We start from the raw sequence: 57671 nt of genomic DNA, 5'->3' as shown, positions 1-57671 counted from the left end.
CGCCCGCACACTTCACGCAGCAGGTCCAGGTTGGGGCCGGTCATCGTGCCGTCCTTGCGGATGTCGGTCACCACGTACCGTGCGCAGCCCGCCTTGTTCAGCCGTTCCATGACCTCGAACAGGTCGCCGCCGTCCCGGGTCCAGCCACGCGCCGCGAGCGTGTGCCCGCGCACGTCCAGCCCTATCGCCACCCGGTCGCCATACTCCCCGACGACCCGGTCACACCACTCCGGGTTCTCCAGCGCGGCGGTGCCGATGTTCACTCGTGCCGCGCCGGTGGCCAGCGCGGCGCGTAGCGACTCGTCGTCGCGGATCCCGCCGGACAGCTCCACGTTGACGTCCAGTTGGCGCACCACGCCGGTCAGCAGGGCCGCGTTGGAACCCCGGCCGAACGCGGCGTCCAGGTCGACCAGGTGGATCCACGAGGCGCCGTCACGCTGCCAGGTCAACGCCGCCTCCAGCGGGTCGCCGTACGCCGTCTCGCTGCCGGCCGCGCCCTGCACCAGGCGTACGGCCTGGCCGTCTGCGACATCAACGGCGGGAAGCAGGGTCAGCATCACATCTCCCAATCAACGACGGTCGAACGTCAGCACGATGAGGGCCGGCGAGGCCACGACGACCAGGGCGGTCAGCGCGATACGCGCGCCCAGGTCCCCGACCCGGAGCCAGATCAGCACGATGGCCGCGGCCGCCACCAGCCCGATGCCGGCCCGCTGCGCCCGACTGCGCCGGGCGTAGAGCCGGCCGGTACGCCGGTCGGGCAGCCGCGGCGTGATCCGGCGCAGCACCGAGCGCCGCCGCGCCCGGCGCGCCGCCGCCCGTTCCCGTGCGGCCCTCTCGCGCTGCGCCTCGGCCAACCGCACGGCCCGCCGCGCCGCCCGCTCCTTGCTCACAGTGTCGCGATCCAGTTGCGCAACAGCGCGGCGCCCGCGTCCCCCGACTTCTCCGGGTGGAACTGCGTGGCACACAGCGAGCCCCGCTCGAACGCGGCGACGAACGGCGCGTCGTGCTCCGACGTCGTCACCAGCCCCTGCCCGTCGACCGGCCGGGCCGCGTACGAGTGCACGAAGTAGAACCGGGTACCCGGGGCCATCCCAGCGAACAGCGTGGAGCCGTCTGGTACGCCGACCGTGTTCCAGCCGATGTGCGGCACCCGGGGCGCGTCCAGCCGGGTCACCACGCCCGGAACCAGATCCAGCCCCTTGGTCACCACGCCGTGCTCTTCGCCGGAGGAGAACAGCACCTGCATGCCCACGCAGATGCCCAGCACCGGCGCCCCGGCCGCGACCCGCTCGGCGATCACCGGTCCGGCGCCCAGCGCGTCGATGCCGGCCATGCAGGCCGCGTACGCACCCACCCCCGGTACCACCAGACCGTCGGCCGACGCGGCGGCGGCGAGATCGGCGGTGACCGTGACCTCGGCGCCGGCCCGGGCGACCGCCCGCTGGGCCGAGCGCAGGTTGCCCGAGCCGTAGTCGAGCACGACGACCGAAGGACGCTTGCGCTCGGGCACGGTCACGAGAACGTCCCGTGCGGCAGCATCCAGAGCACCCCGCCGGCCAGCGCGAGTACGCCGAGCAGAGCGACCACCACGATCGCCGGGCGCCCGGCGCCCTGGCTGCGCAGCGACCAGGCGCCGCCGAGCAGTACCCCGCCGACAGCACACAGCACGACCGCGAGCATCTACAGCACACCCTTCGTGCTCGGCACCCCGCCGGCGGCGCGCGGGTCCGGCGCCACCGCGTCGCGCAGCGCCCGGGCGAACGCCTTGAACTGCGCCTCCACCACGTGGTGCGCGTCCGGTTGGCTGCCCGGCCGGGCGGCCCGCAGCACCGAGACGTGCAGCGTCATCCGCGCGCTGTGTCCCAGCGACTCCCACACGTGCCGGGTCATCGACGTCGGGTAGATCGGACCGATCCGGGGCGCGATGTCGACGGGCTCGTCGTGGACCACGTACGGGCGGCCGGACAGGTCGACCGCCGCCTGCACCAGTACCTCGTCCAGCGGGATCAGCGCGTCGCCGTACCGCCGGATGCCCCGCTTGTCGCCCAGCGCCTCGGCGAGCGCGGCGCCCAGCGCGAGCGCGGTGTCCTCCACCGTGTGGTGCGCGTCGACCTCCAGGTCGCCCTCGGTGGCCACCCGCAGGTCGATGGCGCCGTGCCGGGCGATCTGGCCCAGCATGTGGTCGAAGAACCCGATGCCGGTGGCGATGTCCGCGCTGCCGGTGCCGTCGAGATCCAGCTCGACCAGCACCTTGGTCTCCGCGGTCGACCGCTCGACGCGAGCGAAGCGACTGGTCACACCAACTCCTTCATCGCCGCCAGGAAGGCATCCGTCTCCGCCGGCGTGCCGGCGGTGACCCGCAGCCAGCCGCGCAGCCCCACGTCGCGGACCAGCACGTCGCGGGTCAGCAACGCCTGCCACACCGCCTTCTGGTCACGGAACTCTCCGAAGAGGACGAAGTTCGCGTCGCTGTCCGCGACGGTCAGCCCGTACGCGCGCAGCGTCGCCACGATCCGGTCACGCTGCTCCTTGACGGCCTCGACCGTGCGCAGCAGGACCTCCGCGTGCTCCAGCGCGGCCTGCCCGGCCGCCTGGGTGAGTGCCGAGAGGTGGTACGGCAGCCGGACCAGCTGGACGGCGTCCACCACCGCCGGATCGGCGGCCAGGTATCCGAGCCGGACACCGGCCAGAGCGAACGCCTTGCTCATCGTGCGCGTCACCACCAGCCGCTGGTGCCCGGGCAGCAGGTCCAGCGCGCTGGGCGTACCGGGGCGGCTGAACTCCGCGTACGCCTCGTCCACGACCACCATGCCGGGCGCCGTGTCGAGCGCCGCGGACACCACGTCCAGCGGCAGCGCGGTGCCGGTCGGGTTGTTCGGCGAGCAGAGGAACACGACGTCTGGCCGGTGCTCACGGATCTGCGCGGCCACGTCCCCGGCCTTCAGGCCGAAGTCGGCATCGCGCTTGCCGTCGATCCAGCGCGTGCCGGTCGCGGTGGCGAGCAGCGGGTGCATCGAGTAAGCCGGGGTGAACCCGAGCGCGCTGCGCCCCGGGCCGCCGAACGCCTGGAGCAGCTGCTGCTGCACCTCGTTGGAGCCGTTGGCCGCCCAGATCCGGCTGACATCCAGCCCGTGGCCCAGGTACCCGGCCAGCCCGGCCCGCAGCGCGACGGCGTCCCGGTCCGGGTAACGGTTCACGTCCCGTACGGCCACGGCCAGCGCCTTCGCGACCGCGGTCACCACCTCGTCCGGCAGCGGGTACGAGTTCTCGTTCGTGTTCAGCCGCACCGAGACCGCCAGCTGAGGCGCCCCGTACGGGCTCATCCCACGCAGCTCGTCCCGGATCGGCAGTCCGTTCAGGTCGGCGACGCTCACCCGACGCTCCCCTCGGTCGACTCAGCCGCGAATCGTGCGGTCACAGCCTGCCCGTGCGCCGGGAGGTCCTCGGCACCGGCGAGCGTCACCACGTACTCGGCGACGCCGCGCAGGGCGTGCTCGTCGTACTCGATCAGCTGCACGCCGCGCAGGAACGTCTGCACCGAGAGGCCGGAGGAGTGCCGGGCACAGCCACCGGTGGGCAGGACGTGGTTGGAGCCGGCGCAGTAGTCGCCCAGCGAGACCGGCGACCACGCGCCGACGAAGATGGCGCCCGCGTTGCGCACCCGCTCGGCCACGGCGCGCGGCTCCCGGGTCTGAATCTCCAGGTGCTCGGCCGCGTACGCGTCCACCACCCGCAGCCCGGCCTCGATGTCCTCGACGAGTACGGCCGCGGACTGTGTCCCGGTGAGCGCCTGGCCGATCCGCTCGGCGTGCTTGGTCGCCGCCACCTGCACCGCCAGCTCCCGCTCGACCGCCTCCAGCAGCTCGGGCGACGTGGTGACCAGCACGCTGGCCGCCAGCGGGTCGTGCTCGGCCTGACTGATCAGGTCGGCCGCGACGTGTCGCGGATCGGCGGTGTCGTCGGCCAGGACCGCGATCTCGGTGGGGCCGGCCTCGGCGTCGATGCCGACCACGCCGCGCACGAGCCGCTTGGCCGCGGTGACCCAGACGTTGCCGGGCCCGGTGATCAGGTCGACCGGCTCCGACTCCTCGGTGCCGTACGCCAGCATGGCGATCGCCTGCGCTCCGCCGACCGCGTATACCTCCTCGACGCCCAGCAGCGCGCAGGCGGCCAGGATGTGCGGGTGCGGCAGGCCGGTCTCACGCTGCGGCGGGCTGGTGACCGCGATCGACTCGACGCCGGCCACCTGGGCGGGCACCACGTTCATCACGACGCTGGACGGATACACAGCCAGCCCGCCGGGAACGTAGAGTCCGACCCGCCGTACCGGGCGCCAGTGCTGCGTCACCGTCCCGCCGGCCGTCAACTCGGTGGTCACGTCCGGCCGGCGCTGGTCGGCGTGCACCGTCCGGGCCCGCGCGATCGACGTCTCCAGTGCGGCCCGCAGAGCGGGATCGAGCGCTTCCGCCGCCTCACTGAGCTTCGCCGCCGGTACCCGCAGGGCAGCCAGCGTCACCCCGTCCAGCCGCTGGGTCGCCTCGACCACCCCACGGGAGCCATGCTCACGGACCGCCTCGACCAGCGGTCGCACCTGTTCGGTGGCGACCGTCACGTCGAGCCCCGCGCGGGGCAGCAGCCGGTGCAGGTCCGCCCCGCCGGGCAGCCCACCGGCGGGTATGCGCAGGTCGATGCGGTTCAACACGCTGGCAAGTGTAGGCGGCCACGATCCGGACCAACCGGCCACGCCCACGCGTTGAGACGCGAAGGACACCGACCGGACGTCAGGATCCCGTCGCCCTCAGCGACCCGATCGGCCCGCCGCTCCGGTCCGCACCGGGCCGCCGGGGTGGGCGGACGCCGACCGGCTGCCGGGATGGGCGGACGCTGACCCGCCGGTCACGGTCAGCGGGCGGCGACGGCCCGCCACTGGTCGAGCTTCGCCGGGTAGTAGTCGGCGAAGTCGGGCAACGACTCGCCGGCCAGGTGGGCGGCCAGGCTGTCGACGTAGTGTTCCCAGCCGCAGCCCTGCCCGGCCAGCCGGGCAGGTTCGGTGGCCGGGAAGGTGTGCTCCAGCACCGCGCTGGTGCGCCCGGACGGGTCCCGCGTCAGGGTCACCAGCAGGCGCGTCGTCGAGGCGCCGGCGTATGTCCAGTCCAGGACGATCCGGCGCGGTCGGGTGCACTCGGTGACCACGATGTCCGCGTACTCGTCCTCACCGTCTCCCAGGACCAGCCTGCCCGCGCCGCCGATCAGGTCGATCGTGCCCAGCCAGCGGCCGAGCCGCTCCGGCTCCGTGATCGCCGACCAGACATCCTCGACGTCGCTGGGGTACTCCCGCCGGAGGCGCAACTGCGCTCCCCCGGCCACGCGCGTGATCTCACTGGCGAGATTGGGCATGGCCTAATATAGGCAGGGGCTTAGAAAAACAACAACTTATAAAATACGCCGGTACCCGACTCAGATACGCTCGGCGGGTGACCGACGAGCTGCCCCTCTTCCCCCTGGGAACGGTGCTCTTCCCCGGGCTCGTACTGCCGCTGCACGTGTTCGAGGAGCGCTACCGCGCGCTCGTCCGCCACCTGACCGCACTGCCGGAGGGTTCGCCCCGGGAGTTCGGCGTGGTCGCCATCGAACGCGGCTGGGAAGTCGACCACCACGCCGGAGCCAACGATTCACTGACTCTGCACGAGGTGGGCTGCACGGCGCAGATCCGGCAGGTGACCGAGCACCCGGACGGCCAGTTCGACCTGGTCACGGTCGGGCACCGACGGTTCCGGATCGAACAGGTCGACCGCACCACCGAGCCGTACCTGGTAGCCAAGGTCAATTGGCTGGATGAGCCGGAGGACTCGGCCACCAACGCCGACCGGCTGGTTCCCGGGCTGCTCGAGTTGTTCCAGCGCTACCTGCGGCTGATCCGGCCCGATCGGGAGGGTGAGCAGCTGCCCGAGGAGGCGACCGTGCTGTCACACCTGATCGCCGCGACGACGGCGCTGCCCCTGTCCGACCGGCAGGGGTTGCTGGCCAGCCCGGACACGACGAGCCGGCTGCGGACCGAGCGCACGCTGCTGAACCGGGAGATCGCGCTGCTGACCCGGATCCGGGCGGTTCCGGTGCCGCTGACCGAGCTGGCGGTGTCTACGAGTCCGAACTGAGCACGACCGGACCGGTCGGCCCGGTCGCGCCGCCGATCGACGGCCCGGTGCCCGCCTCCATGGCCCGTGGCTCGGTGCCCGGCCCCGGATACCCGTCGATGGGCAGGTCGTAGACCGGGACGCCGGGCTGCTGCGGGTCCGGCCCGCGCAGTGACGGGTGCGCCGAGAAGCCGGCCAGCAACACGTAGAGCGCGGTCGCGGTGATCGCCAGGGCCAGTACGTCGCCCCGGGCGTACGGCAGCCAGTGGTGCCACAGTCCGATCTGCTGGACCCGCAGGTTGACCGGAGCCGGGAACTGGGTCCCGACCGGCGCGTTCGCCACCAGGTTCTTGAAGTGGTGGGTCCCGATGTGGTGCCCGAACTTCAGCGTCAGCACTCCGCCCAGCACCCCGCCGACAGCGAGTCCGAGCACCATGAACACTCCCCGGTGGCGACGCAGGAGGATCCACGCCAGCAGGGCGAGGACCAGCCCGGCCACGACCGTGATCAGCAGGTACCAGCCCTCGTCGGCGATGATCTGCTCCTGCTCCGGCTGGGCGAGCACCGCGGCGCGCGGGACTTTCTCGGCTGGGATCCACGGCGCGGCGGCCGACCAGAGCCAGCCCAGCGGGAAGCCCAGTGCGGTGATCAGTGCGGCCACCCCGACGGCGAGCAGTATCTCGGAGAGCCGGGAGGTCCGCTCCGGCTCGGCCGGACCCTCCGGAATGATCGGCACGGCCAGCGCCGCGGGCTCCGGGACGTCGGCGCCCGCGTCGGGCACGTGCCATCCGCCGATCGCTGGTGAGGGGGTGGTCGACGCCGGGCCGACACCCGCCGGCCGGTCGCCCGGCTCGCCCGGTCCGTCCTCCGCGGCGTCCGACCCGGTGCCGTCGGGGTCTGGGATTGGGGTGCTCACGCCGAAATCCTTTCACGCCAGGGGCATGGCCGGCGTAGCCGGGCCGTCACGGAGGTGGGCACCCGCTTCGATCCCCCGGGCGGCCGCGACCGGCCGCGCCCAGCGCCCGGCGCCGTCATCCGGTGACCGCACTCGGGCCCAGCAGCGCCTTCAGGTCTGCCATCAACGCGGGGGTCGAAGAGACCCGTGGGTTGACCCGCAGCACGTGCCGGTTGACCCGCAGGTGCACCTCGGCCCCGCCCGGGTGACTGGAGAGCACCTCGACCAGCCGCTCCACCAGCGGCGGGGTGCACCGCGACGGCGGCAGCGCGACAACCACCGGTTTGGCGTCGTCCGGCTGGGTGATGTCCGGGATCGACAGGTCCATCGCCATGAGCCGGGGCTGTTCGTCACGCCGGTCCACCCGCCCCTTGACGACCACGATCGCGTCCTCGGCGATGTACTGCCCGACCAGCTCGTACGTGTTGGGGAAGAAGAGCACCTCCACGGCGCCCTCCAGGTCCTCCAGCGTCGCGCTGGCCCACGCCCGGCCCTGCTTGGTGATCCGGCGCTGGACACCGGAGAGGATCCCGGCGAGCGTGAGCACCTGGCCGTCGGCGACCGCACCCTCCTCGGACAACGCCGAGATCGCCCGGTCCGCCGCCCCGATCAGCACGTGCTCCAGCCCAAACAACGGGTGATCGGAGACGTAGAGGCCGAGCATCTCCCGCTCGAACGCGAGCCGGTCGGCCTTGTCCCACTCGGTGGTCGGGATCGGCGGCGTCACGACCAGGCTGGGCTCCTGCTCCTGGGCCGGGTCGTCGAACATGGACCCGAACAGGTCGTACTGGCCGACCGCCTCGTTGCGCTTGACGTCCAGGAACGCGTCGATCGCGTCGGCGTGTACGGCGAGCAGCCCCTTGCGGGTGTGGCCCAGCGAGTCGAAGGCACCCGCCTTGATCAGAGATTCGACGGTCTTCTTGTTGCAGGCGACCGCGTCGACCTTGCGCAGGTAGTCGTAGAAGTCGGTGTACGCGCCCTTTTCCCGGCGGCGCCGGCGGATCGACTCGACGACGTTCGTGCCCACGTTGCGCACGGCCGCGAGACCGAACCGGATGTCCTCGCCGACCGCGGCGAACCGGGCGTTGGACTCGTTCACGTCCGGCGGGAGGACCTTGATGCCCATCCGCCGGCACTCGGCCAGATAGACCGCGGACTTGTCCTTGTCGTCGCCGACGCTGGTGAGCAGCGCCGCCATGTACTCGGCGGGGTAGTTGGCCTTCAGGTATGCGGTCCAGTAGGACACCATGCCGTATGCCGCGGAGTGCGCCTTGTTGAACGCGTAGTCGGAGAACGGAACGAGGATGTCCCAGATCGTCTTGATCGCGCCGTCGCTGTATCCGTTTGCCCGCATGCCGGCCGCGAACGGCTCGAACTCCTTGTCGAGGATCTCCTTCTTCTTCTTGCCCATCGCGCGGCGCAGCAGGTCGGCCTTGCCGAGCGAGTAGCCGGCCAGCTTCTGCGCGATCGCCATGACCTGTTCCTGGTAGACGATCAGGCCGTAGGTGTCCGACAGGATCTCGGCCAGCGGCTCGGCCAGCTCCGGGTGGATCGGTACGACCGGCTTGCGGTTGTTCTTGCGGTCCGCGTACTCGTTGTGCGAGTTGGCACCCATCGGCCCGGGCCGGTACAGCGCGCCGACGGCGGAGATGTCCTCGAAGTTGTCGGGTGCCATCGAGCGCAGCAGCGAGCGCATCGGCCCGCCGTCGAGTTGGAACACGCCCAGCGTGTCGCCGCGCGCCAGCAGCTCGTAGGTCGGCTTGTCGTTCAGCGGCAGGTCTTCCAGGACCAGCTCGACGCCCCGGTTCTCCTTCACCGCCTCCAGGCAGTCGTCGAGGATGGTCAGGTTGCGCAGGCCCAGGAAGTCCATCTTGAGCAGGCCCATGGTTTCGCAGGCACCCATGTCGAACTGGGTGATCACCGCGCCGTCCTGCTCGCGCCGCCAGATCGGAATGACGTCCAGCAGCGGTTCCCGGGACAGGATCACGCCGGCCGCGTGCACGCCCACCTGTCGCTTGAGCCCCTCCAGCCCGCGCGCGGTGTCGACCACCCGCTGCACATCGGACTCGGCCTCGTAGAGCTGGCGGAACTCCGTGGCCTCCGGGTAGCGCGGGTGGCCCGGGTCGAAGATGCCGGACAGCGGGACGTCCTTGCCCATCACGGCCGGCGGCATCGCCTTGGTGATCCGGTCGCCGAGAGCGAACGGGTACCCGAGCACCCGGGCCGCGTCCTTCACCGCCGCCTTGGCCTTGATCGTCCCGTACGTGACGATCTGCGCCACCCGCTCCTCGCCGTACCGCTCGGTGGCGTACCGGATCATGTCGCCGCGCCGGCGATCGTCGAAGTCCATGTCGATGTCCGGCATGGAGATCCGCTCCGGGTTGAGGAACCGCTCGAAGACCAGACCGTGCGCCAGCGGGTCTAGCTCGGTGATGCCCAGCGCCCAGGCGATCAACGCGCCGGCGGCCGAGCCACGGCCCGGCCCGACCCGGATGCCCACCTCCTTGGCGTGCGCGACCAGGTCGGCGACGACCAGGAAGTATCCCGGGAAGCCCATCTGGAGGATGACACCCAGCTCGTACTCGCACTGCTGCCGGTATTTCTCCGGCACGCCGCCCGGGAACCGCCGGGCCATCCCCCGGGCGACCTCCTTGCGCAGCCAGGACTCCTCGGTCTCGCCCGGCGGCACCGGGAACCGCGGCATCAGCTCGCGGGGCGCGAACACGGACGAGTAGTCGCCGATCCGCTCCGCGATCTCCAGCGTGTTGTCGCAGGCTTGCGGCAGCTGCGCGTCCCACAGCGCGCGCATCTCTTGCGGCGACTTGAGGTAGAAGTCGTGCGCGTCGAGCCTGAACCGCTTGGGGTCGGCCAGCGTCGAGCCGGATTGGACGCACAGCAGCACCTCGTGCGCCTGCGCGTCGGCCGCGTGCGTGTAGTGCAGGTCGTTGGTGGCGATGGGGCGCAGCTTGAGCCGTTCACCGAGCCGGAGCAGGTCGGCCCGGACCCGGGTCTCGATGTCGAGCCCGTGCTCCATCAGCTCCAGATAGAAGTTGTCCGGGCCGAAGATGTCGCGGAAGTCGGAAGCCGCCTGGCAGGCCCGCTCGAAGTCGCCGATGCGCAGCCAGGTCTGGATCTCACCGGACGGGCAGCCGGTGGTCGCGATGACACCCTTGCCGTGTTCCGCCAGCAACTCCCGATCGGCGCGGGGCTTGTAGTAGTAGCCCTCGAGGCTTGCGCGCGAACCGAGCCGGAACAGGTTGCGCAGCCCGTCGGCGTCGGCCGCGAGCATGGTCATGTGGGTGTAGGCGCCGCCGCCGGAGACGTCGTTTTCGCCGCCCTCGGCCCACCGCACCCGGCTCTTGTCCTGGCGGGCGGTGCCCGGCGTCAGGTATGCCTCCATGCCGACGATCGGTTTGATCCCGGCAGCGGTCGCCTGCTTGTAGAAGTCGTAGGCCCCGTAGAGGTTGCCGTGGTCGGTCATCGCCAGCGCGGGCATGCCCATGCGCTTGGTCTCCGCGAACAGGTCCTTCAGCCGCGCGGCACCGTCGAGCATCGAGTATTCGGTGTGTACGTGCAGGTGGACGAAGGAATCGTTCATCGGGCACCTCCTCCTGACCTGACGTGCGACGAAGAGCCTATCCCCGCCGGCCGACAGTTCTGTCCCGGCCGCGCGGCATCCGGCGACCGGTCGTGGGCCGGTGAGGTGCTCCGGTCAGGAGTGAGTGGACAGCGGGTCCTCGGTGTCCGAATCCAGGAGCTCTCCCGCGGTCTCCGGACGCTTGTTGTCCGGCACCGGCCACGGGTCGCCCAGCAGCTCGGCCGCGGTCAGGTCGACGGAGTCGAGATCGGGAAGGTCGGCCTCCTCGAGCCGGCGCCCGGCGGGGACCTCGCCGCCCTCCGGCTCGAGCTCGCCCCGGTCGCGGGGCCGGGCGTTGGCGTGCGGGAAGACGAAGCGGCGGAACGCCCAGAACCGGAACACCATCGCGAGCAGAGTGCCGAGGATCTGCGCGCTGACGAAGTCGGCGATCTCCTGGGTGACGCGGCTCACGTTCGGGGTGTCCAGGTGCAGGACGTACCGGGACAACCCCAGCGGCAGCACCGTGACCCCGACACCGATCGCACTGATCAGGAAGAACAGCAGTGCTTCGTGATGATTTGCCCGCCCGCCCCGGGTCCGGAACGACCACTGCCGGCTCAGGATGTAGGAGACCACGGTCGCGACGGTGGTGCTGATGACCTTCGCGGTCAGCGGCTTCGACTCCAGCAGAGTCGACTTGAGACCCAGGAAGATCGCGGTGTCGATGATGAACGTGGTTCCGCCGACGAGCATGAACTTGATCAGCTCATTGTGGCGGCGGAGCAGCTCGCGCAGCGGTCGCGGGAGCTTGTTCAGGAGGGCATCGGTAACCGGCACCATCGCAGTGTAGGAACGCATCCTGGAAATTACCTGGCAAACCTCTCCACGATCACAGCCGCCGCCTGCAGCCATGCCTTCCGCGTCGAAGCCCTCAGCATCGGGTACTCGATCGAAGACCCGGGCTCCAACGCCGGGTCGTACGGTACCACCGCCACCGCCCTGGTCCTGGTGGCGAAGTGCTTGGCCAGGTCGTCCAGCAGCGGCGACGGGTTCGGCGTCGGGCAGGACAGCAGGGTCACCGCCTGCTCCGCGAGCTGGCCCATCCCCCACTCATGGAGCAGGTCGAGCATCCAGTCGGCGGTGAACGCCGCGTCCTCCCGGGGAACCGACGTGATCACCAGCTGGTCGGCCGCCTGCAGGACGGTCTGCCAGTTTGTGCTCTCCACGTTGTTACCGGTATCCACGCAGATCACGTCATGGGTCCGGCGCAACAGCTCGATCACCCGCCGGACGGTGTGCGGATCGAGTCGCTGGGCGAACCGGGGACTCTCCTCGCCGGCCAGTACGTCGTAGGACCCGTCGGAGGCGTGCCGCAGGTAGTCGTCGAGCCGCTCGAGCAGCGCGGGCCCCTCGGCCACCTCGATCATGGTGAGGTCGGCGATCAGGTGCCGGATCGTCCGGGCGTGCCGCGCCGAGCCGGCACGCAACCCGAGCGTGCCGCGCAACTCGTTGTCGTCCCAGGCCAGCACGCCCCGACCGCGCACGCTGCCGATGGTCGCCGCGCAGAGCACCGTCGCGGTGGTCTTGTGGACCCCGCCCTTCGGATTGGCGAACGCGATCACCCGCGGTCGGCCGAAGTCGCGCCGCAGGGTGGCCACCATCTGGTCCGAGGCGCTCTGCTGGGCCGGCTGCCACTCGAGCTGGCCGCCGTAGCCGGGGGGCGGCGGCGCGGCCTCGACGCGCGGTGGCTGGCGCTGCTCGGCGATCGGCGGCGCGGCCGGCGCGACCTGGTAGCCCTGCGCCTGCGCCTGCTCCTCCTCGGTGAGCGGATGGTTGCCGAGCAGTGCCCGGTCCAGTATCGAGCGCCATCGGGGAGTCGGCGTCGATGCGCTCCAGCCGGTCTCCGCGCGATCCACGCTGACCCTCCTACCGCCCGCTCGTCCGCTCTCAAGGGTACGGTCCTCGCCGATGCCCCACCCCCGGCACGCTCGGCAGATGATCAACCCACGCGAGGATGCCTCGTCTACTCTCCCACGTCTGCGGTCGCCGCGCGCTGGTGCCTTCGGCTCGTACCAGTCGAGATCATCGGGCGTCGCACACTCTTACTTCGAGCCGGACGGCAGTGGTGCGGAGTCTTTCGGAGGTTGTGCCGTATCGCTCTGCTCGGGCAGCGGCGGAAGGAACACCGCGAGGTCGAGTTGGCTCACCCGGGGCGCGGGGTCGACGGCCCGTACCGAGGCCCGGGCGGCCAGCTGCCGCAGGGTACCGGCCGGGGCGCGCACCACCGCCGCGTACACGCAGGCGCAGTGCTGCCGGTAGCGCTCGGCCTCGGTCGCGGCCACCTGGTCGCCGGCGCGCGACGCCTGCCGGGCACGCTCCCCGGCCTCGGCGTCCATGCCGGCCGTCACGTCGTCGGGGATCGTGGCGACCGGGATCTTGACGATCGCGGTCTGCACGTCGGGCAGCGGTACCCGGGCGTACACCTGGAAGGTCTCCACTCCGGCCAGTACCGGCACCAACTCCCCGGGCGACAGGTAACCGGCAAGCGACACCAGCGCGTACCCGGACTGCCCGGCCGGCATGGCGTCCAGCCGGTCGCGGCTGTCCCGCAGGTACGCCGGAATCGACGCGCCCTGCCCGACACCGACCCGGACGACGTCGCCGGTCGCGGTGCCCGAGGGCTCGGCCGAACCGTGCCGGACGGCGAGTACCACGGCGACCGCGACGAGCGCGGCCACCACGGCGGCCAGTTGATACCCGATCCGCCGGGCGCCGCGGACCAGCCGGGACAGCGCCGGTCTCACCGAGCGCCGCCGCTCACCAACCGTCGCCCAGCACAGCCAGCGCGTGGCTCAGGTCGCTCGGGTACTCGCTCTCGAACCGCACCCGCTCACCGGAGGTCGGGTGCTCGAAGGACAGCTCCCGGGCGTGCAGCCACTGCCGGGTGAGGTCCAGCCGGGCTGCCAGGGTCGGGTCGGCGCCATAGGTCAGGTCGCCCACACACGGGTGCCGCAGCGCCGCGAAGTGCACCCGGATCTGGTGCGTACGGCCGGTCTCCAGGTGTACGTCGACCAGGCTGGCCGACGGGAACGCCTCGATGGTGTCGTAGTGCGTGATGCTCGGCTTGCCGCCGGACACCACCGCGAACTTGTAGTCGCGGCCGGGGTGCCGGTCGATCGGCGCGTCGATCGTGCCCCGCAACGGGTCGAGGTGGCCCTGCACCACGGCGCTGTACCGCTTCTCCACCTCGCGTTCCTTGAACGCGCGCTTCAGAGCGCTGTACGCCACCTCGCTCTTCGCGACCACCATCAGCCCGGTGGTGCCGACGTCCAGCCGGTGCACCACACCCTGCCGCTCGGCGGCGCCGCTCGTCGCGATGCGTTCGCCCATCGCCGCCAGCCCGCCGATGACGGTCGGGCCGGTCCAGCCCGGACTCGGATGCGCGGCGACCCCGACCGGTTTGTCCACCACCACGATGTCGTCGTCGTCATAGACGATCCGCAGCCCGTCGACCGGCTCCGGGGCGAGAGCGACAGCGGCGCCGGGCGGCGGCGGGAGCGTGACCTCCAGCCACGAGCCGGCGCTCACCTTGTCCGACTTCGGGCGCGGCTGCCCGTCGACGATGGCGTCACCGGCCTCGACCAGCGCCGCGGCTGCGGTACGGGAGAGTCCGAACAGGCGCGACACGGCCTGGTCGAGCCGCATGCCGTCCAGGCCGTCCGGTACCGGCATGAAGCGGCGCTCGCCGTCAGTGCTCGCCACGCTGCCCCGTGTCGCGTCCGTGGCCGCCGTCCCGGCGCCTGCCGAACACCTCCAGCAGCACGGCCAGTACGACGCCGCAGCACAGCGACGCGTCGGCCAGGTTGAAGATCGGCCAGTGCTCGCCGTTCGGGCCGAACAGGCTGACGAAGTCGACCACGTGCCCTTCGAGGAACCCGGGTGCCCGGAACAGCCGGTCGCCGAGGTTGCCCAGCGCGCCGCCGAGCACGAGTCCGAGGGCGATCGCCCAGGGTACCGAGCGCAGCCGCCGGGCCAGCCAGCCGATGAACCCCAGCACCACGAGAGTGACCAGGGGAAACACCCAGGTGTGGCCGGTGCCCAGGCTGAACGCCGCCCCGCTGTTACGGGTCAGGTCCAGATAGAAGAAGCCACCCAGCACCTTGACCGGCGCGTGGTCGGTGAGCTTCGCGACCACGAGGTACTTCGTCAGGACGTCGATGAGCACCACGAGGATCATGGCGCCCGCGAGAACGCCCAGCGCCAGGCCACGCGGGCGCGCCGGTGTCACCGTGGTGGCCGGTGCCTCCTCGTCCGCCACCGCGGCCCCCTCGCCCGGCCCGGACACACCGTTGATCACACCGTCGGTGCTCAGCGCCGCTCCTCCAACTGCTTGCAAGACACGCAGAGGGTAGCGGACGGGAACGCCGCCAGCCGCTCGACCGGGATCGGGTTGCCGCACCGCTCACACCAGCCGTAGCCGCCCTCGCCGAGCCGGTCCAGGGCCCGCTCGACCTGGGTCACCCGCTCCAGGATCGTGTTGGCCAGCGAGATCTCCTGCTCGCGCTCGAACGTCTTGGTGCCGGTGTCGGCCTGGTCGTCGCCGGCCGAGTCGGTCAGCCGGTCGCGCTGGAGTTCGGTGATCTCGGACACCGTCGACCGGTACTCGTCCTTCAGCTCGCCGAGCCGTTCGACCAGGGCCACCCGGATCTTCTCGGTCTCCGCCGCGCTGCGGGTGGTCTTGGGCGCGACCTTGGTGCCCTTTGCCTCGGTGGCTGTCGCGGTGGACTTGGCCGCGGTGGACTTGGTCGCGGTGGACTTGGTCGCAGTGGTCCTGGTCTCGGCTGGCTTGGCCATCGTCGCTCCCTCGGCCGCGTTCTCCGCAGCGATCGGCTGTGCCGGATCGGTTGTCGTCGGCGCCGCGCCGGCCGGCGAGGCGGATTGCGTTCGGGGATGCGCCGCCGTCAACTTCGCGACAGAAGAGGACTCGCCCGTACCCCTCGGGCGTTTTGTGCCACTTGTCCGCGCCGTCGCCGCGGCCGCCCCCGATGCGGCCTTCCGCGTGGCAGGTGCACGCTCGGCCATGGCATCCCCCAGATGCAAAAACGGGCGCGCGGCGGGGCGCCGCGCACTCCAGAGGTTGGCAAGGATACGGAACGTACGGGCCGCCGACAAACATGCCACACGATCTGACCCGATTGACCTGAGAAGTGCCGGTGCGCCGCGCGTCAGGCCAGCTCCTCGCGGCCCTCCTCGTGAAACCAGCGGGCCAGCCGGCCGCGCCGGCTCACCGCGCGCAGCCGCCGCTCGGCCGCGTCGCGGGCCTCGACCGTCGCCACGATGAGCAGGCTGTCGCCGGTACACAGCCGGGTGTCCGGCTCGGGAACGAACCCGGTGCCCCGCCGCAGTACCAGCGTCACCACCGCGCCGACCGGCAGGCGCAACTCGTCCAGGTACACACCGGCAAGTCGGGAACCGGCTGGTACGTCCACCTGCAACAGGTCGGCCCGCATCCGTTCCAGCGGGGCGGTCTCCACCATGAGTTCGGTCGCCTCGGCCGGCGCCTGTACCCGGAGCCACCGCGCCACCGCCGGCAGCGTGCTGCCCTGTACCAGGGTGAACACCACCACCAGGACGAACACCACATCGAACAGGTCCCGGGCGCCGGGTACCCGCTCGGACAGCGGGATGGTGGCGAGCACGATCGGTACCGCGCCCCGCAGTCCGGCCCAGGACAGGAAGCCCTGATCCCGCCAGCGGATCCGGAACGGCGTGGCGCTGGCCAGCACCGACAGCGGCCGTGCCGCCAGCACCAGGGCCAGCCCGACGATCAGTGCCGGCACCACCGCGTGTCCCAGCCTGCCGGGCGACGCGAGCAGGCCGAGCAGCACGAACAGCCCGATCTGGGCCAGCCACGCCACCCCCTCGGCGAACCCCAGGATCGCGTGCCGGTGCGGCAGCCGGGCGTTGCCCAGCGCGACCCCGGCCACGTAGACGGCGAGGAAGCCGGACGCGTGCGCGACCGTCCCGGTGGCGTACGCGAACACGGTCAGCCCGATCGCGGCCAGCGGGTACAGGCCGGCGGAGGGCAACGCGGCCCGGCGCAGCGCCCACCGCCCGAGCAGGCCGACCACCAGCCCGACCGCGGCGCCGACCACCAGCTCGTACCCGACCAGCAGCAACTCCTGCCACCACGGGTGGTCGCTGAGCGAACCCGTGGACAGCAGGGTGACCAGGAGCACCACCGGCGCGTCGTTGATGCCGGACTCGGCTTCCAGGATCGCCGTGTTCCGGGGGCGCAGCCGCAGCCTGCGCAAGGTGGAGAAGACCGCCGCCGCGTCGGTGGACGAGAGCACCGCGCCGTACAGCAGCGCGACCTGCCACCCGACGTTCAGCACCAGCCGGGCCACCAGGCCGACGACCGCGATGCTGACCGCCACCCCCAGCGTCGACAGCACCACCGCCGGCCCGAGCACCGGACGCAGCGCGGACCAGCGAGCGGTCAGCCCGCCCTCGGCGATGATCACGATGAGCGCGCAGATCCCGAGCGTACGGGTCAGCTCCGCGTCATCGAATCGGATGCCGAGGCCGGCCTCACCGATCGCGACGCCGAGAGCGAGGTACACCAGCAGGCTGGGCAGCCCGAGCCTGGTGGACAGCCGGACGGCGCCGACCGCCACCAGGAGTACGGCGGCGGCCAGCAGTAGCGCCCGGGTCAGGTCCAGAGCTCACCTCGGCTGGACGGCGGGACCTGGACGAGCCCGCTCAGGCTCGACGCGCCTCGGCGAGCATCGCGGCGTCCGGCTCGCACAAGCCGCACGGCGTGAAGCCCAGGTCGACCGCCTCGCTGACCGGTAGCGGCTCGTTTTCCCTGCCCAGCAAGTGCACGCAGGCCGGGTGGTGGTAGCGGGGCCGGCCGTCGATGACGAGCACCTCGGTGCTCATCTGCGCCACGCGCGCAGCGTCCTGCGGGGACACGACCTGGGCCGCAGGCTCGTCCGGCGGATCCTCGTCGCCGAACTCCGCGCCGCCGAACTCCTCGCCGTCGGGGTCGTCCAGGTCGCGCTCGGGCGACATGCCCATCCGCGACTGCGGCGGAATGAATACCTGGGTGGGCGCCTCGTCGATGATGGTGTCCCCAGCCATGGGGTCACCCAGCGCGCCGTCGCGCTCACCGGGGGCAGCGCCCATCCGATTACCTCGGGCCGCCTGACGCAGCGCCTCACGCGCGTCCGACCCGCCGCGCGGGTCGCGCGCTTCGGCCTGGCCGGCCATCGTGTCGACCAGACCGCTCGGGTCGAGGCCGCGCGACGATCGACCATTAGCGGCGGCTCGGCTCGCGGCGGCTCGGCGAGCGCCCACGATCAGCAAGATCGCCGCGAGCAAACTCGCGGCGATCGAGCCGATCAGGAACGCGTTGGAACCGCTCACCAGCCCGAGGCCGAGCAGACCCACCGCCACGAGAATGAGCAGAAGGCTTCCGACGATCACTACTCATCCTCCGGGAGGCGTGGCGACTACCGACTATTAGCGCTATCGATTCCTGGACGCCCACCATATGCTGCCCCGGCCGCGGCCAATCCACCGGCTGCCACCCTGGACGCCTCAACCTGGTTGAGCTCGGCTTCCAGGCCCTTGCCGTGGTCGCCGAGGTCGCGCAGCTGGCTCTCCAGGTAGGCCCGCAGCCGAGTCCGGTACTCCCGCTCGAACTGCTTCAGCTCCTCGATGTGCTTCTGCAGCGCCGACCGCTTGGCGTCCAGGCCGCCCATGGCCTCCTGGTGCCGCTGGCGGGCGTCGCGCTCCAGCGCGTCGGCCTTGGCCCGCGCCTCGCGGGTGACTTCCTCGGACTTCGACCGAGCGTCGGACAGCAGCTTGTCCGACTCACGGCGGGCGTCGGCGACGTGGTCGTCAGCGGTCCGCTGAGCCATCATCAGCACGCGCAGCGCCTGCTGCTCACCATCGCCGTTCACCACCGGCGCACCCTGCGCACGGACTTGCTCCAGCTCGGACTGCATCGAGCGGGCAGCCTGCTCGGCCGCCGCCTTGTCCCGGTTGACCCGGTCCAGCTGAGCCTTCAGCTCGGCATTCTCCTGAGCGAGCCGGGGGTCGCCACCGGGGCCGGCGGGAGCGCTCGGGCGTCCGCCACCGCGCTCAGCCTGCGCGCGAAGCTCGTTGTTCTCTTCGATCAGACGGGCAAGTTCGCGCTCGACCTCATCGAGGAAGGCGTCGACCTCCTCCTCGTCATACCCCCGCTTACCAATGGGGGGTTTTTTGAAGGCGACGTTGTGCACGTCGGCCGGGGTCAGCGGCATCGAAACTCCTCGGGTCAGTTGCGGCCGCAGGTGGCTGTCGTCCAGGCAAGGTACACCTAAGAGATCAACAGCCGTCTCACGACGTTCATCAGCACGTACAGAATAAGCAGCAGCACAAGGGCCGATAGGTCAACGCTCACGGTACCAACTCGAAGCGGAGGGATCACACGCCTCAACGGTTTGAGGGCCGGATCAGTGACGCTCCACACGACCTCAAGTGCTGCTGCCGCTCCCCGACGGGGATGCCAGCGCCGTCCGTAGGCCAAGACAGCGCTCATCACGAACCTGCCGAGCAAGATCAGAAGGAAGAAATACAGCACCAGATACAGAGTCTGGCCGATGATCGATTTCACGTCTCCGGGGGGTCCCTTGGCTCAGCTCTGGTTGAAGAACCCGCCCTCAGCGATCCTGGCCTTGTCCGCCTCTGTGACCTGAACGTTGGCCGGTGAGAGCAGGAACACCCGATTGGTCACGCGCTCCATCGTACCGCGCAGACCGAACGCCAGACCGGCCGCGAAATCAACCAGACGTTTGGCATCCGCCTCAGCCATTTCGGTCAAGTTCATGATCACTGGTACGCCGTCTCGGAAGTGCTCGCCGATCGTACGTGCCTCGTTGTACGTGGTCGGATGCAGCGTGGTGATCTGGTACCGGCGCTCCTCCTCTTCGTTCACCACCGCACGCTCCCGCAACTGAACTTGTGGTGCAAGGGCCAGATTGTCCCGGGTCGGGTAGGCCGACATGGTTTGCGAACCAGGCCGCCCGAGCGGACGCACGGCTGTCCGGTCGACCCGACCGGATTCCCGCGCCTCGGCCAGTCGATCGGCGGTCGCACGGGGACGGATGGGAGCCGGGGTCTCTTCGACCTCGTCCTCGAAGTCCTCGTCGTCGTAGCCGCGGTCCTCATCGTCCTCGATGAGGCCGAGCCATACGCCCGCCTTGCGCATCGCGCCCATCGCTGTCCCTCTCCGCCCTTCGACACCGCCCCCGGCCGATGCCGCGTGGCCCCGCCTGAACACCGACTCCGGCACCGACCGCCCCACGGATCCCGCGCCGTATTCAACGGCCGCATCCCTCGCCTGCGACTGGTCCGGATCGCCGGGCGACGCCAGATGCGCCGAGCCGGACTGGTCGAACCAACGGCGAAATAACAACCGTGTAGTTTGGTGTCCGAGAATGAGGTTACCGCAGCGCCGGTCGGTTTCCGAGCAATGCGCTGCCGATGCGCACATGTGTCGCGCCGAATTCGACGGCCGATTCCACGTCAGCGCTCATACCAGCGGAGATCAGCGTGGCTGTCGGGTAATTGACCCGCAGTCGTTCGGCGATTCCGGCAAGTCGTTCGAACGCCGCACCCGGGTCCCAATCCACCGGAGCGACCGTCATGACGCCGCTCAGCCGCAGCGACTCGGCGGCCGCGACCGCCTCGGCCACCTGGTCCAGGTCGGTGTCCGGAGGGCCGCCCTGCCTGGCGCCGCCGCGCGCCGGGTCGCCGTCGATGCTGACCTGTACCAGCACGTCGAGCGGCGACTCCCGGCGCTGTGCCGCCGCGTCCCCGAGCGCCATGGCCAGGCGCACGCTGTCCACGGAGTGCACGAGGTCGGCGTACCCGGCCACCGAGCGGCACTTGTTGCGCTGCAGCTGACCGACGAAGTGCCAGCGCACGTCCACCCCGGCGGCGCTGACCTGCGTCGCTTTCGGTGCCGCCTCCTGGTCCCGGTTTTCCCCGACGTCACCGACGCCGAGGCCGGCCAGGTGCAGTACGTCCTGCGCCGGGTACGTCTTGGTGACCGCGACCAGGGTGACCTCGTCGCGAGCCCGACCCGCGGCTGCGCAGGCGTCGGCGATGCGGCGGCGGACCCGGCCCAGGTTCGCGGCCAGTTCCGCCCGCCGCTCGTCCTGGTCAGGCACCGTTCTTGAGGAAGTCCGGCACGTCCACGTCATCGAAGAGCACCCGGCGCGGCGTGGGCGGCGGTGTCGTCGGTGGCCGGGACGCACCGGCGTTCGGCGGCTCCGGCGGCGTCTGCTTGCGCGACGGCTCGACCGGCTTGTATGCCGGGGCGCCCCCGTCGAAGCCGGCGGCGATCACGGTCACCCGCACCTCGTCGCCGAGCGCGTCATCGATGACCGCACCGAAGATGATGTTCGCGTCCGGGTGGGCCGCGTCGGTGACCAACTGGGCCGCGTCGTTGATTTCGAACAGGCCGAGGTCCGAGCCGCCGGCGATGGACAGCAGCACGCCGCGCGCGCCGTCCATGCTCTGCTCCAGCAGCGGGCTGGAGATGGCGTGCTGCGCGGCGTCGACCGCGCGGTTGTCGCCGCGCGCGCTGCCGATGCCCATCAACGCGCTGCCGGCGCCGCTCATCACGCTCTTGACGTCGGCGAAGTCGAGGTTGATCAGGCCGGGCGTGGTGATCAGGTCGGTGATGCCCTGCACACCGGAGAGCAGCACCTGGTCCGCCTGGCGGAACGCGTCCATCATGCTGATGCCGCGGTCACCGAGCGCCAGCAGCCGGTCGTTGGGGATCACGATCAGCGTGTCGCACTGGTTGCGCAGCTCTTCGATGCCGGCCTCGGCCTGCACCTGGCGGCGCTTGCCCTCGAACGAGAACGGCCGGGTCACCACACCGATCGTCAGCGCGCCCAGCTTCCGGGCGATCTGCGCGACGACCGGCGCGCCGCCGGTGCCGGTGCCGCCGCCCTCGCCGCAGGTCACAAACACCATGTCGGCGCCCTTGAGCACCTCTTCGATCTCGTCCCGGTGGTCCTCGGCTGCGTTCTTGCCGACATCGGGGTTCGCGCCGGCGCCCAGGCCCCGGGTCAGCTCCCGGCCGACGTCGAGCTTGACGTCGGCGTCGCTCATCAGCAGTGCCTGCGCATCGGTGTTGATCGCGATGAACTCGACGCCCTTGAGGCCAACCTCGATCATCCGGTTGACCGCGTTGACTCCGCCGCCGCCAATGCCGACGACCTTGATTACCGCGAGATAGTTGTGCGGAGGAGTCATCGGTACCTTCCCTTTCGACCGAGGCCGGTCTGCAACCTACGGCGGACCTGAGCTTGGGGCGGACCCTGCCGACCCCTCGTACGCCAAGGGTGGAGGCCCACCCTCGCCAGAGGTAAACCCTCACCCTTTACTAGAGGCTTAGACTTATGTCAACTGTGCCCTCTTCGGCAAGGTATGCGTCGCCTCCCCGTCCTCCAAGGACCGGCCCCGGCGTGTCGCGACTCCGTCGCTGTTAGCTGTTTTTTCCCGGGCCTGGCTGGCCTTGCTTTCCCCGGCCCGCCCACAGTCCCGGCGGGCCTCGAAAGCCTCAGTTCACCGTCACCGTGTTGGGCGCGCTCACGTCGATCACCTTGCCCTTGCCCCGGCGCAGGAGCACCGTCGCCACCTCGGCCTTCTCGGTGTTGGCGGTCGCGTCCCCCCACACCACCTGGCGGCCGTCGCGCAACTGCAGCCGGATCTGCGTCGGCGAGTCCGCCACCAGCGTGCCGAGCAGGTCGCGCAGTTCGCCGGTCAGCGCGGCGAGCACCGCCAGCGCGGCCCGGGTGCCCCGGTCGGACGGCCCGGGCGAGGTCACCTCGATCAGCGGGAGCTTGTCCGGGCGGTCCGGCACGATACAGAACACCACGCCGGACGCGTCGATCTCGTCGTACCGCTTGTCTGGCCGGGCGAGCACGGCCACCGGGGTGCGTTCGGTGACCGTGACGACCAGGGTGGACGGCCAGTCCCGGGTGATCCGCGCCTGGCGCACCGCCGGCAGCTTCTCGATCCGGCGCTGCACCGACTTCAGGTCGAGCGAGGCCAGCGGGGCGTTGTGCCGCACCGCGGCCGCCGACCGCACCTGATCGGCGGTGACGATCGCGTTACCGCGTACCGCCACGCTGCGCACCCCGAACAGGGACGAACGGTAGAGCACCAGGCCGACGAGGCCGAGCAGCACGATCGCGACGAGTCCGGCCAGCCAGGGAGCGGCTGCCTGCATCCGGCGTTGCCGGGCGCGCTGGTTGAAGCGACGGACCGAGGACGGTACCGCCTGGGCCGGCGCCCGGACCAGAGTCCAGCGCCGGGCACCGTGGTCGTCTTCGCGTCCGCTACGCCCGCCCACCTGCCGCCTCCGGGCCCTGGGCATGCCGCGGCAGGTACCCGGGCGGAGCCTCGGCCCGGTCGGTCAGCGCCTCAAGCAACTCGTCGCCCATCAGCGAGATCGGCGGTGCTCCCATGGTCACCACCAGGTCCCCGGTCCTGGCCCGGCGGACCACCTCGGCGGGCACCTCGTCCCAGTCCGGCACGAACACCTTGGCGTCGGCCGGCAGGTCGATCGCGGCGGTCAGCGCGGCGCCGCCCTCACCGGGCTCGCGCGTCTCACCGGGCCCGAAGACCTCCAGCACCACCGCCTCGTCCGCCAGCGCGAGCGCGGCCGCGATCTCGGTCAGCAGCTCCCGGGTGCGGTACATCCGCAGCGGCTGGAACACCACGATCAGCCGGCCGTCGCCGGCCACGTCGCGTAGCGTCTCCAGCGCCGCCGTCATCGACACCGGGTGGTACGCGTACTCGTCGTAGACCCGTACCCCGTCGGCCGTGCCCTTGAGTTCGAAGCGCCGCCGTACCCCAGACGCCGAGGCCAGGGCCTCCACGACGGACTCCAGCGGCACACCCAGCTTCAGCGCGGTCAGCACCGCCGCGGACGAGTTCAGCCCCATGTGCCGGCCCGGTACCCGCAGCGAGATCTCGCCCAGCGAGTCACCGTTCCAGGTGGCCAGGTACCGCACCCCGCTGGCGGACGTCACGATCTCGGACAGGCGCAGGTCGGCGTCCTCCGCCTCGCCGTACGTGTAGACGGTCTGGCCGGCATCGCGGGCGCGCTGTGCCAGCCGCCGGGTACCGGGATCGTCGGCGCAGGTCACCACGAAACCGCCCGGCTCCACCAGCTTCGCGAAGTCCAGGAAGGCGTCCTCCAGGCCGGCGAGGTCGCCGTACGTGTTGAGGTGATCGGCCCCGATGTTGGTGATGATCGCGACGTACGGGTGGTACCGCAGGAACGAGCGGTCGCTCTCGTCCGCCTCGACCACGAAGTGCTCGCCGCTGCCGTGGTGGGCGTTCGAGCCCACCTCGGAGATCTCGCCGCCGATCACGAAGGACGGGTCCAACCCCGCGTGCTGGAAGACCATCGTGGTCATCGAGGTCGTGGTGGTCTTGCCGTGGGTACCCGCGATGGCGATCGCGCGCCGGCCGGCCATCGCCGCGGCGAGCGCCTCGGACCGGTGCAGGATCCGCAGGCCGCGGCGGCGCGCCTCGACCATCTCCAGGTGATCGTCGGGGATGGCGGTGGAGTAGACGACCGTGTCCACGCCGTCCAGGTTGGACGCCTCGTGGCTCATGTAGATCGTGCCGCCCAGCGCCCGCAGCCCGGCCAGCGTCGGCCACTCCCGCAGCTCGCTGCCGGAGACCGGGATGTGCCGGGTCAGCAGCAGCCGCGCCAGGCCGCTCATGCCGACCCCGCCCACCCCGATCAGGTGCACGTGGCCCAGGTCCTCCGCGGTCAGCTCACCGGTCGCGGTGGCAGTCTCGCTGCTCACGCCGCCTCCTCGCTCCGCTCGGACGCGCCGTGAGGCACGACGGCGCTGAACTCATGGTTCCCTCGCTGACGCTCGGTCACGAGCCCGCCACCTGGTAGACGTACGCGCGCAGCGCCTCGTCGCCGTCGCGCCTGCCGTAGCTCGCGGCCGCGCGGGACATCGCCGCCAGCCGCGCGGGATCGCGGACCAACGGGATCACCGTCCTCTCGATCCAGTCCGGGCTCAGTTCGGCATCGTCGACGATCAGACCGCCACCCGCCTGGACCACCGGCAGGGCGTTCCGTCGCTGCTCCCCGTTTCCGTAGGGTAGCGGGACGTACACCGCCGGCATGCCGACTGCGGCAGTTTCCGCGCAGGTCATGGCGCCGCCCCGACACAGTGTCAGGTCGGCCGCCGCGTACCCGAGCTCCATCTCGGACAGGAAGGTCATCGTTCGGTACGGCACCGGCAGGTCCGGCGGGATGTCCACCGGCTCGTTGCGGGCACCCATGATGTGCAGGACCTGGACTCCGGCGGAGGACAGCGACTTCGCCGCCCCGGCCATGGCCAGGTTGATCGACCGGGCGCCCTGCGAGGCCCCGAACACGAACAGCACCGGCAGGTCCGGGTGGAGCCCGAAGTACTCCCGGGCCCGGGCCCGCAGCGCCCACCGGTCCAGCCGGGAGATCTGCTCCCGCAGCGGTACCCCGGTGACCCGCGCGTTGCTGAGTGCCGGTACTTGCTCGACCTGATACGGGAAGCCGACCGCGAGGTTGTCGGTGAAGCGCATGCCCATCTTGTTGGCCACGCCCGGCGGCACGTTCACCTCGTGGATCACGATCGGCGTGTGCCGTCGCCACGCGGCCAGGTACGCCGGTACCGAGACGTAGCCTCCGAACCCGACCACCACGTCGGCGTCCACCTCGTCGAGCACCGCCCGGGTCGCCTTCGACGCCCGCCACATCCGGTCCGGCGTACGCACCAGGTTCATGTTGATCGAACGGGGCAGCTGGTACGCCGGGACGAGCCGCAGGTCGTAGCCGCGCGGCGGGATGATCTCGTTTTCCAGCCCGCGGGGGGTACCCAGGCAGGTGATCCGCAGCCGGGGGTCGTGCCGGCGCAGGCAGTCGGCGAAGGCCAGCAGCGGGTAGATGTGCCCACCGGTCCCCCCACCGGCCAGCACGATCGACCGCAACTTCGGCCCTGGGTCGCTCACCTGGCCGAACCCGCCCGGCCTATCCCACGCCATACTCGGCTCCTCTTCTCACCATCTGCTGTTCTCCAAGGCGGCCGGTGGGACCGCACCGCCTCGCTCCTCGGCTCACCGGGTGTCCTGCGACGGGCGGCGCGGCCGTCGCGGCGCCCGGTTCTGGGTCGGTCGTCGCGGCGGGCGCGATGCCCGGTTGGGAGTACCCCGCCGGTTTTTCGGCAACGGCGGGAGCGGCGCCCAGAGTAGCCGTACCCACCGGTCCGACGGCCGGGCGTGCAGTGCCCGGGCCGCGTCCGGCTCCGCCCGGGCGAACGAGGCGAGCAGCCCCACCGCGGCGAGCGTGACGATCAACGCGGTGCCACCGGCCGAGATGAACGGCAGCGGCAGGCCGGTGATCGGCAGCAGGCCGACCACTCCGCCGATGTTGATCGTGGCCTGACCGACCAACCAGACGGTGATCGCCGCGGCCACCATCCGCCGGAACGGGGTCTGCACCCGGCGGGCGATGCGCAGGCCTGTGTACGCGAGCACGGACAGCAGGCCGAGTACCACGAAGCAGCCGACCACGCCCAACTCCTCGGCGATGATCGCGAAGATGAAGTCGTTGTGCGCGTTGGGCAGCCAACCCCACTTGAGCCGGCTCTCGCCGAGCCCGACCCCGAACCAGCCGCCGTCGGCGATCGCGTACAGGCCGTGCAGCCCCTGGTACGCCGGCCCGTCCTGAGCCTTGGGGCTGCTGTGCCCGGCGAACGTGGTGATCCGGGCGACCCGGTACGCCACCGTCGAGATCAGCACCACCACGCCGGCCAGCCCGACCATGCCGAGCGCGGCGAACACCCGCCAACGCACCCCGGCGGCCCAGAGCAGCCCGAGGAACAGGATCATCAGGCAGAGGGTGGTGCCGAGGTCGTTCACCCCGACCATCACCACGATCAGCCCCACCACCGGGAACAGCGGCCGGGCCAGTTCTCGCCAGTTCCCGATCTCCGACCCCTTGGCCTCCAGCACCCCGGCGCCCCACAGGGTCAGCGCCAGCTTGGCCAGCTCGGACGGCTGCATCTGCAGCGGGCCGATGTAGAGCCAGTTGCTGTTGTGCACGTCCGCGTGCAGCAGCGAGCCGAATCCGGGGTGGCGCAGGATGTGGAACCTGACCGCGAGGCTGAGCAGGTCCAGCAGGGTGAGCAGGACGATCGAGATGATCAGGAGCGGCTTGCCCAGCGAGCGGTAGGTGTCCACCGGCAGCCGCTGGAAGATCCAAAAGGCGACGAGCCCGATCAGCGCGTACAGGGTCTGCCAGGTGACCTGCTCGTACGCGTTGCCGGAGCCGGCGTAGGACTGAACACTGGTCGCCGAGAACACCATGACCAGGCCGATCACCAGCAGCAGGCCGGAGCTGGACAGCAGCAGGTAGTACGACGCCAGGGGCCGGGCGAGCACACCGCGCAGCGCGGCGAGCGGACCCGACCGGACGCCGGCCCGGTTCCACTCGCGGGAGCGCGATCCCGCCTCGACCTCGGCGGTCATCTCGGGGCGCCTCCTGGATCCCGGTCGGCCCGACCGTCCCTCGCCGGCTCGCCGGCCCGCTCCGCCAGTTCGCCCACCGCGGCGGCGAACGCGTCACCCCGCCGGGCGTAGCTGGGGTACATGTCCAGGGATGCGGCCGCCGGCGCCAGGAGCACGGTGTCGCCGGGACGCGCCAGCTCGGCCGCCGCGCGCACCACCTCGCCCATCGCACCATCATCGACGCTGGCCACATCCACCACCGGTACCTGCGGGGCGTGTCGCGCCAACGCCTGTGCCACCTGGGCGCGATCGACCCCGAGCAGGACCGCCCCGGCGAGCCGGTCGGCCACGCTGGCCACCAGCTCACCGACGTCCACGCCCTTGAGCTGACCGCCGGCCACCCAGACCACACGCGGGTACGCGGTCAACGACGCGTACGCGGCGTGCGGGTTGGTCGCCTTGCTGTCGTCCACGTAGTCCACTCCGGCGACAGTGGCCACGTACGCGTTGCGGTGCCCTTCCGGCCGGTACCCGGCCAGCCCGTCGCGTACCGCCGCCGGCCCGACCCCGTACGACAGGGCCAGCGCCGCGGCGGCCAGCGCGTTGCTGACGTTGTGCGCACCCGGCGGCCGGATCGCCGTCGCCTCGACCAGCCGCCCGCCGCCGAACGCGTCGTCGTACAGCCAGCCGTCGCGCACACCCAGCTCACCGGCGTTCGGCGCGGCCAGCGTGAAGCCGACCGTGCGGCCGGTCACTCGGGACAGCGCCTCGGCGACCCGTGGGTCATCGAGATTGCCCACCGCCACCCCGCCGCCCTCCGGCGTGGCGGCGCGCCAGATCGCCTCCTTGGCCTGCGCGTACGCCTCGAAGGAGCCGTGCCAGTCGAGGTGGTCCTCGGCGAGGTTGAGCAGCGCGCCGGCCCGGGGTGCGAGGTCGCGCGACCAGTGCAACTGGAAGCTGGACAGCTCGACGGCCAGCACCTCGTAGCTGGGCGTGCCGGCCAGCTGGTGCCCCGGCCCGGAGATCCCGCTGGCCGCGAAGACCAGCGGCTCGCCGATGTTGCCGAGCGCCGCCGCGCTCAGGCCGGCCGCGGTGAGGATGGCGGCCAGCATCGTGGTCGTCGTGGTCTTGCCGTTGGTACCGGTGATACCCAGCCAGTCCGGTGCACCCGCGCCGCGTAGCCGCCAGGCCAGCTCCGGCTCGCTGTACACCTCCAGGCCCCGGTCGAGCGCTGCGGTGACGAGCGGGTTGCGCGGCGTGAAGCCGGGCGAGACGACCAGTTCGTCGATCCCGTCCAGCAGCTCGATCGGCGCCGGGTCGGCGATCACCACCGCGACGCCCTCGTCGGCCAGCTCATCGGAGCCGGCCGACGACTTGGCAGACACCAGGGTGACGTCCGCGCCCCCGGCCCGCAGCACGCGCGCCGCGGCGACGCCGGCCACGCCGGCGCCACCGATCAGGACCCGGTTCAATACACGTTCCTCAGGAAGTCGCCGTAGAACAGGCCGAGCGCGACGGTCACACCGATGCCCGCGATGATCCAGAACCGGATCACGATGTTGACCTCACTCCAGCCGGCCAGCTCGAAGTGATGGTGCAGTGGAGACATCCGGAACACCCGTTTACCGGTAGTCCGGAATGAGATGATCTGAATGATCAGCGACATCGTGATGATCACGAACAGCAGGCCCATGACCAGCAGCAAAAGCTCGGTACGGGTGGAGATGGCCAGGCCGCCGATGAGCCCGCCGAGCGCCATCGAGCCGGTGTCGCCCATGAAGATCCGGGCCGGCGAGGCGTTCCACCACAGGAAGCCGAGCAGTGCCCCGGCCGCGGCCCCGGCGATCAGGCCGATCTCCAGCGGGTCGCGCACCTGGTAGCAGTACTGCGCGGTGAACCCGGGCGCGTGGGTGTCCGCGCACCAGTGCCGGTACTGCCAGAACGCGATCAGCATGTACCCGCCGATCACCATCACCGAGGCGCCGGTGGCCAGGCCGTCCAACCCGTCGGTGAGGTTCACGCCGTTGGTGGTCGACATGATCACCGCGACGAACAGCACGACGGCGGCCACCTTGCCGATGTTCAGCCAGTGGATGTCCCGCACGAACGAGATGTCCGTACTCGCGACTGTCTGCCCGTTGGTGGCCGGGAAGTACAGCGCGACGATGCCGAACACCGCACCGACGATGACCTGCAGGATCAGCTTGCCGCGCTTGTTCAGCCCGAGGCTGTTGCGCTTGCGCACCTTGAGAAAGTCGTCGATGAAGCCGATGCCGCCGCAGAACACCATGAGTCCGAGCAGCACCAGCCCGGTGACGGTCGGCCTGGGCGGCACGATCTGGGTGTCCGGCAGCGTCTTGAGCACCAGGTGGCCGGCGAAGTAGGCGACCACCGTGGCGACGATGAACACCACCCCGCCCATGGTCGGCGTGCCACGCTTGCCGGAGTGGGACACGTTGATGTCCCGGATCGGCTGGGCCGCTTTCAGTTTGGTGAAACCCCTGATGGCGAACGGCGTCCCGAACAGGGACAGCACGAAGGCCACGCAGGCCGCCACGATGACGGACCTCACGAGTGGCTCTCCGCGCGGTCCAGCTCCTCCGGGGCACGCAGCGCGTCCGCCACCGCCCAGGTGCGGTACCGCGAACCCTTCACCAGTACCACGTCGCCAGCGCGCAGCTCGTCGCGCAACAACGCGACGGCGGCGTCCTGATCGGTCACCTGCACCGACTTCCCTCCCCAATTGGCCACCGCGACCGCTCCGTCATGGATCGGCGCGGCCTGCTGACCGACCACGACGAGCAGGTCGACGCCCAGCGTGGCCGCCAGGTGTCCGACCTCCTCGTGGCCAGACCGCTCGTACTCGCCCATCTCGGCCATGTAACCGAGCACGGCGATGCTGCGCACCCGGGCTCCGTCCGCCCGGTCCGCACGCTCCCGCCGGCCGCGGACCATGTCCGTCAGCGCCGTCAGTGCCGCCGAGGTCGAAGCCGGATTGGCGTTGTACGAATCATCGATGACCGTGACATCGTCGGCACGGTCGAACACATCCATCCTGCGGGTCGACACCAGCCGCAGCTCGCCGAGCCAACCGGCCAGGTCGGCCACCGGGGCACCCAGCTCACGGGCGACCGCGGCCGCCGCGAGCGTGTTCGCCACCTGGTGGCGGCCGGTGACCGCGAGCTGTACGGCGGCACTGCCCTCCGGCGTGACCAGCGTGTACGAGGCGCGTCCGCGGTCGTCGAGGCGCACGTCCCGCGCCCGTACCTCGGCCGAGTCGGCCTCGCCGACCATCACCACCCGGGCGATGGTCCGGGACGCCATCGCGGCCACCCGCGGATCGTCCGCGTTCAGCACCGCGAGCCCGTCCGGGCCCAGCGCCTCGACCAGTTCGCCCTTGGCCACCGCGATCTGGTCCTGCGACCCGAACTCGCCGATGTGCGCCACGCCGACGTTGAGCACCACGCCGATGCGGGGCGGCGCGGCCTGCGCCAGGTACCGGATGTGCCCGATCCCGCGGGCGCCCATCTCCAGCACCAGGTACCGGGTCTCCGGACCGGCCTGCAGCACCGTGTACGGGTGGCCCAACTCGTTGTTGAACGAGCCGGCCGGCGCGACGGTCGGGCCGAGGCGAGCGGTCAACTGGGCGATCAGGTCCTTCGTGGTGGTCTTGCCGGAGGAGCCGGTCAGCCCGACGATCGTCAGCTCGGGCAGCCGGTCGACCACGGCCCTGGCCAGCGCGGCCATCGCGGCCAGCGGGTCGGACACGATCACCATCGGCACCCCGGGCAGTTCCCGGGTGCCGAGCACAGCGACAGCGCCGGCGGTCATCGCGGTCGGGGCGAAGTCGTGCCCGTCAGCGTTCTCTCCGAGGAAGGCCACGAACAGCCCTCCCCGACCGATCTTGCGGGAGTCGAACTCCACGCTGCCGGTCACCGTCGCCGCCGGGTCGGCGCCCACCAGCCTGCCGGAGACCGCGACCGCGACCTCATCGAGCCTCATCGGGATCATCGTGCCTCCTGACTCCGGTCGCCGGGAGTCGCCGCCTGGTCAGCCTGTCCGGGATCTCCGGATTCCGCCCCCGTCGGCCGGGCATCCTCACCGAACCGTTCAGTCAGCGCCCGGGCGAGTTCGATCCGGTCGTCGAACGGCTGGATCTCGCCGTCGATCTCCTGCCCCCGCTCGTGGCCCTTGCCCAGCAGCGCCACGACGTCCCCGGGCTGCGCCCGGGCGACCGCCTCGGCGATGGCCTGCCGGCGGCCGGCCATCTCGATCACTTGAGCACCGGATACCGCCTGCGCGCCCCGCAAAACCTCGGCCCGGATGGCCGCCGGGTCCTCGGTCCGGGGATTGTCGTCGGTGATCAGGACGAAGTCGGCGCCCTCCGCCGCGGCCTGGCCCATCATCGGCCGCTTGCCGCGGTCCCGGTCGCCGCCGGCGCCGATCACGCAGATCAGCCGTCCGGTGCCCGCCTGGCGCAGCGCGGCGAGGGCTGCCACGATCGCGTCCGGCTTGTGCGCGTAGTCCACCACCCCGACCACCGGGCCGGGCGCGGCGACCCGCTCCAGCCGCCCCGGCAGCCCGGGGCAGGCCGCGATCCCGATCGCGGCGACCTCGGCCTCCACTCCGGCGGCGACGAGGCTCGCCAGGGCGAGCAGCGCGTTGGCGACGTTGTGCCGGCCGGGCAGGGAGACCGCGCCGTCGACCTCGACGCCGTTCGGCCCGTGTACCCGGAACCGCTGACCGTACCCGGCTTCCTCGATCCCGTCCGCCCACCAGGTCGCGGCGGTGTCGCCGTTCGCCGAATAGGTGATCGTGGCCGGGCGCAGCAGCGGCTGGAGAGCCGGCTCATCGAGGTTGATCACCTCGTACCGGCACCGCCCGTCGAACAGCATGGCCTTGGCCTCGAAGTACTCCTCGATGGAGGCGTGGAAGTCGAGGTGGTCGGTGCCGAAGTTGGTGTACCCGCCGACGGTGAACGCGGTGCCCTCCACCCGGGACAGCGCCAGGGCGTGGCTGGACACCTCCATGACCAGGGCGGAGACCCCGCGCTCCACCGCGACGGCGAACAGCGCCTGGAGATCACCGGCCTCCGGGGTGGTCCGCTCGGATTCGATGACGAGGTCGCCGAGCCGGGTCTCGACCGTACCGATCAGCCCGGTCGTGATGCCGGCGGCGCGCAGGCCGGACTCGATGAGGTACGCGGTGGAGGTCTTGCCCGCGGTGCCTGTGATCCCGATCACGGTCAGCTTCTCGGTCGGCCGGTCGTAGATGGCCGCGGCGACCTGCCCGAGCACCCTGCGCGGCTCCGGAACGATCAGCGCGGGCAGCCCGGCCTGGTCGGCGGCCTCGGCGCCGGCCTGGTCGGTGAGCACCGCGACCGCGCCGGCCTCGGCGGCCGCCGGGATGAACCGGGCACCGTGCACCTTCGCGCCGGGTAGCGCGGCGAAGAGGTCGCCGGGCACCACCGCATCGCTGGCGTGGGTCACCCCGCGCACCAGCGTGCCGGGGTCGCCGACGATCCGAGCGGAGGCGGGCACGCCCTCTGCTTCACCGGAGACCAGCTCTGCCCCGACCTCGTCGGGCCCGACGCCCAGGTCGAGCAGGTCGGCGAGGTCGGCGAGCGGGCGCGGAGGCACCGTGCGGGGACGCGGATAGCCGGGCACGGCGTCAGACCCTACCCGCACCGGATGAGCGGTAGGAGCAGGGCCGCGCGCGTCGTGTCATTGGGTCAGCGTGAACGTCGGCACCGCGGTACCGGTCGGCGCCACCCCGTAATGCTGCAGCGTGAACGACATCATCTGCTGGAACGCGGGCGCGGACACGTCGCCGCCCTCACCGCCGGGACTGTGCGCGAACACCGCGATCACGTAGCGTGGCGCGTCGGCCGGCGCCATGCCGATGAACGACGCCACGTCGCCGGGTGCATACGAGCCGTTGCGCACGAGCAGACCGGTACCCGTCTTGCCGGCCACCCGGTACTGCGGGATCGCCGCCCTGTGCCCGGTCGCACCCTTCGCGGTCACCACCGCCTCCAGATCATGACGTAGCACCGCGGCGACCTGCGGGGACAGCACCCGACGGGTCTGCGGCGCCGCGGCCGGATGACTCGTACCATCGGGCGATATCGTCGCCTTGATGAGGTGTGGCTGGATGTATACCCCGTTATTGGCAATTGTCGCGTACACCGCGGCCATCTGCAGCGGAGTGGTCGAAACACCGTCGCCGATCGGGATCGAACCGTAGCTGGAGCCGCTCCAGTTCGACGGCGGCTGGACCAGGCCCGCCGACTCGCCCGGGATCCCCTCCTTCGTCGACTTACCCAGGCCGAACTTGAGCTGGTAGTTGTACAGCGTTTGCGGGGTCATCTTGTCCGCGACCTCGATCGCCCCGACGTTCGACGAGTACGCCAGGATGCCTGGGAGGGTGATCTTCGTGCCTCTGTCCAGCGGGGTGGTGTCCGTGTAGTTCGTGCCGCCCTTGTTGATCGACCTACCGGGCAGGGTGACCGTGGTGTCCGGCTGGATCGCCCCGGACTGCAACGCCGCGCCCAGCGTGATCGCCTTGTGGATCGAGCCCGGGTCGAGCGAGATCTGGGTGTTCGCGTCAATCATCTGGTCCGAGGTGTACTCGCCGGGCTTGTTCGCGTCGTAGCTCGGGTAGCTGGCCTGCGCGAGCACCTCGCCGGTGTGGATGTCGATCGCCACCGCCGAACCGAAGTCGGCGTGGTACCCCTGCATCTGCTTCGTGAGCACCTGCTGGAACTCGTACTGGAGATCCCGGTCGATGGTCAGCTCCAGTGAGCTGCCCGGGTGCGCGGCCTTCGTCTCGTCGTACCCGCCGGGGATGGGCGCGCTCAGGTCGCCCTGCCCCACCTCGAACGTGTGCGAGCCGTCGGTACCGGAGAGCAGGTCGTTGTAGCCCTCCTCCAGCCCCACCCGGCCGGTCAGGCTGTCCCCGGTCGCGCCGTTGTTGCTGGCGAACCCGACCAGGTTGGCGGCCAGGTCGTGACCGGGCACCTCGTTGCGCTCGTCGTGGCCGACGCCGATCCCGGGCAGGTTGAGCGCCATCACCGCGTTGGCGGTCGAGATGGGCACCCCGCGGGCCAGGTACTCGAACTCGTCCTTGCTGCCGTCCGCCCGGGTCTTGCGGGAGAGCTTCGGAACCAGCTCCGACGTCGGTACGCCGAGCAGCGCGCGCAACGCGTCCGCGGTCGACGCGACGGCCTTGGCGTTGATCTGCGACGGGTCGGCGAACACGTACTTCGCCTCCACGGCTTGCGCCAACACCTGATGGTTCCGGTCGTAGATCGCCCCGCGCTGGGCGAACAGCGGCTGGGTGACCAGCCTGTCGTGCAACCCCTTCAGCGCGTACCCGCGCGCGTCCACCAGCTGGAGCATGACCAGCCGGCCCGCGATGATCGAGAACAGCACCAGCACGACCGCGGTACCCGCGCGCAGCCGCCGGGCCGGTTCCGCCAGCCGCGGCTGCCGCTTCGGCTTGCGTACCGGCCGGCGACGAGTCGCCGTGCCCTTGGCCGTGGCCCGGCGCGGCATCGCCTCGCCCGGCCGCCCCGCTCCCTGCCGGGCCGCTCCCTGCCGGCCGCCGCCACCCTGCCGGCCCCCGCTTCCCTGCCGGACCGTGCCACTGCCCTGCCGGACCGTGCCACTGCCCTGCCGGACCGTGCCACTGCCCTGCCGGCCTCCGACCTGCTGCCGGGCCGCGCCGGTACGGCCGCCCGCACCCGAGCGCTTTCCCGGCGCCGAACGGCCCCGCCGGTCGTCGGTCTGCTCATTGCGCAGCAGCTCGAGAGCCGGCCGGAACGGGTCGCGACCGACCCCCTCGCGGACGGTCCGGCCACGCGGCGAGTACCGGCGGGCGTCGGAGATCCCGCCCCGGCCGGTGGCCTGGCCACCGGCCGACCGGCCGCGCTGCTGCTGATCGGCCGACCGGCCGCGCTGCTGCTGATCGGCGTCCGACCGGCCGTGCAGCGGCAGGACCGTGGGGTCCGCCGATGCCCGGCCGGTCGATTGGCGGCGGGGTGGATCACTGCGGCGGGACGGCACGGCTCAGTGCCCCGCCCCGGTGGTCGCCCCCTGGTTCGCCGCGGTCTGCGTGGTGGCCTGCTGGCCGGTCACGCTCGGCATGCCGTTGGCCGGCTGCGGTACGCCGATCACGGCACCGTTGGGCAGCGTGATGTACGCGGGCTGCCCGGCGTTGACCATGCCCTGCGCCCGTGCCAGGGCGGCCAGGTTGGTCGGTGACGAGTCATCGGCCAGCTGCTCGTTGAGCTGCTGCTCCTGCTCGTCCAGGGTGTTCTGCTGATCCTCCAGGTGAGCCAGCCGGAACGCGTTCTCGTTGATCTTCGTGTTGAGTACCAGGATGCCGAGTACCCCGGCCACCACCACGACGAGGACGAGCGCCACGAACGGCGCCCGCGGCGCGGTGACCGGCGCCGGCGGCGCCACCCGCAGCGCCCCGCGGCCCTTTCCCCGGCGAACCGCCGGAGTCGGCGCGCTCGCGGGTGCCAGCGCTGTGGCCCCATCGGTGGTGAACTGCAGTCTGTTCGCGTTGACCGACCGGGCGCCTGGTGGCGCCGCTCGATCCACGGTGCGTGCTGGGCTGCGACGGGTGGTCGTCGCGGTCGACTCCCTCATGGCCCCTCCCCCTGCTCGGATTCCCTCGGGTTGCCCGGCCGCGCGCGACCCCCACGCGCCACCGGTTGGTGCAGTGCTTTGACCTGTGCCCTCTTGCTTTCATCGATACGTTCGGCCGCACGCAGCCGGACCGACGCGGCTCGCGGATTCGCCGCCACCTCCTCGGAACCGGGCAACTCGGCCCCCCGGGTCAGCAGCCGCAGCTTCGGACCGCTGCCCGGTAGTTCCACCGGCAAATCCACCGGCCCGGTCGACCGGGCCCGGGCCGCCATCGCCTGCTTGGTGATCCGGTCCTCCAGCGAGTGGTAGGACAGCACCACCATCCGGCCGCCGATCGCCAGCCGGTCCAGCACCGCCGGCAACGCCTTGCGCAGCGCGTCGAGTTCCCCGTTTACCTCGATGCGCAGCGCCTGGAACGTGCGCTTGGCCGGGTGCCCGCCGGTGCGCCGGGCGGGTGCCGGGATGGAGTCCCGGACCAGCTCGGCGAGGCGGGCGCTGGATGTGATCCGGGCCCGTCCACGCTCCCGGACGATCGCCGAGGCGACCCGTGAGGCGAACCTCTCCTCGCCGTACACCCGCAGGATCCGGCTGAGCTCGGCCGCCTCGTACGTGTTGACCACCTCTTCGGCGGTGATGCCGGTGGTCGGATCCATGCGCATGTCCAGCGGGGCGTCCTGCGCGTACGCGAACCCGCGCTCGGCCTCGTCGAGTTGCATCGACGAGACGCCGAGGTCGAACAGGGCGCCATCGATCTCGTCGACTTCCAGGTCGTCCAGGACCTCGGGCAGCTCGTCGTACACGGCGTGGACCAGGTGCGTCCGGTCGGCGTACCCGGACAGCCGCTCACCGGAGAGGCGCAACGCGTTCGGGTCCCGATCCAGACCGACCAGTACCAGTCGCGGATGCCGCGCGAGTACCGCCTCGGCGTGGCCGCCCAGTCCCAGCGTGGCGTCGACGTGTACCGCGTTCCGGTTCGACCGGCCGGGCGCGTCGAGGGCGGGGGCGAGCAGCTCAAGGCAGCGGTCGAGCAGCACCGGAACGTGTACCTCCGGCTGCGACCGAGCCGGCTCCTGGGCCGGACCGACCAGACGCCCGTCAGGGCGCTGTCCCCCCATTGCCGACCCCCTGTCGACCTCGTCGTGGCGACCCTGTAGGTTCACCACCTGCCGTACGGGTGATTCGCGGTCACCTCGGTACGGGTGCGACACGTTGCCGTACCGTCAGATCCCCATCCGCTCTACCCACCTGGCGCCGGGGAAGTGACGTCAGGAAGGCGAGCGGCTGGAGATCTCGCGGTACGGCAGCGTCACGCCGCTACATCCCGCCGGGTAGCACCCCCTCTTCGATGCCAGCGAAGTCCTCTTCGCTGTCGGCGAGGTAGCTCTCCCAGGACTGCTTGTCCCAGATCTCGACCCGGCTGCTCGCTCCGATCACCACGAGCTCACGACTCAGCCCGGCATATTCCCGCAGGTGGCCCGGGATGGTGACCCGGCCCTGCTTGTCGGGCACCTCGTCGTGTGCGCTGGCGAAGAACACCCGGCTGTATGCCCGGGCGGCCTTGTGAGTCATCGGCTGGTCGCGCAACTGGCCCGCGATGCGCTGGAACTCGGGCATCGGGAACACGTACAGGCAGCGCTCCTGCCCCTTTGTGATCACGACACCTCCCGCCAGCTCATCCCGAAACTTCGCGGGAAGGATCAACCGGCCCTTTTCATCCAGGCGCGGGGTATGGGTGCCTAAGAACACGGCCCACCCCCTGACGCCCGACCCCCCGGGACCGGCCGAACCTCCCAGCCCTGCCAGTGCGCCCCACTGTACTCCACTTCCCTCCACCGTCAACGAGAAAATCCCCGTGTCGGCGTGGGAGTTCCGAGCAAACAGGCAGCTCAGACGTGGTGGCTTCGAGTGGAGGGGGAGGCCGGGCGACATTCTTGATCAGCTATCCGACAAGCGCGTGACCGAGCCGGAAATACGGACAAAACGACTAGCGAGGCAGGACTCTCCGGTATCGGAGGCGCTCCGGGGAGCGATGTGGAGGGCCAAGGGGCGGGTACGACGTGTAAACGGAACGGGGGCGGAGCGCGACGGGAGAAGCGGCCCCTCTCCGGCTCACCGAGCTCCGGAGAGGGGCCGGAGAGAAACAGGAATCCGGCCGTCATCCCCGCCCGCGACGGCGACGCGCCGCAGGGCACCGGGTGTTCGCGGTTGGACTGGCGTTATCGGGCAACCGGGTCCGATACGCTTGCCCGCGTGACGACGCGGAAACCCCTCCGAGCCAAGCTCGCCACCTCCGTATCCAAGGGCGCGGCGGCGCTTTCGCGCGCCACTGGGCGGGGGGACGGCTCGGTCATCGGCGGACGACTCGGTCTGATGATCGACCCCGACCTGCTGGCCCATCTCTCCAACGGCCGGCAGATCGCACTCATCTCCGGTACCAACGGGAAGACCACCACCACCCGGCTGGCCACGGCCGCCCTCGGCGTCCTCGGCCCGGTGGCCACCAACTCCTACGGCGCCAACATGCCCACCGGGCACACGTCGGCCCTGGCCAAGGCCGGGGACACGCCGTATGCGGTGCTCGAGACCGATGAGCACTACCTGCCGCAGGTGCTGGCGGCCACCCACCCGAAGGTGATCGCGCTGCTCAACCTGAGCCGCGACCAGCTTGACCGGGCGAAGGAGGTGGCGATGATGGCCCAGCTCTGGCAGGAGACCCTTCGCGGCCAGCCGGTCCACCTGGTGGCGAACGCGGACGATCCGATGGTGGTCTGGGCGACCGGCGGTTCCGACCGGGTCACCTGGGTCGCCGCCGGGCAGCGCTGGCACGACGACTCCTGGGTCTGCCCGGAGTGCGGCGGCGCCATCGCCCGCGCCGGCGAGACTCCCCCGGCGGCGGCCTCCGCGCTCGCCGCGTCGGGCCAGGCCCCGGGCAGCATGATCGCCTCCGGCAACATCCCGCACGACGGCCCACCCGGCGGCCTGGCGGGCCCGATACCGGGCGCTGCCGGCCCAGGGATGCCCGGCGCGGTCCCCGGGATGCCCAGCGCCGCGGGGCCTGGGATGCCCGGCCCGGCCGGGGCCGCCTTCGCGCCGCCCGAGACGATCCACACCAGCGCCGCTCCCCCCAACGCCGCTCCGCCCAGCACCGCTCCCCCCAACGCGGTCCAGGCGAACACCGCCGGTGCCGCCTCGGTCGCGGCCGAGGCCGCGGCGGCCAGCGGCATCCGGACCAGCGCGACCGCGCCGCCCACGGTCGAGACCGGCAGCACGGCGCCCACGATGACCCAGTCCGGGCCGACCGCGCCGAGCATGGCGCCGGGCGGCCCGATACCGGCCGTCGTCGCCCCGGCCGGCGCGGCAGCCTCCTCGCCCACCGCACAGACCGCGCCCGGCCCGCTCCGCTCCGAGACGATGCCCGCGAGCCAGGGCGGCGAGCCGTCGGTCGACGCGGTCGCCGAGCCCCTGGTCGACTCCGGCGGCGGCAACCCCGACGCCGACTGGCACTGCACCAACTGCGCGCTGCGCCGCCCCACTCCGCAGTGGACGGTCGACAGCGACGCCGTCGTCGACCCGTGGGGTGTCCGGCACCGGATCACGCTCCAGCTGCCGGGTCGGGTCAACCGGGCGAACGCGGCCACCGCGCTGGCCATCGCCGCCGAATTCGGGGTACCGCCGGCCGAGGCGGCTCCCCGGCTCGCCGAGGTCGCCTCCGTGGCCGGCCGCTACGCCCAGGTGGAGCGCGACGGCAAGGCGATCCGGTTGCTGCTGGCCAAGAACCCGGCCGGCTGGCTGGAGGCGTTCGACATGGCCGACCACGCGCCGACCCTGCTGTCGATCAACGCTCGGGACCCCGACGGCCTGGACACCTCCTGGCTGTTCGACGTGGACTTCTCGCCGCTGGCCGGCCGGCCGGTGCTGATCAGCGGCGACCGGGCCTTCGACCTGGCCGTGCGGCTGGAGGTCAACGGAGTGCCGTTCACGCACGTCCGGTCGTTCGCCCAGGCGCTCGCCGCGACGCCGCCCGGCCGGCTCGAGGTCATCGCCAACTACACCGCCTTCCAGGACATCCGAGCGGAGCTGGACCGTGTCAATTAACGGAATGAGCGCTCTGCGCATCGTCTGGGTCTACCCCGACCTGCTGTCCACCTACGGTGACCGGGGCAACCTGCTGATCCTGTCCCGGCGGGCGGCCATGCGCGGGCTGCCGGTGGAGTGCTTCGAGGTGCGCTCGGACCAGCCGGTACCTGTGGACGCCGACATCTACCTGCTGGGCGGCGGTGAGGACGGCCCCCAGTCGCTGGCCGCGCAGCGGCTGATCGCCGACGGCGGGCTGCGCCGCGCTGTCGACCGGCGCGCGGTGGTGCTCGCCATCTGCGCCGGGTACCAGCTGCTCGGCCAGTCGTTCTTCGCCAAGGGCCAGCCATGCGCCGGCCTCGGCCTGCTCGACCTGACCTCGGACCGGGGACCGTCGCGGGCGGTCGGCGAGCTGGCCGGCACGGTCGACCCCGAGCTGGGCCTGCCCATGCTGAGCGGCTTCGAGAACCACGGCGGGCGCACCCACCTCGGGCCGAGCGCCCGGCCGCTGGCCAAGGTCTCGGTCGGCATCGGCAACGACGGCGCCACCGAGGGGGCCTGGAACGGCAGCATCGTGGGGACGTATTCGCACGGTCCGGCCCTGTCCCGTAACCCCGGGCTGGCCGACCTGCTGCTGCGCTGGGCAACCGGGATCGACAACCTGCCTCCGCTGGACGACGCCTGGCCGGAACGGCTGCGCGGCGAGCGGTTGGCCGCCGTCCGGGCGGCGTGAGCCTGCCGAGCGCTTCGCGGCTTCGCAGGTCACCCTGGTCGCGGGTGGTCCTGCTCGGCGTGGTGGTCGCCGCCATGGCGGTGACCGCCTACGCTCTGCCGCTGCAACGGCTGGCCGACTCCGCCGCGCGGCTCGGGCCGGCCCCGGTCCTCGCACTGGCGGTCGGGCTGCTGCTGGCCCTGGTTCCGCGTACCGCCGTTTCGGTGGCTTGCGGCGCCCTGTTCGGTGCCCTGGCCGGGTTCGCGTACGCGCTGGCCGCCGGGCTGCTCGCCGCGGGTCTCGCGTTCGCGTCGGCGCGGTGGCTGGCTCGCGGCGCGGTGGCCGGCCGGCTGCGTGGCCGGGCGGCGCGGTTCGACACCTGGCTGTCCCGCCGCGGACTGCTCGCCGTGGTGGTGGTCCGGCTGGTACCGATCGCGCCGTTCGGGCTGGTCAGCTACCTGTACGGGAGCACCGGCGTGCGTACCCGGCACTACCTGCTGGGTACGCTCATCGGCGCCACCCCGTCCGCGGCGACCTGGGCCGGAGTCGGGGCGGCCGTGATCAGCCAGGGTCGCCTCGGCGTGTTCACCCTCGCGCCGGCCGGGGCCGGGCTCATCGTCACGGTGTGCGCCGCGGCGTACTGGCGCTCCTCGATGCGCCGCGAGCGGATGAGCCCGACCGACACCGACGTCAGACCACCACGCTGACCATCCGGCCCGGTACCACGATCACCTTCCGCGGCTCGCGGCCGGCCAGCGTCTCGGCGACGGCGGCCAGCGCCGCCTCCCGTACCGCGTCCTGCTCCGCGTCCGCGGCGACCTCGATCCGGCCGCGCACCTTCCCGTTCACCTGCACCGGATAGGTCACCGACTCCACCCGCAGCAGCGCCGGGTCGGCGACCGGGAAGTCCACGTACGCCACGGTGTCCTCGTGACCCAGCCGGCGCCACAGCTCCTCGGCGACGTGCGGGGCGAACGGCGAGACCATCCGGACCAGCGGGTCGGCCACCTCCCGCGGGGTACCGTTTCCGGCCATCCCGGTGATCCGGTTCGCCAGCTCGATCAGCTTCGCGATGGCCGTGTTGAACCGCAGGCCCTCCATGTCATCGCGGACGCCCGAAATGACGCGGTGCAGGATGCGGCGCGTGTCCTCGTCGGCCGGCTCGTCGACGACCCGGCTCGCCCCGGTCTGCTCGTCGACCAGCGCCCGCCAGACCCGCTGCAGGAAGCGCTGAGCGCCGACCACGGCCCGGGTCTCCCACGGCCGGGAGACCTCCAGCGGGCCCATCGACATCTCGTACACCCGGAAGGTGTCGGCGCCGTACTGGGCACACATGTCGTCGGGGGTCACCACGTTGCGCAGCGACTTGCCCATCTTGCCGTACTCGCGGCGGACCTCCGCGCCGTCGTAGTAGAAGTGGCCGTCGCGCTCCTCCACCTCTTCGGCCGGCACGTACCTGCCGCGCTCGTCGGTGTACGCGTACGCCTGGATGTACCCCTGGTTGATCAGCTTCCGGAACGGCTCGAACGACGAGACGTGCCCCAGGTCGAACAGCACCTTGTGCCAGAACCGGGCGTACAGCAGGTGCAGCACGGCGTGCTCGGCACCGCCGACGTACAGGTCGACCCCGCCGCAGTCGCCGTCAGCGGCCTGCGGCCCCATCCAGTACCGCTCGTTGGCCGGGTCGACGAACGCCTGGTCGTTGGTCGGGTCCAGGTACCGCAGCTCGTACCAGCAGGAACCGGCCCACTGCGGCATCACGTTGGTCTCGCGGGTGTACCGCTTCGGGCCATCGCCCAGGTCCAGCTCGACCTCCACCCAGTCCCGGGCCCGGGACAGCGGCGTCTCCGGGTCGGTGTCGGCGTCATCGGGGTCGTAGGTCTTCGGCGAGAAGTCCTCCACCTCGGGCAGCTCGACGGGCAGCATCGACTCCGGCAGCGCCACCGGCAGGCCGGTCTGGTCGTACACGATCGGGAACGGCTCGCCCCAGTACCGCTGCCGGCTGAACAGCCAGTCCCGCAGCCGGTACGTGGTCGCCCCGGCACCGTGTCCGTTGGCCTCCAGCCACTCGATGATCGCCTTCTTGGCGTCGACGACGCCCATGCCGTCCAGGCTGAAACCCTGAGGTGAGCTCGAATTGATGGCCGGGCCGTCCCCGACGTACGCCTTTCCGTCGAAGCCCTCGGACGGCTGAACGGTACGGATGATCGGCAGCTCGAAGACCTCGGCGAAATCCCAGTCGCGCTCGTCCTGGCCGGGCACCGCCATGATCGCGCCGGTACCGTAGCCGGCCAGCACGTAGTCGGCGACGAACACCGGGATCTGCGCCCCATTGACCGGGTTGGTCGCGTACGCGCCGGTGAAGACGCCGGTCTTTTCCTTGGCGTCGGCGATGCGCTCCTCGTCGGTCTTGGCGGCGGCGTACTTGCGGTACGCGGAGATCGCCTCGCCCGGGGTGTCGTGCCCGCCGGTCCAGGCCGGTCGGGTGTCGGCCGGCCAGACCTTGGGCGCCAGCGCCTCGACCAGCTCGTGTTCCGGCGCCAGGACCAGGTAGGTCGCGCCGAATACGGTGTCCGGCCGGGTCGTGAACACGCGGACCGGCCCGGCCGAGGTCGGGAAGTCGATGTGCGCACCGGTCGAGCGGCCGATCCAGTTGCGCTGCATCAGCTTGATCGGCTCCGGCCAGTCCAGCGACTCCAGGTCCTCGATCAGCCGGTCACCGTACGCGGTGATCCGCATCATCCACTGCTTCAGATTGCGCTTGAAGACCGGGAAGTTGCCCCGGTCCGAGCGGCCGTCGGCGGTGACCTCCTCGTTGGCCAGCACGGTGCCCAGGCCGGGGCACCAGTTGACCGGAGCCTCCGACACATAGGCCAGCCGGTGATCGTCAACGATCTTGCGACGCTCCACGTCGGTCAGCGTCGACCAGGCCCGCCCGTCCGGCGTGGGCCGGGTCCCGGACTCGAACTCGGCGATCAGCTCGGCGATCGGCCGGGCCTTGCCGGCGCCGCCGCCAGCATTCCGGTCGTACCAGGAGTTGAAGATCTGCAGGAAGATCCACTGGGTCCAGCGGTAGAACGGCACGTCGGTGGTGGCGATGCTGCGCCGGTCGTCATAGGCCAGGCCCAGGCGGCGCAGCTGGCCGCGGTACCGCTCGACGTTCTCTTCGGTGGTCTTGCGCGGATGGGTACCGGTCTGCACCGCGTACTGCTCCGCCGGCAGCCCGAACGCGTCGAAGCCCATCGGGTGCAGCACATTGCGCCCGATCATGCGCTGGTACCGACAGTAGGAGTCGGTGCCGATGTAGCCCAGCGGGTGCCCAACGTGCAGGCCGGCACCCGACGGGTACGGGAACATGTCGGCCACGTACAGCTTGGGGGCCCCGGCCCTCGGGTGGTCCGGGTCGGCCAGCGGCCCGACCGGGTTCGGCGCCTGGAAGGTGCCGTGCTCCTCCCAGTAGTCCTGCCACTGGGCCTCGATCCGGTTCGCCAGCTCGGCCGTGTAGCGGAACGGCGGGATCTCCGACGCCGACACCGCCGCCTCTGTCGCTACCTCAGTCATGATCGCCACCTGTGTGTGAGTAGGGCCGGGATCGTCTTCGGGCACGAAAAAACCCCTCGCGCAGGAGGGGTCGCCGTGCTGTCGCTATCGCGTCAGCACGGCCGCCTAAGAAGCCGAGAGGCCCGAATCATGAGCGCAGTGTACCTCGTCCCGAACCGCGGCCGCTCGCCTGTTGACGCGGCGCCGCCGATGAACGAGTCTACCCAGACGGTTGACGTACTCAACAAATGGAGCCGCTCATGGACATCTTTCTCTGGGTCGTTCAGGCCGTACTCTGCCTGGCCTTCCTCGCCGCCGGCGGCACCAAGGTGGCGTCGCCGAAGGAGAAGCTGGCCACCACGATGGGGTGGTCAAAATCTTGGCCCCCGGCCGGCCTCAAGGCACTGGGCGCGGTCGAGGTGCTCGGCGCGATCGGCGTCGTGCTGCCCTGGGCCACCGGAGTCGCGACCGTGCTCACTCCGCTCGCCGCGGTCGGCCTGGCCGTCACCATGGTCGGCGCACTGGTCGTCCATGCGCGCCGTCGCGAGTACCCGAACGCGGCGCCGACGATCCTCCTGCTGATCCTGTCGGTTGTCGTCGCGGTCGGCAGGTTCTGACGATCGACCGATCGCTGTGCCGACGGCCGCGGCCAACGTGGCGGGCTGAACCCCTGCGGCCAGCGGAACGTGAGTGAGAAGTAGGGACCGACGAGAGCGGTGATAGGTTCCAGTGAATGGCGAGCTGCAACGATCTTGTTACGCCGGATAACCCGAACGGTGGTTACGTTGCTGTACTATTCGGCCCACTCGGCGTACCCCACAAAAGTGGCTAGCCTGAGAAGATGCAGGTGGTCCTAGCGGGGGAGGCAGGGACTGGTCTCCCGCGACCGCACTGGCGTGCCCGTGACCCGCACCGGCAGCCGTGTGGATACCAAGAGGAGGCCAGTTGACCATCCAAACTACCGCTGATGAGCTCGGTGGGCCGATGCCGGCGCCGGAATTCGCCGCCGCGGCCGAAGCCATCGTTCACAACATCGACCAGGTCATCGAGGGAAAGACCGCGACCGTGCGGCTCGCTCTCGCGGTGCTGCTGGCCGAGGGTCACCTGCTCATCGAGGACGTCCCCGGTGTGGGCAAGACCAAGCTCGCCAAGGCTCTCGCCCGTTCCATCGACTGCAGCGTGCGGCGCATCCAGTTCACTCCGGACCTGCTGCCCAGCGACGTCACCGGCGTCAGCGTCTACAACCAGGAGACGCGCGACTTCGAGTTCAAGCCGGGAGCGGTGTTCGCCAACATCGTGGTCGGCGACGAAATCAACCGGGCCTCGCCCAAGACCCAGTCCGCCCTGCTGGAGTGCATGGAGGAGCGGCAGGTCACCGTCGACGGGGTCACCTACCCGCTGCAGCGCCCGTTCATGGTCGTCGCGACGCAGAACCCGATCGAAATGGAGGGCACCTACCCGCTGCCCGAGGCGCAGCGCGACCGGTTCACCGCCCGCATCGCGATGGGCTACCCGGACGCCGGTGCGGAGCTCGCCATGCTCGACGTGCACGGCGCCGAGGATCCGCTGGTGGCGCTGCAGCCGGTGACCGACGCCGAGACGGTACGCGGCCTGATCGCCACCGTCCGGGACGTGCACGTCGCCGACGCGGTCAAGCAGTACGCGGTCAACCTCGTCAACGCGACCCGTGAGGCACCCGAGCTGAGGCTGGGCGCCTCGCCGCGCGCCACCCTGCAGTTGCTGCGGACCGCGCGGGCGGTGGCCGCCCTGGAAGGCCGCGACTACGTGCTGCCCGACGACCTCCAGGCGCTGGCCGTCCCGGTGCTGGCCCACCGGCTCATCCCGACCGCCGAGGCGCAGCTGTCCCGGCGGACCACCGACGCCGTGGTGGCGGATCTGATCCACCGGTTGCCGCTGCCCACCGACCGGCAACGGTCGCCGTACAACACCCGTCCCGCGACCCCGCCGCGCGACCCGCGCGATCCCTCGCCCAGGGGGCGATGACCGTGCGCGAGGGGCTGCGCGGGCTCACCACGCGTGGCAAGTCGTTCCTGGCGTGTGCCGTGGCGATGGCGGTGCTGTCCGTCGTGTTCGGCGAGAAGGACCTGCTCCGGGTCGCGCTGCTGATCGCGGCGCTGCCGCTGCTCGGTGCCTGGTACGTCGGGCGGACCCGGTACAAGCTGGCCTGCACCCGGACTCTGGATCCGCACCGCACCCCGGTCGGGGCGACCGCCCGGGTCGTGCTGCGCCTCCAGAACCTCTCCGGCCTGCCCACCGGCACCCTGCTACTGGAGGACCGGCTCCCCTACGCGCTGGGCAGCCGTCCCCGCCTGGTCCTGGAACGGCTCGGCCGGCACCAGGCCAGTTCGGTGGCGTACACGGTCCGGGCCGACGTCCGCGGCCGGTACGAGGTCGGACCGCTCGTGGTGCGGCTGACCGATCCGTTCGGACTGTGCGAGCTGACCCGTTCCTTCCCCTCGATCGACCGCCTCACCGTGATTCCGCAGGTGACCGCGCTGCCGTCGGTGCGGCTTGCCGGCGAGTACGCGGGTACCGGCGAGTCGCGGGCCCGGTCGGTCGCGGTCCACGGGGAGGACGACGCGGCCACCCGCGAGTACCGGCACGGCGACGACCTGCGCCGGGTGCACTGGCGCTCGACGGCCCGGGTCGGCGAGCTGATGGTGCGCCGGGAGGAGCAGCCCTGGGAGAGCCGGGCCACGCTGGTCCTGGACACCCGGACACTGGCGCATCGCGGCGAGGGTCCGACCGCCAGCTTCGAGTGGGCGGTGTCGGCGATCGCCAGCATCGCGATGCACCTGAGGCACGGCGGGTACCGGCTGCGGCTGGTCACGGACGCCGGAGTGGACATCGACGCCACCGAGGCCGAGGGGGACGGCGCGATCCTCGACCATTTGGCCGAGGTCAAGCTGTCCCCGAACAGCGAGGTGACCAACCTGATCGACATGGTGCGCCACCGCGCCGACGGCGGGATGATCATCTCGGTACTCGGCATGCTCTCCCCGACCGAGGCCGAACTGCTCGGCGCACTGCGCACCAGCAACGCCACCTGCGTCGGGTTCCTCATCGACAGCACCACCTGGCTCAACCTGCCGACCGCCGCTCGCGAGGAAGCCGACCAGACACAGGGCGCGGCCGCGCTGTCGCTGCTGCGCACCGGCTGGCGGGTCGTCGGCGTGCGACACGGCGACAAGCTGCCCGGGCTGTGGCCCCAGGCCGCGCGGGGCTCGCAGGGCTTCGCCTGGCGGGCGGCCATGGCCGAGACGGTGACCACCACCACCGGCTCCGGAGCCGTCGGCCGGCCGGGCACGTGAGCGGGCGACGACCGCCCGGAGAAGAGGACGGGTCACGATGAACCAACGCCGGCAGGTCACCCTCGTCGCCGCCGCTGCCACCCTGCTCGCGACCGCTCCGCTGGCCACCATCTACGAGACCTGGACCTGGTGCATCGACTGCCTGTTCGCGGTCGGCGCGGTCTGCCTGGCCGCCCTCGGCACCCGGGCGTTGCGCAGTCCGATGTGGACTCAGCTGCTGGCCATGCTCGCCGCGCTGACCATCATGGTGACCTGGCTGTTCGGCTCCAAGGGGGCGATCGCCGGGACCATCCCGACGGGTACCACCCTGCAGCACTTCGGCACCCTGCTGTCCAGCGCCAACCGGGACATCAACGACTACGGCATTCCGGTACCCGACCGGGAGGGCCTGCTGTTTCTGACGACGGCCTCGGTCGGCCTGGTGGCCATCCTGGTCGATCTGGTCGCGGCCGGCCTGCGCCGGCCCGCGCTGGCCGGGTTCCCGATGCTGGCCATGTACTGGATCCCGGTTCTGGTCCACCCGGACAGCGTCTCGTTCATCCCGTTCGTGGTCGGCGCGGTCGGCTTCCTGTGGCTGCTGGTCACCGACAACGTGGACCGGGTACGGCGGTTCGGCCGCCGGTTCACCGGCGAGGGACGCGACGTCGACCTGTGGGAGCCCTCGCCGCTGGCCGCGGCGGGTCGCCGGCTGGCCGTGGTCGGTGTGGCGCTGGCCATCCTGCTGCCACTGGCCATCCCCGGCATGACGAACGGCCTGCTGGACAGGTTCGGCGCCGGTGGTGACGGTCAGGGCATCGGCCCCGGAGGCAACGGCCGGGGCACCAGCGTCAACCTGTTCTCGGCGCTGTCCGGCCAGCTCAACCTGAAGAGCACGCACGACATGTTGAAGGTGACCACCAACGACCCGTCGCCGTACTACCTGCGCATCGGTGAGGCCGACCGGCTGGTCGAGGCAGGCTTCAGCTCCCAGTCCTCGCGCAGCGGGAAGTCCGTTACCAGCGCTCCCTCCACCGCGCCGATCAACCTGCCCGGAGTCACCCAGAAGAAGTACCAGGCGAACATCACGGTCACGAACAACCTCAACATGGCGCTGCTGCCGGTCTACAGCCAGCCGACGAAGTTCCAGAAGCTGGACAGCAGTTGGCTCTACGACCCCAACAGCGGCCTGGTCTACTCCAACCGCTCCTCTTCGGCCGGCAAGCAGTACTCCTTCGAGTTCCTGCACACCGACTACAAGCCCGAGGCGTTGCGCAGCGCGAAACCGTTGAGTCAGGACAACCCGATCCAGCGCATGGACACCTCGGTGCCTCCCCAGCCGAAGGTCGACTCGCTGGTGGCCAGCCTCACCGCGGGCAAGACGACGCCGTACGACAAGGTGCTCGCGCTGTACAACTACTTCTCCGCGGACAACAAGTTCGAGTACTCGCTGAGCACCGAGACCGGCACCAGCGGCAGCGACATCGTCGACTTCCTGAACAACAAGAAGGGCTACTGCGAGCAGTACGCGTCCGCGCTGGCCTGGATGGTACGGGCGGCGGACATCCCGGCCCGGGTCGCGTTCGGGTTCACCCGGGGAACCAACCGGCAGAACGACACGTACACGCTGACCAACGAGAACCTGCACGCGTGGACCGAGGTCTACTTCGCCGGGTACGGCTGGGTGCCGTTCGACGCCACGCCGACCGCTGGCGTCGCCGGATCGGTGAGCCCGGCCTGGGCGCCCGACGTCAACCACAAGGACCCGACCGGTAGCACCGGCACTGTCGGGGCACCCAGTTCGGCCGGGCCCGACGGCAGCAACCCGCAGGACCGTAAGCTGCCGGAGGATCCGGCCGGCGCCAGCGCGGGCGCCCACACCCAGCACCCGAGCGCGCCGATGTGGCCGTGGTACCTGGCCGGGGCGATCGTGCTGGTAGTGCTGCTGCTCGCGCTGCCGGGGTTGCGCCGGTCGATGATCCGCCGCAACCGCAGGCCGCGTTCCGCGGTGGGTACCGGCGTCCGCGCGACCGCCGGGGGCGAGATCGTGGACTCCCCGCCGGGCGAGATGAGGGTGGTCGAGGACGCGGGCCGGGCGGAGGCGGCACGTGCCGACGCCCACACGACCTGGGACGAGCTGATCGACACGCTGGTGGACTTCGACATCCCGGTGGACGACGCCGAGACGCCACGGGTGACCGTGGCGCGGCTGGCCGACTCGATGCTCCTCGGCGCGGAGGCGGCGGACGCGGTACGGCTGATCGGTCAGGCCGAGGAGCGGGCGCGGTACTCCCGGATACCGCTGCCAGCCACCGGCCTGTCCGAGTCGCTGCGCACGGTACGGTCGGCGATCTCCCACCGGGCCCTCTGGCGTACCCGGCTGCGCGCGGTCGTCCTACCGCCGTCCGTACTGCGCCGCTGGCGTGGCGGCCTGGTCGAGCGCACCAGCTCCGTCACCTCGACCGTGACCCGGTCCTGGGACCGCACCACACGAGTCCTCAGCCCACGCCGGCTGATCCCCGGCCGGGCCACCGCCCGGTAGAGCTTCGGGAGATCGGGCGCCCGCCACTCTCGGGCGGGCGTCAGCCAGACAGGGTCAGCCGCGGGTGAGCCGCAGGGGCGAGCCGGGGTGAGCCGCAGGGGTGAGCCTGGGTGAGGTGCAGGGGTGAGCCTGGGTGTGAGGTGCAGGGGTGAGCCTGGGTGAGGTGCGTGGAAGGGCGGCCCGTTAGGACCGCCCTTCCACGCCACACCGATGACTGTCCGGGACAGTCGAAGCGCTTACCCTCTGTCCTCCGGGCGCTGGCGCCAGCGCTCCTCCAGCCGGTCGATCAAGGAACTACGTCGTTGCCGGGTGGGTCGGCTGGCTACCCCGCCGACCGATCGCAGCTCGGTGCCGTGCGATCGGCGCAGGGATGTCAGCCCGAACGCGGCGGCGACCAGCATGACGACGAAACCCGCCACGCCTAGCAGGGCACTCTTGCTGACGGCACCATAAACGACCAACGCCAGACCAGCGACGACGAGAGCGCCGGCGACCAACAGCCGGCGTCGGGCGTGAAAACGCGGGTCGGTGGCGCGCACGGCCGAGGCGAATTTTGGATCCTCGGCAAGCGACCGCTCGATCTGCTCGAACAGCCGCTGCTCGTGTTCCGAGAGCGGCACGGCACTCCTCCCCGGTCATTGATGTCTCTCCAGTATGGATCGACGGACCGTGACAGCCGGGTGGCTGCTTACCGGCAAGTCTACGAGGGGCTACCCGGGTCGGAAAGCCGGTCGACACTCAGGTGTCGGGATTTTCCGGGAGCGGCCTCCTCTCGGGCCCCGTTCCAGGGTCCCGGCATCCCCGACCACTCCGACTCGCCGACCCGACCTGGGCCCTTGTCCAGCAGGCTGGCGGGGCGCACCGCCCCGGCGCCGAACCTGGCCACCGCCGCGTCGGCCGCGCGTTCCGCCTCCGCCCAGCCGTGCTCCCGGCCGTCGAGGGCGAGCTGGCGGGGCGCCCGCTCCGCCTCGATCAGCCCCTCGATGCGCACGCCGAGAAGCCGGATCCGGTCGCCGGGCCGCAATATGTCATAGAGCGCCCAAGCCGTCTCAAAGACTTCGTTGGTCACATCGGTCGGCCCGGGGAGTGTCCGGGAACGGCTGACGGTGCGGAAGTCGGCGAGCCTCACCTTGATCGACACCGTGCGGCCGGCCTGGCCCGTCTGGCGCAGCCGAGCCGCCGCCTTGCCTGCCAAGGCGAGCAGAGTGCGCCGGATCACCAGCGGATCGTCGATGTCGTCGTCAAACGTCGTTTCCGCACCGATGGACTTCTCCACGTGCTCCGGCACCACCGCCCGCGGATCACGTCCCCAGGCCAACTCGTGCAGGTGGCTGGCCGCCGCCTCGCCGAGCGCGGACCGGATCATGCCGACCGGCGCCTGGGCGAGATCGCGGATGGTGGTCAGGCCGAGCCGGCGCAGGGCCTCGGCGCTGCGCTCCCCCACTCCCCACAGCGCGGCTACCGGCAGCGGGTGAAGGTAGTCCAGGACCCGGCCGGCGGGCACGACCACCATGCCGTCGGGCTTGGCCCGGGTGGACGCGAGCTTGGCCACGAACTTGCTCGGCGCCACCCCTACCGAGCAGGTCAGTGCCTGCTCCTCCGCGACCCGGCGGCGGATCGTCGCGGCGATGGCCGCCGGCCGGCCGAGCAGGCGCCGGGCGCCGGCCACATCGAGGAACGCCTCGTCCATGGAGAGCGGCTCGACGAGCGGGGTGATCTCCCGGAAGATCTGCATCACCGCCCGCGACGCCCGCGAATATTCGGTGAAATCGGGCGGCAGGAAGACCGCTCCGGGGCACAGCCGCCGCGCCCTCACACTGGGCATCGCGCTGCGCACGCCGAAGGTCCGGGCCTCGTAGCTCGCGGAACTGACCACGCCGCGAGGACCGATCCCGCCAACGACCACCGGACGGCCACGCAACTCGGGGCGGCGGCGCACCTCGACAGAGGCGAAGAACGCGTCCATGTCCACGTGCAGGATGACGCAGCCGGTGTCGTCCGCGTCGGGTCCGAATCCGGCCGCGTCTCCCCGTGGCACCTGCTGGCTACGCCCCACGTCAGGAGGGTAACCCGGCCCCCCGACATTCCCGGCCGCTCGCGCCGGCGCGGCTCGCCGCCGCCCGGCGCCGGTCCGTGATGTCCGGCTCGTGCGCGCTGGTGAGCTTTCTAGCGAACTAGACCACCGCGGTCGCTCTAGGCCGATTGTCCACTGTAGACGACAAGGGGTACGCCGCGCTCTACGTCGCTGTCTGAACCGTGGTACGCGACCAGCCGGCACACGGTGTTCCGCTCCCGCCGGCTGTCCAGAACCACATACCGGTCCTGGCAGATCACCACCACGTCGCCGATGCGCGCGAGGTGCTCCTCGGGTACGGGGCCGAAGTACCCGGCGGCGACCGCCTCCTCGCGGCTGTAGACCCGGGCGGCCGGCCCGAGCGCGTCGCGCCACGCGGCCAGCACGTCCGGTACGGCGCCCGGAGCCGTGTGCAGATACCGCACCCGGGGCTCACCGGCCATCACCGCGACACCCTCGCGCAGCCGCGCGTCGTCGGCCAGATCGAACCGGTGGTCGGCCGGCACGTCCAGCATCCCGTGGTCGGCGCTGACCAGCAGCGCGGCATCCGCCGGCAGGCCGCCGACCAGCCGGGCGAGCAGCCTGTCCACATCGGACGCCGCCGCGGCCCACTCCTCTGACGCGATGCCCGAGACGTGCGCCGTGGTGTCCAGCTGGGGGTAGTAGCCGTAGACGAGCCGGTGCTCCGCCAGCGCATCGAGGATCCGGTCGGCCAGCGACTCGTCGGGGGCGCCGAGGTACCGGGCGCCCCGGTACACGGCCTCGCTCAGCCCGCTGCCCGCGAACTCGGGCCGGGCCACCACGCACGCCGGTACGCCGGCCCGGGCGGCACGCGCGAACTGCGTCGGTACCGGCTGCCACCGGCCCGGGTCCGGATCGCCGGACCAGGTCACGTGGCTGAGCACCCGGCGGGTACCGGGGACGTTGACCGTGAAGCCGAGGATGCCGTGCGCACCGGAGGGCACCCCGGTGCAGAGCGTGGCCAGGCTGACCGGGGTGGTGGACGGGAACGGCGCGGCCAGCTCGGTCAGCGTGCCGAGCCGGCCGGCGAGCACCTCGGCCAGGGTCGGGGCGGTCGGCGCGGCGAGCGGCAGCAGGTGATACCCGAGCCCGTCGACGAGCAGCACGACGATGCGCCGTACCCCATCCAGGCGCTCCCGCAGTCCCAGCGCGTCGGGACTGTCCGGCACGCCGAGCACGGCCAGCGCGCTGGGCAGCACGTCGGCCAGGCCACCGGCCGCGCTGTCGTCAGCGATCACGGCTTTCGCGCGTACACGTGCAGCGCAGTGGCGATGTCCCGGTAGGGCGGCAGCTCCGCGGCAGCCAGCTCGAATGCCAGCAGGGCATCCGGGTCGGCGTCGGCGACCCCGCCGGGTACCAGGTCGGCGAGTACGCGTACCCCCTGGATCTTCTCCACGGTCAGCCCGGCGGCGCCCAGCAGCGCGGCGGCCTCGGCCGGGTCAAAACGCCGGCGCAGCTTGTCGCCCGGTCCGGCCCGCCCGTCCGGGTCGCGCAGCAGCGCCCCGGCCGCGTCGAGGTGCCCGTTCATGGCACGGGACAGCACCGCGGCGGCCCGGTTGGCGACCACCACCGACAGTGCGCCGCCCGGGCGCAGCGTGGCCGCGAGCGCGTGGACCACCTCGGCCGGGTCGTCGACGACTTCCAGCAGGCTGTGGCACAGGATCAGGTCGGCCGAGCCGGCCGGCACCAGTTCGGCCAGGCGATCACCGTCGCCCTGGATCGCGGCCACCCGCCCGGCCACCCCGGCCTCGGCCGCCCGCCGGGTCAGCGCGGCCAGCGCGTCCGGGCTGGCATCGACGACGGTGACCCGGTGCCCGGTCTCGGCCAGCGGTACGGCGAACCCGCCGGTACCACCGCCGACATCGACCACGACGAGGCTGGCACCCCGGCGGTCGGTCTCCTCACGCAGCGCGGCCCAGACCACGGCGGTCCGCGGCCCGGCCGGTCGGGTGTGTGTTCGCTCCACTCCGGCAGCCTACGCGGACGGCGGTCGGGCTTGCGGCTGCGCCGGACCGCCCAGCCGGGCGAGCGCTACCAGCCAGCCGACGGCGGTCGGGCTCGCCGCGTGCCGGACCGGCCGGCCCGCGCGCTGCCAACCCCGGCGCACGCCGCCGCGACCGCGCCTCGGGGAGCACGGTCGCGGGCGGTCCCCCGTCGGCGGGTGGCGTCAACCCAACTGGTCGGCGTAGCCGTACCGCAGGAACAGGGTGTATACCGCGACCCGCCGCTCGCGCATCGACACGATCTCGTGCGCGTACAGCTCGCCGGTGTGAGCGTCGAAGATCATGATCGACTGCTGGTCGTTCTGCGGATCATCGAAGCTGACCGCCACGCCGGCACGCCCGGCCCGGTCGGTCACCTGGCCACGCCAGACGAATCCGGGCAGGTCGGCCAGGATGTCCAGGATCTGCGCCCGGGCCGCCCGGGGAACGATGTACGCCTGGTACTTGTCCATGATGGTCTTGGCCGTGGCACCGCCGCCCTCGTCCACGTGCAGCTTCTGGGCGAGTTCGGCACGGTCGGACGTCAGCGGCTGCCCCGGACCGGCCATGCCGGCCGGCACGTCGTCGTACGGCCGCCCCGGCTGCACGGCCGGCCTGCCGCCGAGTTTCTGCTGGTAGTAGCGCTGCGATGCGGCGTCGGGAAACTCCGGCGGCAACGTGGTCGTCCGGATCCGGCCGGAGCCGTCCGGTGCCACCCAGGTCCGCCGCTCCTCCACGTAGCTCATCGTGTAGCCCTCCGGGCTGGTCGCCTCCATCCCGCCCCAGTCCTTGTAGTCGTGGTACGCGTACCGGCCGGTGTGGCCGTCGTACGGAGTGGCGGTGAGCTGGCCGGCGAGCGTACGCAGGTAGCTGGCGGCCGGTGGCGGGTCGGTCTCGTACTGGTAGGCGATCGGTTGCAGTACCGGCCCCAGTTGGGTTCCGTTCGGCGTGCCGGTGGCCGTCCCGGCGTCCCGCCGGAGGGCGACCGCGGCGGTGGTACCGGCGCCGGCGATGACGGCCGCCGCCGCGGCGATCAGTACCAGCCGGCGGCTGGGCCGGGTACGCCGAGCACCGGCGCGGTGGGCCACGGCGCTGTCGCGCGCGGCGGCCTCGGCCCGCGCGATGAGCTCCCGCGGTGAGCACGGGGCGGGCGGCACCGTCACGTCCCGGGCCGGGTCGGCCGGCCCGAGGAGAGTCTGGATCTGGCGTTCTCCGAACATGGGATCTCCATCCGTTCGCGATGGGAGGCGGCGATGGGAGGCGGCGGGCAGCGGTGGGGGCGGCGGTGGCTTCAGGGGCGGACGGGTGCCGGGCTCGGGCGGACGGCCCGCGATGGCGCCGCCATCACGGCGGCCAGCCGTTTGCGGGCGCGATGCAGGCGTACGGCCGCCGCGGTCCGGCTGCAATGCAGCGCGACCGCGGCCTCGGAGACGCTGAGCTGCTCCCAGCCGATGAGCCAGAGGATCTCCCGGTCGGCGTCGGTCAGCATGGCCAACGCGGTGCGCAGGTCGATCAGGCCGGAGACCGAATCCAGCTCGCCGCCCCCGACGGGATGCGGCAGCGCGTCCGGCTCATCCAGCGGCAGTGCGGCGGGATTGGCGCGGCGACCACGCCAGTGATTGGCGAGCAGGTGGCGGGCCACCCCGTACAGCCAGGGCAGGCTGTGTTCGGGTACCTCCGCGCGACGGCGCCAGGCGACGACGAAGACCTCCTGGGTCAGCTCGACGGAAGCCTCCCTGTCGGCCAACCGGCGTAGCCCGTATCTCACGAGGTCCGGGTAGTGCGCGGTGTAGACGCTGGCGAACCATGACTCATCGCGCTCACCCGGCGATTTCATGTGATCTCCCCATTGCGGGCCGGTACGGACACCCCTCTATGTGTCCGCGGCCCCCGTCGCGTTACCGCTTCCGGGCGGGCAATGTGTGAGCCGCCGCGGGTCAGCGAAAGTCGCGGGACGGCGATCGTACCGGCACGCTCAGCGGGGCCAACCGGTCGGCGACCAAGTTGATCACGCCGTCGACCTTCTCCAGCATTCCCCGCACGAGCAGCGCGTGGCTGGTCCGGGCCACCCTGCGGTACCGCTGCCAGAGGCCGGGCGAGCAGACCACATTGAGCAGCCCGGTCTCGTCCTCGAGGTTGATGAAGGTGATCCCGCCCGCGGTCGCCGGGCGCTGCCGGTGGGTGACGATGCCGCCCACGCACACCCGGCGCCCTCCGGTCAGCCCGGCCAGTGCCTCGATGGGCAGCGCGCCGATCGAGGTCAGGTGCTCCCGAGCGAACTCGGCGGGGTGAGTCTGCGGGGACAGCCCGGTCGCCCAGACGTCGGCCACCAGCCGGTCGATCGCGTCCATCCCGGGCAGCACCGGCGCGGCGACCCCGCTGGCCGTGCCGGGCAGCCGCCCCTCCCGTTCCTGCGCCGCCGCGCCGGCCGCCCACAGCGCCTCCCGGCGGGACAGGCCAAAACAGGCGAACGCGTCCGCCGTGGCCAGCGCTTCGAGCTGCGCGGTGGTCAGTGCCGCTCGCCGGGCCAGGTCGACCATGTCACGGTACGGGCCGTGCTCCCGGCGCTCATCCTCGATGCGCTGGGCTACGTCGTCGCCGAGAGTCCGTACGGTGGCCAACCCCATCCGTACCGCCGGACCGCCCTTGCCCCAGTCGGTCGGCGGCTCGCCCCTCCCGCCGGCCCGCACCCGGCGGGCGCCGGCGACCTCCAGGCTCGCCTTCGCCCCGCTGGCGTTGACGTCCGGACGGCGGATCTCCACCCCGTGCCGGCGCGCGTCGTCGACCAGGGTCTGCGGCGAGTAGAAACCCATCGGCTGGGCACTCAGCAGCGCCGCGCAGAACGCGGCCGGGTGGTACCGCTTGAGCCAGGCGCTCGCGAACACCAGGTAGGCGAAGCTCATCGCGTGGCTCTCCGGGAACCCGAAGTTCGCGAACGAGGACAGCTTCAGGTAGATGTCGTCGGCGAGCGCACCGGTGATGCCGTTGGCCGCCATGCCCTGGTACAGCCGGTCGCGCAGCTCGGCCATCCGCTGCATGGACCGCTTGGCGCTCATCGCCCGGCGCAGCAGATCGGCCTCGGCGGCGCTGAACCCGGCGACGTCGATGGCCAGCTGCATCAGCTGCTCCTGGAACAGCGGCACCCCCTTGGTCTTGGCCAACGCCTTGGCCATCAACGGATGCGGGACCGTCGGCTCCTCGCGTCCGTTGGCCCGGCGCAGGTACGGGTGGACCGAGCCGCCCTGGATCGGTCCGGGCCGGATCAGTGCCACCTCGATGACCAGGTCGTAGAACTTCGTCGGCTTCAGCCGGGGCAGGGTGGCCATCTGCGCCCGGGACTCGACCTGGAACACCCCGATCGAATCGGCCCTGGTCAGCATCGCGTAGACCTCGGGATCGTCCAGCGGCATCGTGGACAGGTCCAGCTCGGAGTCGATCATGTCGAATGCGTAGTGCAGTGCCGACAGCATGCCCAGCCCGAGCAGGTCGAACTTGACCAGGCCGACGTCGG

Annotated in this window: 48 protein-coding genes and 4 pseudogenes (1 of these 52 running past the window's edge); 9 read left to right on the top strand and 43 right to left on the bottom strand. The window is 71.4% G+C overall.

Translation table 11 applies throughout. The annotated features are described in order from the left end of the window. The 8 genes from priA to Raf01_RS35885 all read right to left on the bottom strand — a co-directional run. Positions 1 to 560, bottom strand: the 5' portion of a protein-coding gene (priA, locus tag Raf01_RS35920; RefSeq protein WP_203922614.1) for a bifunctional 1-(5-phosphoribosyl)-5-((5-phosphoribosylamino)methylideneamino)imidazole-4-carboxamide isomerase/phosphoribosylanthranilate isomerase PriA. 163 nt of this gene lie to the left of the window's left edge; the window shows 560 of its 723 coding nt (coding positions 1–560); its start codon is at positions 558 to 560; the stop codon falls past the left edge of the window. A gap of 9 nt (positions 561 to 569) precedes the next feature. Then, entirely contained in the window at positions 570 to 893 is a 324-nt protein-coding gene (locus Raf01_RS35915; protein ID WP_203922551.1) for a hypothetical protein, read from the bottom strand. Next, on the bottom strand, positions 890 to 1519 hold the full coding sequence (gene hisH / locus Raf01_RS35910) for an imidazole glycerol phosphate synthase subunit HisH (RefSeq protein WP_239134238.1): 630 nt from the start codon (positions 1517 to 1519) through the stop codon (positions 890 to 892). Before hisH ends, Raf01_RS35915 begins: the two co-directional genes overlap by 4 nt. Continuing rightward, on the bottom strand, positions 1516 to 1683 hold the full coding sequence (locus tag Raf01_RS35905) for a CG2302 family histidine operon protein (RefSeq protein WP_203922550.1): 168 nt from the start codon (positions 1681 to 1683) through the stop codon (positions 1516 to 1518). Before Raf01_RS35905 ends, hisH begins: the two co-directional genes overlap by 4 nt. After that, positions 1684 to 2301, bottom strand: coding sequence for an imidazoleglycerol-phosphate dehydratase HisB (hisB, locus tag Raf01_RS35900; protein ID WP_203922549.1), 618 nt, complete (start codon positions 2299 to 2301; stop codon positions 1684 to 1686). Next, positions 2298 to 3377, bottom strand: a complete 1080-nt coding sequence (locus tag Raf01_RS35895; protein WP_275413127.1) for a histidinol-phosphate transaminase — start codon at positions 3375 to 3377, stop codon at positions 2298 to 2300. Before Raf01_RS35895 ends, hisB begins: the two co-directional genes overlap by 4 nt. Further along, complete coding sequence (gene hisD / locus Raf01_RS35890) at positions 3374 to 4705, bottom strand: histidinol dehydrogenase (RefSeq protein ID WP_203922548.1); 1332 nt, start codon at positions 4703 to 4705, stop codon at positions 3374 to 3376. Before hisD ends, Raf01_RS35895 begins: the two co-directional genes overlap by 4 nt. A 200-nt stretch (positions 4706 to 4905) precedes the next feature. Beyond that, entirely contained in the window at positions 4906 to 5400 is a 495-nt protein-coding gene (locus tag Raf01_RS35885) for an SRPBCC domain-containing protein (protein WP_203922547.1), read from the bottom strand. 77 nt (positions 5401 to 5477) lie between these two features. Between Raf01_RS35885 and Raf01_RS35880 the strand changes: the two genes are divergently transcribed. Then, a complete protein-coding gene (locus tag Raf01_RS35880) occupies positions 5478 to 6158 on the top strand; it encodes an LON peptidase substrate-binding domain-containing protein (RefSeq protein ID WP_203922546.1) in 681 nt (226 codons plus the stop codon). Here the strand turns inward: Raf01_RS35880 and Raf01_RS35875 are convergent. The 27 genes and pseudogenes from Raf01_RS35875 to mraZ all read right to left on the bottom strand — a co-directional run bounded on the left by Raf01_RS35875 (position 6142) and on the right by mraZ (position 37653). Further along, positions 6142 to 7053 (bottom strand): hypothetical protein, encoded by a 912-nt coding sequence (locus Raf01_RS35875; RefSeq protein ID WP_203922545.1) that lies wholly within the window; start codon positions 7051 to 7053, stop codon positions 6142 to 6144. The genes Raf01_RS35880 and Raf01_RS35875 overlap by 17 nt on opposite strands. A 115-nt stretch (positions 7054 to 7168) precedes the next feature. Next, positions 7169 to 10690 carry a DNA polymerase III subunit alpha gene (gene dnaE / locus Raf01_RS35870; protein ID WP_203922544.1) on the bottom strand — a complete coding sequence of 1174 codons (3522 nt, stop codon included), beginning with the start codon at positions 10688 to 10690 and terminating at the stop codon, positions 7169 to 7171. A gap of 114 nt (positions 10691 to 10804) precedes the next feature. Further along, positions 10805 to 11506, bottom strand: a complete 702-nt coding sequence (locus Raf01_RS35865) for a GtrA family protein (RefSeq protein WP_239134237.1) — start codon at positions 11504 to 11506, stop codon at positions 10805 to 10807. 29 nt (positions 11507 to 11535) lie between these two features. Beyond that, positions 11536 to 12321 (bottom strand): annotated as a pseudogene (locus Raf01_RS35860) (MinD/ParA family ATP-binding protein); the annotation flags it as partial. Between the two features lie 450 nt (positions 12322 to 12771). Beyond that, positions 12772 to 13473 (bottom strand): hypothetical protein, encoded by a 702-nt coding sequence (locus Raf01_RS35855; protein ID WP_203922542.1) that lies wholly within the window; start codon positions 13471 to 13473, stop codon positions 12772 to 12774. 13 nt (positions 13474 to 13486) lie between these two features. Further along, a complete protein-coding gene (locus tag Raf01_RS35850; RefSeq protein ID WP_203922610.1) occupies positions 13487 to 14401 on the bottom strand; it encodes an RluA family pseudouridine synthase in 915 nt (304 codons plus the stop codon). Positions 14402 to 14417: 16 nt separating this feature from the next. Further along, entirely contained in the window at positions 14418 to 15065 is a 648-nt protein-coding gene (gene lspA / locus Raf01_RS35845) for a signal peptidase II (RefSeq protein ID WP_239134236.1), read from the bottom strand. Continuing rightward, positions 15038 to 15751, bottom strand: coding sequence for a TraR/DksA family transcriptional regulator (locus Raf01_RS35840; RefSeq protein WP_505973669.1), 714 nt, complete (start codon positions 15749 to 15751; stop codon positions 15038 to 15040). Before Raf01_RS35840 ends, lspA begins: the two co-directional genes overlap by 28 nt. Before the next feature lie 143 nt (positions 15752 to 15894). Beyond that, positions 15895 to 17391 (bottom strand): potassium/proton antiporter, encoded by a 1497-nt coding sequence (locus Raf01_RS35835; RefSeq protein WP_203922608.1) that lies wholly within the window; start codon positions 17389 to 17391, stop codon positions 15895 to 15897. Positions 17392 to 17431: 40 nt separating this feature from the next. After that, positions 17432 to 18157 (bottom strand): hypothetical protein, encoded by a 726-nt coding sequence (locus Raf01_RS35830; RefSeq protein WP_203922540.1) that lies wholly within the window; start codon positions 18155 to 18157, stop codon positions 17432 to 17434. A 26-nt stretch (positions 18158 to 18183) separates the two neighbouring features. Beyond that, complete coding sequence (locus Raf01_RS35825) at positions 18184 to 18978, bottom strand: DivIVA domain-containing protein (RefSeq protein WP_203922539.1); 795 nt, start codon at positions 18976 to 18978, stop codon at positions 18184 to 18186. Positions 18979 to 19034: 56 nt separating this feature from the next. Next, the gene (locus Raf01_RS35820) at positions 19035 to 19331 is read right to left on the bottom strand and encodes a YggT family protein (protein WP_203922538.1); all 297 of its coding nucleotides are present in this window, start codon (positions 19329 to 19331) and stop codon (positions 19035 to 19037) included. Positions 19332 to 19352: 21 nt separating this feature from the next. After that, positions 19353 to 19934: a cell division protein SepF gene (locus tag Raf01_RS35815; protein WP_203922607.1), complete on the bottom strand. Its 582-nt coding sequence runs from the start codon at positions 19932 to 19934 to the stop codon at positions 19353 to 19355. 226 nt (positions 19935 to 20160) lie between these two features. Continuing rightward, on the bottom strand, positions 20161 to 20922 hold the full coding sequence (locus tag Raf01_RS35810) for a YggS family pyridoxal phosphate-dependent enzyme (protein WP_203922537.1): 762 nt from the start codon (positions 20920 to 20922) through the stop codon (positions 20161 to 20163). Further along, positions 20882 to 21985 (bottom strand): cell division protein FtsZ, encoded by a 1104-nt coding sequence (gene ftsZ / locus Raf01_RS35805; protein WP_203922536.1) that lies wholly within the window; start codon positions 21983 to 21985, stop codon positions 20882 to 20884. The genes Raf01_RS35810 and ftsZ overlap by 41 nt, the downstream gene beginning before the upstream one ends. A 307-nt stretch (positions 21986 to 22292) precedes the next feature. Beyond that, entirely contained in the window at positions 22293 to 23087 is a 795-nt protein-coding gene (locus Raf01_RS35800; RefSeq protein ID WP_239134234.1) for a cell division protein FtsQ/DivIB, read from the bottom strand. Continuing rightward, positions 23074 to 24558, bottom strand: a complete 1485-nt coding sequence (gene murC, locus Raf01_RS35795) for a UDP-N-acetylmuramate--L-alanine ligase (protein ID WP_203922534.1) — start codon at positions 24556 to 24558, stop codon at positions 23074 to 23076. The genes Raf01_RS35800 and murC overlap by 14 nt, the downstream gene beginning before the upstream one ends. A 76-nt stretch (positions 24559 to 24634) precedes the next feature. After that, a complete protein-coding gene (gene murG, locus Raf01_RS35790) occupies positions 24635 to 25786 on the bottom strand; it encodes an undecaprenyldiphospho-muramoylpentapeptide beta-N-acetylglucosaminyltransferase (RefSeq protein ID WP_203922533.1) in 1152 nt (383 codons plus the stop codon). Between the two features lie 72 nt (positions 25787 to 25858). Next, positions 25859 to 27271, bottom strand: coding sequence for an FtsW/RodA/SpoVE family cell cycle protein (locus tag Raf01_RS35785; RefSeq protein WP_203922532.1), 1413 nt, complete (start codon positions 27269 to 27271; stop codon positions 25859 to 25861). Beyond that, a complete protein-coding gene (murD, locus tag Raf01_RS35780; protein ID WP_203922531.1) occupies positions 27268 to 28722 on the bottom strand; it encodes a UDP-N-acetylmuramoyl-L-alanine--D-glutamate ligase in 1455 nt (484 codons plus the stop codon). Before murD ends, Raf01_RS35785 begins: the two co-directional genes overlap by 4 nt. Continuing rightward, positions 28719 to 29822: a phospho-N-acetylmuramoyl-pentapeptide-transferase gene (gene mraY, locus Raf01_RS35775; RefSeq protein WP_203922530.1), complete on the bottom strand. Its 1104-nt coding sequence runs from the start codon at positions 29820 to 29822 to the stop codon at positions 28719 to 28721. Before mraY ends, murD begins: the two co-directional genes overlap by 4 nt. Next, the gene (locus Raf01_RS35770) at positions 29819 to 31261 is read right to left on the bottom strand and encodes a UDP-N-acetylmuramoyl-tripeptide--D-alanyl-D-alanine ligase (protein WP_203922529.1); all 1443 of its coding nucleotides are present in this window, start codon (positions 31259 to 31261) and stop codon (positions 29819 to 29821) included. Before Raf01_RS35770 ends, mraY begins: the two co-directional genes overlap by 4 nt. Before the next feature lie 80 nt (positions 31262 to 31341). Next, positions 31342 to 32790: pseudogene (locus Raf01_RS35765) on the bottom strand (UDP-N-acetylmuramoyl-L-alanyl-D-glutamate--2,6-diaminopimelate ligase); the annotation flags it as partial. 183 nt (positions 32791 to 32973) lie between these two features. Beyond that, a complete protein-coding gene (locus Raf01_RS35760; protein WP_373319677.1) occupies positions 32974 to 34806 on the bottom strand; it encodes a peptidoglycan D,D-transpeptidase FtsI family protein in 1833 nt (610 codons plus the stop codon). A 513-nt stretch (positions 34807 to 35319) separates the two neighbouring features. Continuing rightward, a complete protein-coding gene (gene ftsL / locus Raf01_RS35755; protein WP_203922526.1) occupies positions 35320 to 35907 on the bottom strand; it encodes a cell division protein FtsL in 588 nt (195 codons plus the stop codon). Continuing rightward, positions 35904 to 37022, bottom strand: coding sequence for a 16S rRNA (cytosine(1402)-N(4))-methyltransferase RsmH (gene rsmH / locus Raf01_RS35750; RefSeq protein WP_203922525.1), 1119 nt, complete (start codon positions 37020 to 37022; stop codon positions 35904 to 35906). The genes ftsL and rsmH overlap by 4 nt, the downstream gene beginning before the upstream one ends. A gap of 199 nt (positions 37023 to 37221) precedes the next feature. Next, complete coding sequence (gene mraZ, locus Raf01_RS35745; protein WP_203922524.1) at positions 37222 to 37653, bottom strand: division/cell wall cluster transcriptional repressor MraZ; 432 nt, start codon at positions 37651 to 37653, stop codon at positions 37222 to 37224. A 504-nt stretch (positions 37654 to 38157) separates the two neighbouring features. Between mraZ and Raf01_RS51265 the strand changes: the two are divergent. The 4 genes and pseudogenes from Raf01_RS51265 to Raf01_RS35725 form a co-directional block, all read left to right on the top strand. Next, positions 38158 to 38787, top strand: a pseudogene (locus Raf01_RS51265) (Mur ligase family protein); the annotation flags it as partial. 618 nt (positions 38788 to 39405) lie between these two features. Further along, positions 39406 to 40002, top strand: a pseudogene (locus Raf01_RS50050) (DUF1727 domain-containing protein); the annotation flags it as partial. A 4-nt stretch (positions 40003 to 40006) separates the two neighbouring features. After that, positions 40007 to 40714 (top strand): type 1 glutamine amidotransferase, encoded by a 708-nt coding sequence (locus Raf01_RS35730; protein WP_203922523.1) that lies wholly within the window; start codon positions 40007 to 40009, stop codon positions 40712 to 40714. 44 nt (positions 40715 to 40758) lie between these two features. Further along, complete coding sequence (locus Raf01_RS35725; RefSeq protein WP_203922522.1) at positions 40759 to 41400, top strand: TVP38/TMEM64 family protein; 642 nt, start codon at positions 40759 to 40761, stop codon at positions 41398 to 41400. Here Raf01_RS35725 and leuS read toward each other — a convergent pair. Next, positions 41384 to 44254 carry a leucine--tRNA ligase gene (gene leuS, locus Raf01_RS35720; RefSeq protein ID WP_203922521.1) on the bottom strand — a complete coding sequence of 957 codons (2871 nt, stop codon included), beginning with the start codon at positions 44252 to 44254 and terminating at the stop codon, positions 41384 to 41386. The genes Raf01_RS35725 and leuS overlap by 17 nt on opposite strands. 239 nt (positions 44255 to 44493) lie before the next feature. On the opposite strand from leuS, the gene Raf01_RS35715 reads away from it, so the two are divergent. The 4 genes from Raf01_RS35715 to Raf01_RS35700 all read left to right on the top strand — a co-directional run bounded on the left by Raf01_RS35715 (position 44494) and on the right by Raf01_RS35700 (position 50083). Further along, complete coding sequence (locus Raf01_RS35715; RefSeq protein WP_203922520.1) at positions 44494 to 44850, top strand: DoxX family protein; 357 nt, start codon at positions 44494 to 44496, stop codon at positions 44848 to 44850. A 367-nt stretch (positions 44851 to 45217) separates the two neighbouring features. Continuing rightward, on the top strand, positions 45218 to 46237 hold the full coding sequence (locus tag Raf01_RS35710; protein WP_203922605.1) for an AAA family ATPase: 1020 nt from the start codon (positions 45218 to 45220) through the stop codon (positions 46235 to 46237). Positions 46238 to 46239: 2 nt separating this feature from the next. Beyond that, positions 46240 to 47565 carry a DUF58 domain-containing protein gene (locus tag Raf01_RS35705; RefSeq protein WP_203922604.1) on the top strand — a complete coding sequence of 442 codons (1326 nt, stop codon included), beginning with the start codon at positions 46240 to 46242 and terminating at the stop codon, positions 47563 to 47565. Between the two features lie 37 nt (positions 47566 to 47602). Further along, positions 47603 to 50083: a transglutaminase TgpA family protein gene (locus tag Raf01_RS35700; RefSeq protein ID WP_203922519.1), complete on the top strand. Its 2481-nt coding sequence runs from the start codon at positions 47603 to 47605 to the stop codon at positions 50081 to 50083. Positions 50084 to 50319: 236 nt separating this feature from the next. Here the strand turns inward: Raf01_RS35700 and Raf01_RS35695 are convergent, their stop codons facing one another. From Raf01_RS35695 to Raf01_RS35665, 7 genes are all read right to left on the bottom strand, one after another. After that, entirely contained in the window at positions 50320 to 50703 is a 384-nt protein-coding gene (locus tag Raf01_RS35695; RefSeq protein WP_203922518.1) for an SCO2097 family morphological protein, read from the bottom strand. Positions 50704 to 50783: 80 nt separating this feature from the next. After that, positions 50784 to 52139, bottom strand: a complete 1356-nt coding sequence (locus Raf01_RS35690) for a DNA polymerase IV (RefSeq protein ID WP_203922517.1) — start codon at positions 52137 to 52139, stop codon at positions 50784 to 50786. Between the two features lie 137 nt (positions 52140 to 52276). Continuing rightward, positions 52277 to 53491, bottom strand: a complete 1215-nt coding sequence (locus tag Raf01_RS35685) for an alkaline phosphatase family protein (protein ID WP_203922603.1) — start codon at positions 53489 to 53491, stop codon at positions 52277 to 52279. Next, entirely contained in the window at positions 53413 to 54144 is a 732-nt protein-coding gene (locus Raf01_RS35680; protein ID WP_203922516.1) for a class I SAM-dependent methyltransferase, read from the bottom strand. Before Raf01_RS35680 ends, Raf01_RS35685 begins: the two co-directional genes overlap by 79 nt. A gap of 201 nt (positions 54145 to 54345) precedes the next feature. Then, positions 54346 to 55380, bottom strand: a complete 1035-nt coding sequence (locus Raf01_RS35675; protein WP_203922515.1) for a CU044_5270 family protein — start codon at positions 55378 to 55380, stop codon at positions 54346 to 54348. Positions 55381 to 55451: 71 nt separating this feature from the next. Further along, positions 55452 to 55997, bottom strand: coding sequence for an RNA polymerase sigma factor (locus Raf01_RS35670; protein ID WP_203922514.1), 546 nt, complete (start codon positions 55995 to 55997; stop codon positions 55452 to 55454). A gap of 100 nt (positions 55998 to 56097) precedes the next feature. Continuing rightward, positions 56098 to 57671 (bottom strand): helix-hairpin-helix domain-containing protein (locus tag Raf01_RS35665; protein WP_373319670.1); only part of this gene is annotated, 1574 nt, incomplete at its 5' end.

This window comes from Rugosimonospora africana (assembly GCF_016862975.1).
Taxonomy (GTDB): Bacteria; Actinomycetota; Actinomycetes; order Mycobacteriales; family Micromonosporaceae; genus Rugosimonospora; species Rugosimonospora africana.
The sequence above is the reverse complement of the archived record's forward strand: the minus strand, read 5'-3'. Positions and strand labels throughout refer to the sequence as shown.

What these genes read in the sequence shown, in the direction of transcription:
- Raf01_RS35905 (WP_203922550.1), bottom strand. Translation starts at nt 1,683, where the DNA reads ATGCTCGCGGTCGTGCTGTGTGCTGTCGGCGGGGTACTGCTCGGCGGC.
- Raf01_RS35885 (WP_203922547.1), bottom strand. Translation starts at nt 5,400, where the DNA reads ATGCCCAATCTCGCCAGTGAGATCACGCGCGTGGCCGGGGGAGCGCAG.
- dnaE (WP_203922544.1), bottom strand. Translation starts at nt 10,690, where the DNA reads ATGAACGATTCCTTCGTCCACCTGCACGTACACACCGAATACTCGATG.
- Raf01_RS35850 (WP_203922610.1), bottom strand. Translation starts at nt 14,401, where the DNA reads ATGCCGGTACCGGACGGCCTGGACGGCATGCGGCTCGACCAGGCCGTG.
- Raf01_RS35840 (WP_505973669.1), bottom strand. Translation starts at nt 15,751, where the DNA reads ATGGCCGAGCGTGCACCTGCCACGCGGAAGGCCGCATCGGGGGCGGCC.
- Raf01_RS35825 (WP_203922539.1), bottom strand. Translation starts at nt 18,978, where the DNA reads ATGCCGCTGACCCCGGCCGACGTGCACAACGTCGCCTTCAAAAAACCC.
- Raf01_RS35815 (WP_203922607.1), bottom strand. Translation starts at nt 19,934, where the DNA reads ATGGGCGCGATGCGCAAGGCGGGCGTATGGCTCGGCCTCATCGAGGAC.
- Raf01_RS35810 (WP_203922537.1), bottom strand. Translation starts at nt 20,922, where the DNA reads ATGACGTGGACGTGCCGGACTTCCTCAAGAACGGTGCCTGACCAGGAC.
- ftsZ (WP_203922536.1), bottom strand. Translation starts at nt 21,985, where the DNA reads ATGACTCCTCCGCACAACTATCTCGCGGTAATCAAGGTCGTCGGCATT.
- murG (WP_203922533.1), bottom strand. Translation starts at nt 25,786, where the DNA reads ATGGCGTGGGATAGGCCGGGCGGGTTCGGCCAGGTGAGCGACCCAGGG.
- Raf01_RS35785 (WP_203922532.1), bottom strand. Translation starts at nt 27,271, where the DNA reads ATGACCGCCGAGGTCGAGGCGGGATCGCGCTCCCGCGAGTGGAACCGG.
- Raf01_RS35770 (WP_203922529.1), bottom strand. Translation starts at nt 31,261, where the DNA reads ATGATCCCGATGAGGCTCGATGAGGTCGCGGTCGCGGTCTCCGGCAGG.
- Raf01_RS35760 (WP_373319677.1), bottom strand. Translation starts at nt 34,806, where the DNA reads ATGCCGCGCCGGGCCACGGCCAAGGGCACGGCGACTCGTCGCCGGCCG.
- ftsL (WP_203922526.1), bottom strand. Translation starts at nt 35,907, where the DNA reads ATGAGGGAGTCGACCGCGACGACCACCCGTCGCAGCCCAGCACGCACC.
- rsmH (WP_203922525.1), bottom strand. Translation starts at nt 37,022, where the DNA reads ATGGGGGGACAGCGCCCTGACGGGCGTCTGGTCGGTCCGGCCCAGGAG.
- Raf01_RS35730 (WP_203922523.1), top strand. Translation starts at nt 40,007, where the DNA reads ATGAGCGCTCTGCGCATCGTCTGGGTCTACCCCGACCTGCTGTCCACC.
- leuS (WP_203922521.1), bottom strand. Translation starts at nt 44,254, where the DNA reads ATGACTGAGGTAGCGACAGAGGCGGCGGTGTCGGCGTCGGAGATCCCG.
- Raf01_RS35715 (WP_203922520.1), top strand. Translation starts at nt 44,494, where the DNA reads ATGGACATCTTTCTCTGGGTCGTTCAGGCCGTACTCTGCCTGGCCTTC.
- Raf01_RS35710 (WP_203922605.1), top strand. Translation starts at nt 45,218, where the DNA reads ATGCCGGCGCCGGAATTCGCCGCCGCGGCCGAAGCCATCGTTCACAAC.
- Raf01_RS35700 (WP_203922519.1), top strand. Translation starts at nt 47,603, where the DNA reads ATGAACCAACGCCGGCAGGTCACCCTCGTCGCCGCCGCTGCCACCCTG.
- Raf01_RS35675 (WP_203922515.1), bottom strand. Translation starts at nt 55,380, where the DNA reads ATGTTCGGAGAACGCCAGATCCAGACTCTCCTCGGGCCGGCCGACCCG.
- Raf01_RS35670 (WP_203922514.1), bottom strand. Translation starts at nt 55,997, where the DNA reads ATGAAATCGCCGGGTGAGCGCGATGAGTCATGGTTCGCCAGCGTCTAC.